Annotated in this window: 66 protein-coding genes, 2 tRNA genes and 1 pseudogene (1 of these 69 running past the window's edge); 45 read left to right on the top strand and 24 right to left on the bottom strand. The window is 34.8% G+C overall.

Annotated features, from left to right (window positions below):
* The first annotated feature begins 26 nt into the window (after window positions 1-26).
* Together J3U59_RS01515 and J3U59_RS01510 are read left to right on the top strand one after the other, a co-directional pair.
* Window positions 27-497: a YhcH/YjgK/YiaL family protein gene (locus J3U59_RS01515; RefSeq protein ID WP_267332626.1), complete on the top strand. Its 471-nt coding sequence runs from the start codon at window positions 27-29 to the stop codon at window positions 495-497.
* A 27-nt stretch (window positions 498-524) separates the two neighbouring features.
* On the top strand, window positions 525-1,463 hold the full coding sequence (locus J3U59_RS01510; RefSeq protein WP_267332627.1) for a sugar kinase: 939 nt from the start codon (window positions 525-527) through the stop codon (window positions 1,461-1,463).
* A 104-nt stretch (window positions 1,464-1,567) separates the two neighbouring features.
* On the opposite strand, the gene J3U59_RS01505 is transcribed toward J3U59_RS01510, so the two are convergent.
* The gene (locus J3U59_RS01505; RefSeq protein ID WP_267332628.1) at window positions 1,568-2,305 is read right to left on the bottom strand and encodes a cyclase family protein; all 738 of its coding nucleotides are present in this window, start codon (window positions 2,303-2,305) and stop codon (window positions 1,568-1,570) included.
* A gap of 321 nt (window positions 2,306-2,626) precedes the next feature.
* Here J3U59_RS01505 and uvrA point away from each other — a divergent pair, with 321 nt between their 5' ends.
* From uvrA to J3U59_RS01465, 8 genes are all read left to right on the top strand, one after another.
* Complete coding sequence (gene uvrA, locus J3U59_RS01500) at window positions 2,627-5,467, top strand: excinuclease ABC subunit UvrA (RefSeq protein ID WP_416379541.1); 2,841 nt, start codon at window positions 2,627-2,629, stop codon at window positions 5,465-5,467.
* A gap of 149 nt (window positions 5,468-5,616) precedes the next feature.
* Complete coding sequence (gene plsY / locus J3U59_RS01495) at window positions 5,617-6,216, top strand: glycerol-3-phosphate 1-O-acyltransferase PlsY (RefSeq protein ID WP_267332630.1); 600 nt, start codon at window positions 5,617-5,619, stop codon at window positions 6,214-6,216.
* Window positions 6,217-6,427: 211 nt separating this feature from the next.
* A complete protein-coding gene (gene recR, locus J3U59_RS01490) occupies window positions 6,428-7,033 on the top strand; it encodes a recombination mediator RecR (RefSeq protein WP_267332631.1) in 606 nt (201 codons plus the stop codon).
* 91 nt (window positions 7,034-7,124) lie between these two features.
* Entirely contained in the window at window positions 7,125-7,943 is an 819-nt protein-coding gene (locus J3U59_RS01485; protein WP_267332632.1) for a pyridoxal phosphatase, read from the top strand.
* 21 nt (window positions 7,944-7,964) lie between these two features.
* Window positions 7,965-8,672, top strand: a complete 708-nt coding sequence (truC, locus tag J3U59_RS01480) for a tRNA pseudouridine(65) synthase TruC (RefSeq protein ID WP_267332633.1) — start codon at window positions 7,965-7,967, stop codon at window positions 8,670-8,672.
* Between the two features lie 147 nt (window positions 8,673-8,819).
* A complete protein-coding gene (locus tag J3U59_RS01475; protein ID WP_267332634.1) occupies window positions 8,820-9,236 on the top strand; it encodes a DUF4878 domain-containing protein in 417 nt (138 codons plus the stop codon).
* An 88-nt stretch (window positions 9,237-9,324) separates the two neighbouring features.
* Complete coding sequence (locus tag J3U59_RS01470; protein ID WP_267332635.1) at window positions 9,325-9,936, top strand: YiiX/YebB-like N1pC/P60 family cysteine hydrolase; 612 nt, start codon at window positions 9,325-9,327, stop codon at window positions 9,934-9,936.
* Window positions 9,937-10,055: 119 nt separating this feature from the next.
* Window positions 10,056-13,127, top strand: a complete 3,072-nt coding sequence (locus tag J3U59_RS01465) for an FAD-binding and (Fe-S)-binding domain-containing protein (protein WP_267332636.1) — start codon at window positions 10,056-10,058, stop codon at window positions 13,125-13,127.
* Window positions 13,128-13,269: 142 nt separating this feature from the next.
* Here the strand turns inward: J3U59_RS01465 and J3U59_RS01460 are convergent, their stop codons facing one another.
* The 7 genes from J3U59_RS01460 to J3U59_RS01430 form a co-directional block, all read right to left on the bottom strand.
* Window positions 13,270-14,331, bottom strand: coding sequence for a tyrosine-protein phosphatase (locus J3U59_RS01460; RefSeq protein WP_267332637.1), 1,062 nt, complete (start codon window positions 14,329-14,331; stop codon window positions 13,270-13,272).
* 9 nt (window positions 14,332-14,340) lie between these two features.
* A complete protein-coding gene (locus J3U59_RS01455; RefSeq protein WP_065635003.1) occupies window positions 14,341-15,156 on the bottom strand; it encodes a PTS system mannose/fructose/sorbose family transporter subunit IID in 816 nt (271 codons plus the stop codon).
* Window positions 15,153-15,947 (bottom strand): PTS mannose/fructose/sorbose/N-acetylgalactosamine transporter subunit IIC, encoded by a 795-nt coding sequence (locus J3U59_RS01450; protein ID WP_267332638.1) that lies wholly within the window; start codon window positions 15,945-15,947, stop codon window positions 15,153-15,155. The genes J3U59_RS01455 and J3U59_RS01450 overlap by 4 nt, the downstream gene beginning before the upstream one ends.
* 44 nt (window positions 15,948-15,991) lie before the next feature.
* Window positions 15,992-16,465, bottom strand: a complete 474-nt coding sequence (locus J3U59_RS01445; protein WP_267332639.1) for a PTS system mannose/fructose/N-acetylgalactosamine-transporter subunit IIB — start codon at window positions 16,463-16,465, stop codon at window positions 15,992-15,994.
* Window positions 16,466-16,475: 10 nt separating this feature from the next.
* Complete coding sequence (locus J3U59_RS01440; RefSeq protein WP_267344235.1) at window positions 16,476-16,907, bottom strand: PTS sugar transporter subunit IIA; 432 nt, start codon at window positions 16,905-16,907, stop codon at window positions 16,476-16,478.
* A 279-nt stretch (window positions 16,908-17,186) separates the two neighbouring features.
* Entirely contained in the window at window positions 17,187-18,026 is an 840-nt protein-coding gene (locus J3U59_RS01435) for a MurR/RpiR family transcriptional regulator (protein ID WP_267332641.1), read from the bottom strand.
* A gap of 306 nt (window positions 18,027-18,332) precedes the next feature.
* Complete coding sequence (locus J3U59_RS01430; RefSeq protein ID WP_267332642.1) at window positions 18,333-18,608, bottom strand: helix-turn-helix domain-containing protein; 276 nt, start codon at window positions 18,606-18,608, stop codon at window positions 18,333-18,335.
* 148 nt (window positions 18,609-18,756) lie between these two features.
* Between J3U59_RS01430 and J3U59_RS01425 the strand changes: the two genes are divergently transcribed.
* From J3U59_RS01425 to yegQ, 4 genes are all read left to right on the top strand, one after another.
* Window positions 18,757-18,830, top strand: a tRNA-Cys gene (locus tag J3U59_RS01425).
* Window positions 18,831-19,707: 877 nt separating this feature from the next.
* On the top strand, window positions 19,708-20,769 hold the full coding sequence (locus tag J3U59_RS01420; RefSeq protein WP_267332643.1) for an acyltransferase family protein: 1,062 nt from the start codon (window positions 19,708-19,710) through the stop codon (window positions 20,767-20,769).
* A 145-nt stretch (window positions 20,770-20,914) separates the two neighbouring features.
* Window positions 20,915-21,106, top strand: a complete 192-nt coding sequence (locus tag J3U59_RS01415; RefSeq protein WP_267332644.1) for a hypothetical protein — start codon at window positions 20,915-20,917, stop codon at window positions 21,104-21,106.
* 454 nt (window positions 21,107-21,560) lie between these two features.
* Window positions 21,561-22,904 carry a tRNA 5-hydroxyuridine modification protein YegQ gene (yegQ, locus tag J3U59_RS01410; RefSeq protein WP_267332645.1) on the top strand — a complete coding sequence of 448 codons (1,344 nt, stop codon included), beginning with the start codon at window positions 21,561-21,563 and terminating at the stop codon, window positions 22,902-22,904.
* Window positions 22,905-22,960: 56 nt separating this feature from the next.
* Here the strand turns inward: yegQ and proA are convergent, their stop codons facing one another.
* From proA to gpt, 4 genes are read right to left on the bottom strand one after another with little or no spacing between them, the layout of a single operon-like run.
* Window positions 22,961-24,214, bottom strand: a complete 1,254-nt coding sequence (proA, locus tag J3U59_RS01405) for a glutamate-5-semialdehyde dehydrogenase (protein ID WP_267332646.1) — start codon at window positions 24,212-24,214, stop codon at window positions 22,961-22,963.
* 31 nt (window positions 24,215-24,245) lie between these two features.
* The gene (gene proB / locus J3U59_RS01400; RefSeq protein ID WP_267332647.1) at window positions 24,246-25,355 is read right to left on the bottom strand and encodes a glutamate 5-kinase; all 1,110 of its coding nucleotides are present in this window, start codon (window positions 25,353-25,355) and stop codon (window positions 24,246-24,248) included.
* A gap of 26 nt (window positions 25,356-25,381) precedes the next feature.
* Window positions 25,382-26,644, bottom strand: coding sequence for an alpha/beta hydrolase (locus J3U59_RS01395; RefSeq protein ID WP_267332648.1), 1,263 nt, complete (start codon window positions 26,642-26,644; stop codon window positions 25,382-25,384).
* A gap of 16 nt (window positions 26,645-26,660) precedes the next feature.
* The gene (gpt, locus tag J3U59_RS01390; protein WP_082209453.1) at window positions 26,661-27,194 is read right to left on the bottom strand and encodes a xanthine phosphoribosyltransferase; all 534 of its coding nucleotides are present in this window, start codon (window positions 27,192-27,194) and stop codon (window positions 26,661-26,663) included.
* A gap of 139 nt (window positions 27,195-27,333) precedes the next feature.
* Between gpt and J3U59_RS01385 the strand changes: the two genes are divergently transcribed.
* The 6 genes and pseudogenes from J3U59_RS01385 to serC all read left to right on the top strand — a co-directional run bounded on the left by J3U59_RS01385 (window position 27,334) and on the right by serC (window position 35,118).
* Window positions 27,334-28,797 (top strand): aminoacyl-histidine dipeptidase, encoded by a 1,464-nt coding sequence (locus J3U59_RS01385; RefSeq protein WP_267332649.1) that lies wholly within the window; start codon window positions 27,334-27,336, stop codon window positions 28,795-28,797.
* Window positions 28,798-29,091: 294 nt separating this feature from the next.
* Window positions 29,092-30,102 carry an N-acetyl-gamma-glutamyl-phosphate reductase gene (argC, locus tag J3U59_RS01380; protein WP_267332650.1) on the top strand — a complete coding sequence of 337 codons (1,011 nt, stop codon included), beginning with the start codon at window positions 29,092-29,094 and terminating at the stop codon, window positions 30,100-30,102.
* Between the two features lie 90 nt (window positions 30,103-30,192).
* Window positions 30,193-30,972, top strand: coding sequence for an acetylglutamate kinase (gene argB, locus J3U59_RS01375; protein WP_267332651.1), 780 nt, complete (start codon window positions 30,193-30,195; stop codon window positions 30,970-30,972).
* A gap of 104 nt (window positions 30,973-31,076) precedes the next feature.
* Window positions 31,077-32,294 (top strand): annotated as a pseudogene (locus tag J3U59_RS01370) (argininosuccinate synthase); the annotation flags it as partial.
* A 205-nt stretch (window positions 32,295-32,499) separates the two neighbouring features.
* Entirely contained in the window at window positions 32,500-33,873 is a 1,374-nt protein-coding gene (gene argH / locus J3U59_RS01365; RefSeq protein WP_267332653.1) for an argininosuccinate lyase, read from the top strand.
* A gap of 159 nt (window positions 33,874-34,032) precedes the next feature.
* Entirely contained in the window at window positions 34,033-35,118 is a 1,086-nt protein-coding gene (serC, locus tag J3U59_RS01360) for a 3-phosphoserine/phosphohydroxythreonine transaminase (protein ID WP_267332654.1), read from the top strand.
* 54 nt (window positions 35,119-35,172) lie between these two features.
* Here serC and J3U59_RS01355 read toward each other — a convergent pair whose 3' ends face one another.
* Complete coding sequence (locus J3U59_RS01355) at window positions 35,173-35,535, bottom strand: DUF4156 domain-containing protein (protein ID WP_065633640.1); 363 nt, start codon at window positions 35,533-35,535, stop codon at window positions 35,173-35,175.
* Between the two features lie 222 nt (window positions 35,536-35,757).
* Between J3U59_RS01355 and J3U59_RS01350 the strand changes: the two genes are divergently transcribed.
* Window positions 35,758-35,834: transfer RNA gene (locus tag J3U59_RS01350), tRNA-Ile, on the top strand.
* A 16-nt stretch (window positions 35,835-35,850) separates the two neighbouring features.
* On the opposite strand, the gene J3U59_RS01345 is transcribed toward J3U59_RS01350, so the two are convergent.
* The 10 genes from J3U59_RS01345 to J3U59_RS01300 all read right to left on the bottom strand — a co-directional run bounded on the left by J3U59_RS01345 (window position 35,851) and on the right by J3U59_RS01300 (window position 43,047).
* On the bottom strand, window positions 35,851-36,900 hold the full coding sequence (locus J3U59_RS01345; protein ID WP_416379530.1) for a site-specific integrase: 1,050 nt from the start codon (window positions 36,898-36,900) through the stop codon (window positions 35,851-35,853).
* Complete coding sequence (locus tag J3U59_RS01340; protein WP_267332656.1) at window positions 36,816-37,115, bottom strand: helix-turn-helix domain-containing protein; 300 nt, start codon at window positions 37,113-37,115, stop codon at window positions 36,816-36,818. The genes J3U59_RS01345 and J3U59_RS01340 overlap by 85 nt, the downstream gene beginning before the upstream one ends.
* A 186-nt stretch (window positions 37,116-37,301) precedes the next feature.
* Complete coding sequence (locus tag J3U59_RS01335; RefSeq protein WP_267332657.1) at window positions 37,302-37,670, bottom strand: hypothetical protein; 369 nt, start codon at window positions 37,668-37,670, stop codon at window positions 37,302-37,304.
* Window positions 37,671-37,729: 59 nt separating this feature from the next.
* Window positions 37,730-38,194 (bottom strand): single-stranded DNA-binding protein, encoded by a 465-nt coding sequence (gene ssb, locus J3U59_RS01330; protein WP_267332658.1) that lies wholly within the window; start codon window positions 38,192-38,194, stop codon window positions 37,730-37,732.
* A 243-nt stretch (window positions 38,195-38,437) separates the two neighbouring features.
* Window positions 38,438-38,716 carry a hypothetical protein gene (locus tag J3U59_RS01325; protein WP_267332659.1) on the bottom strand — a complete coding sequence of 93 codons (279 nt, stop codon included), beginning with the start codon at window positions 38,714-38,716 and terminating at the stop codon, window positions 38,438-38,440.
* 2 nt (window positions 38,717-38,718) lie between these two features.
* Complete coding sequence (locus tag J3U59_RS11945; RefSeq protein ID WP_323849480.1) at window positions 38,719-39,618, bottom strand: RecT family recombinase; 900 nt, start codon at window positions 39,616-39,618, stop codon at window positions 38,719-38,721.
* Complete coding sequence (locus J3U59_RS01315) at window positions 39,611-40,429, bottom strand: PD-(D/E)XK nuclease-like domain-containing protein (protein ID WP_267332660.1); 819 nt, start codon at window positions 40,427-40,429, stop codon at window positions 39,611-39,613. Before J3U59_RS01315 ends, J3U59_RS11945 begins: the two co-directional genes overlap by 8 nt.
* Window positions 40,426-40,707, bottom strand: a complete 282-nt coding sequence (locus J3U59_RS01310) for a hypothetical protein (RefSeq protein ID WP_267332661.1) — start codon at window positions 40,705-40,707, stop codon at window positions 40,426-40,428. Before J3U59_RS01310 ends, J3U59_RS01315 begins: the two co-directional genes overlap by 4 nt.
* Window positions 40,708-41,536: 829 nt before the next feature.
* On the bottom strand, window positions 41,537-42,334 hold the full coding sequence (locus J3U59_RS01305) for a DUF3800 domain-containing protein (RefSeq protein WP_267332662.1): 798 nt from the start codon (window positions 42,332-42,334) through the stop codon (window positions 41,537-41,539).
* Window positions 42,335-42,375: 41 nt separating this feature from the next.
* A complete protein-coding gene (locus tag J3U59_RS01300) occupies window positions 42,376-43,047 on the bottom strand; it encodes a LexA family transcriptional regulator (RefSeq protein WP_267332663.1) in 672 nt (223 codons plus the stop codon).
* A gap of 126 nt (window positions 43,048-43,173) precedes the next feature.
* Here J3U59_RS01300 and J3U59_RS01295 point away from each other — a divergent pair, with 126 nt between their 5' ends.
* The 15 genes from J3U59_RS01295 to J3U59_RS01225 all read left to right on the top strand — a co-directional run bounded on the left by J3U59_RS01295 (window position 43,174) and on the right by J3U59_RS01225 (window position 50,527).
* Entirely contained in the window at window positions 43,174-43,383 is a 210-nt protein-coding gene (locus tag J3U59_RS01295; protein WP_267332664.1) for a helix-turn-helix transcriptional regulator, read from the top strand.
* Between the two features lie 40 nt (window positions 43,384-43,423).
* The gene (locus J3U59_RS01290) at window positions 43,424-43,909 is read left to right on the top strand and encodes a YmfL family putative regulatory protein (protein WP_267332665.1); all 486 of its coding nucleotides are present in this window, start codon (window positions 43,424-43,426) and stop codon (window positions 43,907-43,909) included.
* A 25-nt stretch (window positions 43,910-43,934) separates the two neighbouring features.
* Window positions 43,935-44,192 (top strand): hypothetical protein, encoded by a 258-nt coding sequence (locus J3U59_RS01285; protein ID WP_267332666.1) that lies wholly within the window; start codon window positions 43,935-43,937, stop codon window positions 44,190-44,192.
* A complete protein-coding gene (locus J3U59_RS01280) occupies window positions 44,192-44,950 on the top strand; it encodes a hypothetical protein (RefSeq protein ID WP_267332667.1) in 759 nt (252 codons plus the stop codon). Before J3U59_RS01285 ends, J3U59_RS01280 begins: the two co-directional genes overlap by 1 nt.
* A 2-nt stretch (window positions 44,951-44,952) precedes the next feature.
* Complete coding sequence (locus tag J3U59_RS01275; RefSeq protein WP_267332668.1) at window positions 44,953-45,606, top strand: hypothetical protein; 654 nt, start codon at window positions 44,953-44,955, stop codon at window positions 45,604-45,606.
* Window positions 45,607-45,631: 25 nt separating this feature from the next.
* Window positions 45,632-45,790, top strand: a complete 159-nt coding sequence (locus J3U59_RS01270; protein ID WP_267332669.1) for a hypothetical protein — start codon at window positions 45,632-45,634, stop codon at window positions 45,788-45,790.
* Complete coding sequence (locus J3U59_RS01265; protein ID WP_267332670.1) at window positions 45,775-45,957, top strand: DUF1187 family protein; 183 nt, start codon at window positions 45,775-45,777, stop codon at window positions 45,955-45,957. The genes J3U59_RS01270 and J3U59_RS01265 overlap by 16 nt, the downstream gene beginning before the upstream one ends.
* A 2-nt stretch (window positions 45,958-45,959) precedes the next feature.
* A complete protein-coding gene (locus tag J3U59_RS01260; RefSeq protein ID WP_267332671.1) occupies window positions 45,960-46,214 on the top strand; it encodes a hypothetical protein in 255 nt (84 codons plus the stop codon).
* Complete coding sequence (locus J3U59_RS01255; RefSeq protein WP_267332672.1) at window positions 46,207-46,386, top strand: hypothetical protein; 180 nt, start codon at window positions 46,207-46,209, stop codon at window positions 46,384-46,386. Before J3U59_RS01260 ends, J3U59_RS01255 begins: the two co-directional genes overlap by 8 nt.
* Before the next feature lie 46 nt (window positions 46,387-46,432).
* Window positions 46,433-46,885: a recombination protein NinB gene (locus tag J3U59_RS01250; protein ID WP_416379542.1), complete on the top strand. Its 453-nt coding sequence runs from the start codon at window positions 46,433-46,435 to the stop codon at window positions 46,883-46,885.
* Window positions 46,886-47,036: 151 nt separating this feature from the next.
* Window positions 47,037-47,228 (top strand): hypothetical protein, encoded by a 192-nt coding sequence (locus J3U59_RS01245; protein WP_267372800.1) that lies wholly within the window; start codon window positions 47,037-47,039, stop codon window positions 47,226-47,228.
* Window positions 47,229-47,403: 175 nt separating this feature from the next.
* Window positions 47,404-47,961: a recombination protein NinG gene (locus J3U59_RS01240; protein WP_267332675.1), complete on the top strand. Its 558-nt coding sequence runs from the start codon at window positions 47,404-47,406 to the stop codon at window positions 47,959-47,961.
* Complete coding sequence (locus J3U59_RS01235; protein WP_267332676.1) at window positions 47,958-48,311, top strand: antiterminator Q family protein; 354 nt, start codon at window positions 47,958-47,960, stop codon at window positions 48,309-48,311. Before J3U59_RS01240 ends, J3U59_RS01235 begins: the two co-directional genes overlap by 4 nt.
* Window positions 48,312-48,370: 59 nt before the next feature.
* Complete coding sequence (locus tag J3U59_RS01230; RefSeq protein ID WP_267332677.1) at window positions 48,371-49,489, top strand: hypothetical protein; 1,119 nt, start codon at window positions 48,371-48,373, stop codon at window positions 49,487-49,489.
* A gap of 246 nt (window positions 49,490-49,735) precedes the next feature.
* Window positions 49,736-50,527 carry a phage antirepressor N-terminal domain-containing protein gene (locus tag J3U59_RS01225; protein ID WP_267332678.1) on the top strand — a complete coding sequence of 264 codons (792 nt, stop codon included), beginning with the start codon at window positions 49,736-49,738 and terminating at the stop codon, window positions 50,525-50,527.
* Window positions 50,528-50,672: 145 nt separating this feature from the next.
* Here the strand turns inward: J3U59_RS01225 and J3U59_RS01220 are convergent, their stop codons facing one another.
* Window positions 50,673-50,861 carry a hypothetical protein gene (locus tag J3U59_RS01220; protein ID WP_065635055.1) on the bottom strand — a complete coding sequence of 63 codons (189 nt, stop codon included), beginning with the start codon at window positions 50,859-50,861 and terminating at the stop codon, window positions 50,673-50,675.
* A 281-nt stretch (window positions 50,862-51,142) separates the two neighbouring features.
* Here J3U59_RS01220 and J3U59_RS01215 point away from each other — a divergent pair, with 281 nt between their 5' ends.
* The 9 genes from J3U59_RS01215 to J3U59_RS01175 all read left to right on the top strand — a co-directional run.
* Window positions 51,143-51,823, top strand: coding sequence for an endonuclease (locus tag J3U59_RS01215; protein WP_267332679.1), 681 nt, complete (start codon window positions 51,143-51,145; stop codon window positions 51,821-51,823).
* 206 nt (window positions 51,824-52,029) lie between these two features.
* Entirely contained in the window at window positions 52,030-52,353 is a 324-nt protein-coding gene (locus J3U59_RS01210) for a phage holin family protein (protein WP_267332680.1), read from the top strand.
* Window positions 52,337-52,780 carry a D-Ala-D-Ala carboxypeptidase family metallohydrolase gene (locus J3U59_RS01205; protein WP_267332681.1) on the top strand — a complete coding sequence of 148 codons (444 nt, stop codon included), beginning with the start codon at window positions 52,337-52,339 and terminating at the stop codon, window positions 52,778-52,780. Before J3U59_RS01210 ends, J3U59_RS01205 begins: the two co-directional genes overlap by 17 nt.
* 62 nt (window positions 52,781-52,842) lie before the next feature.
* A complete protein-coding gene (locus J3U59_RS01200; RefSeq protein WP_267332682.1) occupies window positions 52,843-53,328 on the top strand; it encodes a lysis system i-spanin subunit Rz in 486 nt (161 codons plus the stop codon).
* On the top strand, window positions 53,325-53,663 hold the full coding sequence (locus J3U59_RS01195) for an HNH endonuclease (protein ID WP_267332683.1): 339 nt from the start codon (window positions 53,325-53,327) through the stop codon (window positions 53,661-53,663). Before J3U59_RS01200 ends, J3U59_RS01195 begins: the two co-directional genes overlap by 4 nt.
* Window positions 53,664-53,803: 140 nt before the next feature.
* A complete protein-coding gene (locus J3U59_RS01190) occupies window positions 53,804-54,268 on the top strand; it encodes a phage terminase small subunit P27 family (RefSeq protein ID WP_267332684.1) in 465 nt (154 codons plus the stop codon).
* Window positions 54,225-55,964, top strand: a complete 1,740-nt coding sequence (locus J3U59_RS01185; protein WP_267332685.1) for a terminase large subunit — start codon at window positions 54,225-54,227, stop codon at window positions 55,962-55,964. The genes J3U59_RS01190 and J3U59_RS01185 overlap by 44 nt, the downstream gene beginning before the upstream one ends.
* The gene (locus tag J3U59_RS01180; protein WP_267332686.1) at window positions 55,964-57,178 is read left to right on the top strand and encodes a phage portal protein; all 1,215 of its coding nucleotides are present in this window, start codon (window positions 55,964-55,966) and stop codon (window positions 57,176-57,178) included. Before J3U59_RS01185 ends, J3U59_RS01180 begins: the two co-directional genes overlap by 1 nt.
* On the top strand, window positions 57,156-57,671 hold the 5' portion of the coding sequence (locus J3U59_RS01175) for an HK97 family phage prohead protease (protein ID WP_267332687.1). It continues 138 nt past the right edge of the window; only the first 516 of its 654 coding nucleotides appear in the window; it begins with the start codon at window positions 57,156-57,158; its stop codon lies off the right edge, out of view. The genes J3U59_RS01180 and J3U59_RS01175 overlap by 23 nt, the downstream gene beginning before the upstream one ends.

Raw genomic sequence — 57,671 nt, 5'->3', positions numbered from 1 at the left:
AATTTCTCAGTTAAGGATCATTGAGTATGATTTTAGGTAATATTAATCATTTAGGGTTAGTCCCTTATTTGCCCGCCAAAATAAAACAATCCATTGAATATGTAAAAGACAATGTTAATAGCAATACCCCTGTTGGTCGTTATGATATTGACGGTGATAATATGTTTTTTATGGTGTCTGATAATTCATCAAGATATATTCATGAAGCAAAGCCTGAATACCATAAAAAATATATTGATGTGCAAATTGTTTTAGCGGGTCAAGAAGGGATGGCTATTTCTACTTTACCTCCTTATACTCAAATTTTAGATGATAAAATCGCTGAAAATGATATTGCTTTTATCGAGACGCCAAAAGAAGAAACCATGTTAATATTACAACCGAACGATTTTATTGTTTTTTTACCTAATGAAGTGCATAAACCGCTTTGTGCTGTCGATAATAAGATTGCAATGGTTCGAAAAGTTGTGGTAAAAATCGCATTGGATTATTTATAAATAGAAGTAAGGATTTTAGGTAGCACTATGACAACAAAAATCGCTGTTATTGGCGAATGTATGATTGAACTTTCGATAAAACAAGATTCAACAACCCGCAGCTTTGGAGGCGATACACTTAATACGTCGGTTTATTTATCTCGTTTATTAAAAAATAAAGATTTTTCGATTCACTATGTGACTGGATTAGGAACTGATCCTTTCAGTCAAGAAATGCTAGATAGCTGGCATAAAGAGCAGATCCAAACCGATCTTGTGCAAAAAATGTCTGATAAAATGCCTGGGCTTTATTCGATTGTGACCGATGAACATGGCGAACGCTCATTTTATTATTGGCGTAATGATGCAGCGGCTAAGTTTTGGTTAAAGACGACTCAAACTGAAAGTATCACCCAGCAAATAGCTCACTATGAATATGTTTATTTGAGTGGCATTAGTATCGCCATATTAGATGCTGAAAGTATTTTGAAATTATTGGATTTATTAAAACGCGTTAAAGCCAATGGTGGTAAAGTGATTTTTGATAATAACTTCCGTCCGCGCTTATGGCGTAGTCTTGATTTAGCGCGTAGCGTATATGCCGATATTCTATCTTACACCGATATTGCATTTTTAACGCTAGATGACGAAGATCTATTATGGGGCAAACTACCATATGAACAAGTCATTGACCGTACTAAAAACTTTGGTGTGACAGAAATTGTGATTAAACGTGGTAGCGATAGTTGTATTATCGAATCAGCCGAAGGGCGTTTTGATGTACCTGCTAATAAAATAGCCAAAGAAAAAGTGATTGATACGACGGCTGCAGGCGACTCATTTAGTGCCGGTTACCTGGGTGCACGTTTAAGTGGGCAAAATCCTGCGCAATCAGCATTGCAAGGGCACCTTGTTGCCGGCACTGTTATTCAGTATCGTGGGGCTATTATTCCTTTGGATGCTACGCCGACATTAATTGAAAATTAGCCAATAAAACGGTCAATAATGACCGTTTTTTATACCACAATAACGTATATTAAAATATTAGTTATAAAATATTAAATGCTGATTTTTAGGGTTCAATAAATAGATTAGGGCAATATTGCAAAAGAACGTACCGGAAAACCTGAGGCATTATTGGGTTTGGCTACGATATTAAAAATAACTGCTCCTTTGGTTGGCAATTGATCTAAATTGGTCATTAACTCAACTTGATAAGTATCTTGCTCTAAAACATAGTATTCACCCTTTAACGCATTATTTTCTCGAAATGCTTTCGCAGAGTCAGTATCAAACGTTTCGTGACCAATAGCTTTAATTTTACGCTCTTCAAATAAAAATTTTAATGCATCAATTCCCCAGCCTGGAATTTGATTGTTTCCTTCTATATCTTTATTTTCCATTGCTGATTGTGAAGGCCATTTCTTACTCCAGTCTGTTCGCAGTGCGACAAAACTACCCGCTTCAATTTGTCCGTGTTGTTTTTCAAAAGCTAAAACATCATCTTTAGAAAAAGAAAAGTTGGGATCTTGTTCTGCGCGTTTAGATTGATCGATTACGATTAATGGTAATACTAATTCTTGTAATTCAAGTTCATGCAAATACCGAGTATTAGGAACAAAATGAATTGGTGCATCTAAGTGGGTACCATATTGACCAGCGAAACTAAAATTCTGTGCTAAAAAGCCGTCGTTATGATCGAACAGCGTTTTTATTTCAGCAGGTTTAAACATAAAAAAATGGGGAGAATTGTGATCGAATGCATGAGTTAAATCTACCCATTTTTTCGATTTTAATAAATTTAATGCTTGCAAGACTTCGTTATTCAAAATAGCTCCTTTTTTTAAAAAAACGTATGATTGGTTTATTGTAAGGTGAGTAAATTCTCTAAACTAATAATTTTCAGTTATAAAAATATAATTTTTAGTTCTAATTTATTTACCAAAAAGTTTGAATACGCACAGTAAGGGGCAAAAAATGCTTTATTCGTGCTAATTAATTAAGAATTATTGGCTAATATGATTGAAATTTTGCTAACCGACACTATTGATCTATATAGTAGTATATTTAATCAAATGTTACTGGTATAATATACAGTTAATTTTTTCCTAATTCGTCTAAAAACTCACTTTAAGAAGAGATCTATGTCAATCAAAGATATCGATATTCGTGGTGCGCGAACGCACAATCTGAAAAATATCAATGTAATCATTCCTAGAGATAAGCTGGTTGTGATTACCGGACTTTCTGGTTCAGGAAAGTCGTCGTTAGCATTTGATACTTTATATGCAGAAGGACAACGCCGTTATGTTGAATCGTTGTCGGCTTATGCTCGTCAGTTTTTATCGCTTATGGAAAAACCCGATGTGGATCATATTGAAGGATTATCACCAGCGATTTCGATTGAGCAAAAATCAACATCGCATAATCCGCGTTCAACAGTAGGGACAATCACTGAGATTTATGACTATTTACGACTTTTATTTGCTCGTATCGGTGAACCACGTTGCCCAAATCATAATTTACCTTTAGCTGCGCAAACAGTCTCGCAAATGGTTGATAGTATTATGGCGTTGCCATCTGAAAACCGTTATATGTTGCTTGCCCCCGTTGTTACTGAACGTAAGGGTGAATTTGTTAAACTGTTTGAGCAGCTCGCAGCCAGTGGTTATATCCGTGTTCGAGTTGATGGTGATGTGTATGATCTATCTGATCCCCCAATACTCGAACTTCAGAAAAAACATACGATTGAAGTCGTGGTGGATCGTTTTCGTATTCGCGATGATTTAAAATTACGTTTAGCTGAATCTATTGAAACCGCACTTTCAATAACAAATGGTATTGTAAAAGTTGCCAATTTAGATGATCCAAAAGCCGAAGAACAGCTATATTCAGCTAATTTTGCTTGTCCAATTTGTGGTTATAGCATTTCTGAACTTGAGCCTCGATTATTTTCGTTTAATAATCCAGCCGGTGCTTGTCCTGAATGTGATGGCTTAGGGGTACAGCAATACTTTGATCCAAAACGTATTGTGCAAATGCCCGAGGTTTCATTGGCTGCTGGCGCAATTAAGGGATGGGATCGTCGTAATTTTTATTACTTTCAGATGTTAACATCACTCGCCGAGCATTATAAGTTTGATATTGACACTCCTTATGAAAAATTACCGGCAAAAATAAAAGATATTTTATTAAATGGTTCTGGTAATACCGAAATTCAATTTGTTTACACTAATGATCGTGGTGATGTAGTTAAACGTAAACATGTTTTTGAAGGGATTATTAATAATCTAACTCGCCGCTATAAAGAAACCGAATCGCAAACTATTCGTGAAGAGCTGGCTAAATATATTAGTAATCGTCCTTGCCCAAGCTGTGGTGGTTCTCGATTATGTGCCACAGCACGGCATGTCTATGTTAATGATACTAATTTGCCAACGATTAGTGATTTAAGTACACAACAAGCCAAAGATTTTTTTGATAAGCTAACTTTAACTGGTCAACGTGCGCAAATCGCTGAAAAAATACTGAAAGAGATTAATGATCGTCTACAATTTTTAATTAATGTTGGATTAAATTATTTGACTTTGTCACGTTCGGCCGAAACGTTATCGGGTGGTGAGGCACAACGTATTCGATTAGCTAGTCAAATCGGTGCTGGATTGGTTGGCGTGATGTACGTTCTTGATGAACCGTCAATCGGTTTACATCAACGAGATAACACCCGTTTAATTGATACGTTGACCCATTTACGTGACCTAGGTAATACCGTTATTGTCGTTGAACATGACGAAGAAGCCATTATGGCGGCCGATTATGTGATAGATATTGGCCCCGGTGCTGGTGTGCATGGTGGTGAAGTTGTTGCACAAGGTACACCAAAACAGATTATGGACTGTAAAAATTCATTAACTGGTCAATATCTATCTGGTAAAGAAAAAATTGAAATTCCCAAAAATCGGACTAAAGTCGATAAAAAACGAATACTTTCACTTATTGGTGCAACCGGTAATAATCTTAAAGATGTTACCTTAAATATTCCTGTCGGCTTATTTACCTGTATTACTGGCGTGTCTGGCTCGGGTAAATCGACTTTGATTAATGATACTTTATATCCACTTGCACAAAATGAGTTAAATGGTGCAGAAAAGAGTGAAATTGCACCTTATAAAGCAATAAAAGGGCTTAACTATTTTGATAAAGTGATTGCGATTGATCAAAGCCCAATTGGTCGTACACCCCGATCTAATCCTGCAACTTATACTGGATTTTTTACTTCTATTCGTGAACTCTATGCAGGCGTACCTGAAGCGCGTGCACGAGGATATAATCCAGGTCGATTTAGTTTCAATGTAAAAGGGGGACGCTGTGAAGCTTGTCAAGGTGATGGTCTAATAAAAGTTGAAATGCACTTTTTGCCCGATATCTATGTACCTTGTGATCAGTGTCATGGCGCACGATATAATCGAGAAACATTAGAAATCAAATACAAAGGTAAATCGATTAACGAAATCCTCAACATGACTGTTGAAGAAGGTCGAGAATTTTTTGATGCGGTACCGATGATTTCACGCAAATTACAGACTTTAATTGATGTTGGTCTTGCTTATATTACCATTGGTCAGTCAGCAACAACATTATCCGGCGGTGAAGCGCAACGAGTAAAACTTGCAAAAGAGTTATCTAAGCGAGATACTGGTAGCACACTTTATATTCTAGATGAACCAACTACTGGTTTACACTTTGCAGATGTAAAACAGTTACTTGCACAGTTACACTCGTTGAGGGATAAAGGCAATACCATTGTTGTTATTGAACATAATTTAGATGTTGTCAAAACTGCCGATTGGATTGTTGATTTGGGGCCTGAAGGTGGTAGTGGTGGCGGTCAAATAATTGCCGAAGGTACACCAGAAGATGTTGCTGAATCGAAAATATCTTATACTGGGCAATATTTAAAACCATTATTAGAAAAGCAAAAAAAGAGTTAAAGTTGTTTGTTAATAATGACATTAGGGATTAGTTCTTTACTTGAGTATAATTTGTATTATTAACAATTTAATGCCGCATAAAGCAGTTAATACCAATGCGGCATTACCTGTTTTTACTTGGATCATTAAAAATTATGAGGGATGGCATTTTGATAATACAAATTGTAACGATGATCATTATTGCCTATTTATGTGGATCACTATCCGGTGCGATGATTATTAGTCGTATTATGCAATTACAAAATCCCTCATTACATGGTTCTCATAATCCGGGGGCAACAAATGTACTGCGCATTAGTGGCAAATTGCCAGCAGTATTTGTGTTAGTTTTTGATATGCTAAAAGGTGCTATTCCTGTTTATATTGCTTATCGGCTTGGTATTTCCCCTTTCTTTTTAGGCATAATTGGTATTGCTGCTTGTTTGGGTCATATTTTTCCTTGTTTTTTTCATTTTCGCGGTGGAAAGGGCGTGGCGACAGCTTTGGGGATGATGGTCCCAATTGGGTTAGATTTTACCGGTTGTTTTATTTTAACTTGGCTTATTGTCTTACTTATCACCGGTTATTCTTCTGTTGCTGCTATTGTTGGTTTTCTTTTAGCGCCATTTTATGTTTGGTTATTTAAACCTGAACTCACCTTGCCTGTTGCGATGCTTTCATGCCTAATTATTGTTCGGCATAGCAGTAACATTGCCAGACTATTTAAAGGTGTTGAGCCTAAAAGTCTTTATCGTAAACATTTAAAATAGTTGAAAGCAGTATCAAATGTTTGTTAATTTGTTTTGAATGTTAACAACATTATGACTTATAAAATATAAATTATTAGAAAAATTGCTTACACATTTTTGAATAAATTTGATTAATCGTTAATTAAATCAATAGAACATATCTTGTTTAATCAATAATAGAAACAAGGTATGATGAATATAAATAATAAATTGTTGGTTACTAAATTATTTTATGCAAATTAGCCCATTACTAGAATCATTAATGGAATCCTTGCGTTGCTTGCCAGGCGTAGGACCAAAATCAGCACAACGAATGGCTTTTCATTTATTACAACGCAATCGACAAGGTGGTATAAATTTAGCGCATGTATTGCATGAAGCTATGATTAATATAAGCCATTGTAAGCAGTGTCGTACTTTTACTGAACAAGATATTTGTAATATTTGTGCTAATGTTCGCCGGCAAAGTAGTGGTCAGCTTTGTGTGGTTGAAACACCGGCTGATATCATTGCTATTGAACAAACGGGACAATATAGTGGACGCTATTTTGTCTTATTGGGTCATTTATCACCGCTTGATGGTATTGGACCAACGGATATTGGTCTTGATTTGCTTAAACAAAGATTATCAACAGAGCAAATAAATGAAGTTATTTTAGCTACTAATCCGACTGTTGAAGGTGATGCTACAGCTAATTATATTGCGCAAATGTGTCTTGAATTTAATGTTATCGCTACGCGCATTGCTCATGGTGTTCCGGTTGGTGGTGAACTTGAAATGGTAGATGGTACAACACTATCTCATTCATTTATTGGTCGTCAAAAAATAGAATTTTAATCTTATTTATTTAGTAAGATTGTTTATAGTATAAAATTAACGATTGGATATTTACTTTAAGGTTAAATGGTATAAACACAAGAGGATAGATATGAAGTATAAAGCGGTTGCGTTTGATATGGATGGCACATTATTGGCGAGTAATCGCCTAATTTTACCAGAAACAGTTGATGTACTAAAAAAAATCAGTGATAAAGGTATAAAAGTTATTTTAGTTTCTGGTCGCCATCATTCAGTTATTTATCCTTATTATTATCAACTTAACTTATCAACGCCGGCTATTTGTTGCAACGGATCGTATCTTTATGATTTCGAAAATCATAAAACTTTAGCGGCAAAACCAATGACTAAAGATCAAGCTAATATATTGTTAAATCTAGTTAACCATTATGGTATCCATACTTTGATTTACACTGATAAGATGATGACTTATGAAGTTTTAGATGATCATCTGGAAGGATTTTTTAAATGGGTTAATGCGCTACCAGCTTTTTTACAGCCTGAAATTAAAAAGGTCGATAGTTTTGCAAAGGTAATTGAAGAGTCTAAAGCAATATTTAAATTTGCAACAAGTAGTCATAATTTACCCGCATTACAGCAATTTTCGCAAGCAGTGGACAAACTTGATCAGTTTTCGTGTGAATGGTCTTGGTCGAATCGTGCTGATGTTGCGATCAAAGGCAATACTAAAGGTAATGGACTTACTCATTGGGCACAACATGAGCAAATCGATTTAAACGAAATTGTTGCTTTTGGTGACAGTTATAATGACATCAGTATGCTAACGATTGCAGGATTGGGCATCGCGATGGGAAATGCTGATGATGAAGTTAAATCACATGCCAATTATGCAATTGGTGATAATAACAGCCCAAGTATTGCAACTGAATTGAAAAAACTCTTTTTATAAGTAACGTGGTAAATATTGATTGTGTTCGACATTCTTTATCAAGATAATGATTTAATTGCGATTAATAAGCCTTCAGGATGGTTGGTACATCGTAGCTGGTTAGACAAACAACAAACCGTTGTTGTTATGCAAACACTAAGGGATCAAATTGGGCAGCATGTCTTTCCTATACATCGGTTAGATAGACCAACCTCTGGTGTATTATTATTTGCATTATCAAGTGACGTTGCGCGTCTAATGTCAGAACAATTTAACTCAAAACAAATTGAAAAAACTTATCATGCAATAGTTCGTGGTTATGTCGATGGTGAAGCAGTGATTGATTATCCCTTGATTGAAGAGCTCGATAAAATTGCCGATAAGTTTGCGCAACGTAATAAACCTGCTCAAGATGCTGTAACTTTTTATCGAGCGATTAGCAAAATTGAGATACCTGTCAGTGTTGGAAAATTTAAAACAGCACGATATAGCTTTGTAGAGTTAAAACCTAAGACTGGTCGAAAACACCAATTACGTCGTCATATGAAACATATCTTTCATCCCATTTTAGGCGACAGCAAGCATGGCGATCTTCATCAAAATAGAGCTTTCACTGACTATTTTGGTATTAAACGATTAATGTTACATGCTAGCTGTTTAGCGTTAATTCACCCTATCACACAACAACCGATAGTGATTGAAGCTAAATTAGATCAAAGTTGGCAAAATATGCTTCTTAATTTCAAATAGCTGATATTGAGTATATTGTTTATTTTTACCTTTGATTCATCTAGATAAATACGTTAGTATGTTTCGTAAGTATGAGCCATATTTATTATTGCAATATGGCTTAACAGTTTAATACATTTTAAATTATCCCTGTAAGGAAATGAAACAATGAAATTAGTAATGAAATTTTTTAGCGTCTTTTTACTTGCTCTTATAGTCTCAGCATGTTCTTCCGAAGAATCACCAGAAAGAACGGCCGAAAATTGTGTTAAAGCTGTTTATAGCGGTGATCTAGAGACTGTTATCAATCTAATGTATCTACCAGAAGACAAAACTAACAAAAATTTTGATATGAAAGACTTAGTTAAATCAAAAATGCAACAAGTCATAGATAAAGCACAAAAATTGGCTCAAGCACATGGTGGCGTTGATAAAGTTCAAGCTTCCCCTGCTGAATATATCAATGAAGATAAAACGATGGCAAAAGTTAAAACCACTGTCTTTTTCAAAGATAAAACGCAACAAGAGGGTGGGAGTGCAAGTTTAATAAAAATTGATGGTAAATGGTTGATGAATTTTAACTAGTCTATCAATGATTGAATAATCAATATTGTGATAATACAATAAAAAAGGGTAAAGCGTATTTACCCTTTTTTATTAGGAATTGGTTTTGATGAAATATGTTCGCTTTTTTCCTATAATTTTTATCATATTGACGAAGTTGGTTTTGACCAATGTACCGGTTGCTACTGCCGATGTAAATCGTCAATTAACAGCTTCAGTAAAAGTGGGCGATTGGATCTTTAGAAAAGGGATTCAAGTTGATAGTCTTATTGTTAATCAGGTTAGTGGTGGGGATTTTTCACATATTGGTATGATAATATCTATCGAGCCTGAAGTTAAAATTATTCACGCAACAACAAGTGATGATATTAACTATCCAAACCAAGTCATTATTTCTAGTTTAGCCGAATTTATCACTCCAGAGTTTGCCGAAAAATATGCGGTAGCCAGACCTAATTTTTTGTCAGATCGACAAAAGCAGCAAATTGTTGAGGATATTTTAACGAAAAAGGGTGAGGAATTTGTATTAGCATCGCGTGATCACCCCCATTTGTACTGCACTACACTGCTTTTTGATTCCATTGTTAAAGTTCAACCTGATTTTAATCCAGAATGGACGTATTCACATGTTCCGTTATTAACGGGCATTTACTTATTTCCAAATGCGTTTGCTAATTATCCTAATATTACTTGGATCTATAAGTACCCTGAAGTCAATTAAGGTTTCTAGTCATAACTAAATTAAATAATGAGCATTGTATAATAAATCAACATGCTTTGACGATATATTCAGCTTGAATTACACTGTGTAAAAAATCAATTGTTGATAGCAGATTTATTATGATTCCTCGATTATCCATCTCGCCTCAAATAAATGAGGTAACACTTAACTATTTAATAGCGCTTAAAAATTCTGCTTATACAGGTGATATTGAACACAGCTATGCATCACGTCTTAGCATGGCGACAGATAATAGTATCTATCAATTGATGCCTCAAGCTATTTTATTTCCTCGTTCAACTGATGATGTACAATTACTAGCAAGTATAGCTCAACGTGATGAGTTTAAAACGATAAAATTTACCCCAAGGGGTGGAGGAACAGGCACCAACGGGCAGTCATTAAACAGTGGTATTGTTGTCGATCTGTCACGTTATATGAACCGAATTTTAGCGCTCAATATTGAAGAAGGTTGGGTGAGGGTTGAGGCTGGTGTCGTTAAGGATCAATTAAATCAATACTTAAAACCTTATCGCTATTTTTTTGCACCCGAACTTTCAACCAGTAATCGGGCAACCATTGGCGGGATGATTAATACCGATGCTTCAGGACAAGGTTCGATGATATATGGTAAAACATCTAATCATGTTTTGGCACTCAAAGCGGTATTAATTACTGGTGAATTACTTGAAACAGGCAAAAAAAATCTAACCGAAATCGAAAAATTAGCGCATGATTCTTCTATTTATCGTTCTGTTTTTGATTATTGCAAAAATAACCGTCAATTGATTTTAGATAAATTTCCTCAATTAAATCGCTTTTTGACCGGTTATGATCTTAAACATGTTTTTAATGATAATTTGACTGAGTTTGATTTAACACGAATCATAACAGGTAGTGAAGGATCATTAGCGTTTGTCACCGAAGCTAAATTAAATATTATTCCATTACCAAAATATCGATTTTTAATTAATATCAAATATGATTCATTTCAATCCGCGCTAAGTAATGCTCCCTTTTTAGTCAAAGCAGACGCTTTATCTGTTGAAACAGTGGATTCAAAAGTTTTAGGGCTAGCCAAAGAAGATATTATTTGGCAATCGATTAAGGACCTAATTACAGAGGTCGATAATCATCAGATGCAAGGTATCAATATTGTTGAATTTGCTGGTAATGATTTTGATTCTGTCAAAGGGAAAATGGATAAGTTATGCCTGATTCTTGATCAACTTATGTTAGATCATTCAACAGGCATCATCGGCTATCAAACATGTCACGAACTTGGCGAAATTGAAAAAATTTATGCAATGCGTAAAAAAGCAGTAGGTTTGCTTGGTAATGCTAAAGAGGCGCGTAAGCCGATTCCTTTTGTTGAAGATACATGTGTTCCTCCTGAGCACTTAGCCGATTATATTCATGAATTTCGAGCATTACTTGATAGCCACAATTTAACATATGGTATGTTTGGACATGTCGATTCTGGGGTATTACATGTTAGACCCGCCTTAGATATGTGTGATCCACAGCAAGAAAAGTTAGTAAAGCAAATCTCGGATCAAGTTGTGGCGCTGACGGCTAAGTATGGCGGTTTACTTTGGGGTGAGCACGGTAAAGGTTTTCGTAGCGAATATAGCCCAGCATTTTTTGGCGAAACGTTATATCATGGGCTTCGTATTATCAAAACAGCATTTGATCCTGATAATCGTCTCAATCCAGGTAAAATTTGTGCACCATTAAATAGTAATGACCCCATGATAAGTATTGAATCAGTCACGCGTGGTTTTTATGATCGACAAATTCCAATTAGTGTAAAACGCGTATTTCATGGTGCCACTGAATGCAATGGTAATGGTCTTTGCTTTAATTTCGATGTTAATAGTCCAATGTGCCCATCAATGAAATTGTCTCAAAACCGTATTTATTCACCGAAAGGGCGGGCAGCATTAGTGCGGGAATGGCTACGTTTGATGGTAGAATTGGGTGTTAAAGAAGATGAACTTAATACATTATTACCCAAGGAACAGAGTCGTTTAGTCAGTTTTGCTAAAAAGCTTGTTTATACTTTACAGGCCAAATTTGGCCAATATGATTTTTCTCACGAGGTAAAAGATTCGATGGCCCATTGTTTGTCATGCAAAGCATGCTCAACACAATGTCCGATTAAAATAGATGTACCTGATTTTAAGGCTCGGTTTTTACAACTTTACCACACCCGTTATTTAAGACCAATGCGTGATTATTTAGTTGGTAATATTGAATCCTATTTACCATTAATGGCTCGTGCCCCACGTTTTTTTAATTTTTTTATGAAAATGTCAGTGACAGAATACCTGACTAATAAAACAGTTGGAATGGCAAGTTTACCAATGTTGTCGTTTCCAACATTAAAAAAACAGTTAATTGGGCATCCTAGCGCAAATGTTAAATTAGAATATTTACAGAATTTATCGGCGACTGAAAAAGCGCAATATGTATTAGTGGTGCAAGATCCCTTTACAACCTATTACGATGCAAAAGTCGTATTTGATTTTGTGTGTTTGATTGAAAAATTAGGCTTCAAACCCGTTGTATTGCCTTTTGTCCCTAATGGTAAGGCTCAGCATATAAAAGGCTTTTTAAAACAATTTGCCAAAACTGCTCAAACTGCTTCTGATGTGTTATCGCAAATAGCGCAATTAAATATTCCAATGGTTGGTGTTGATCCTGCTTTAGTGCTTTGCTACCGTGATGAATATAAATTGATTTTACAAGATAAGTTAGGCGATTTTAGTGTTTTACTGTCACATGAGTGGCTGACGCATGTTTTAACTAAGATTTCAAAACCTAATATCACAATCAGTAATGGTGATAAACAATGGTTTTTACTTGGTCACTGTAGCGAAACGACACAATTACCAGCAAGTAATCAACAGTGGCAATATATTTTCAAGCAGTTTGGCGCACAATTACAACCTATTAGTGTTGGATGTTGTGGTATGGCAGGTACATATGGTCATGAAGTTAATAATTTGCACTCATCGAAACAGCTGTATCAATTATCTTGGCAAAAAGCACTTGAAAAATATCCTAAACAATTTTGTTTAACAACGGGTTATTCTTGTCGCAGCCAAGTTAAGCGCTTTGATAACTATAGTTTAAAACACCCTGTGCAGGCATTATTGGAGTTGGTTTCGTTTAATTGTTTAACTTAATGTGTCATTGTCATGCTTTAGCATAACTAACTTCATTGATGAATGGTAAATTTAAGTGAGTAGGGCAATGCAAAATAGCCCTTAATTTAATTGTAAGAAGCGCAATAAAATTGCGCTTTTCTATTGGTTATTTGTTAATGAATTATTCTAAGTAGATAGATTGCATTAATTTGAAGTGTTCATCAGTAAAACCAAGCTCTTGCTTGATATAATTACTTGGCGTTCCTGCTACTTTTTTCATGGTATTGAGGATTTCAATTACAAAACTTTCTCGAGTATCAATTAGACTTAGCAGATAACCAAGCACATCTTCATTATCGGTAATCTTGCGATAAGCCGCCATTTTAATTTTATTTCTTTCTAAGCGATTATCGTGTGTCAACATGTAATCATAAATGATGTCATCTTCACTCACACCAAGCATGACTTGAATTAATAATACGCCATAACCTGTTCTGTCCTTTCCGCCACGACAATGCTGAATGCTAGGGCTATTATTGGCATCTAAAACAACGTTGAGCATTTGCCGATAAGCATTTTTAGATTTATCGCTTAATACAAAATTACGATATTGTTCTAGAACTTGTTTGCCTTCGCCATTGACCAACTCTTTTGGTATATCTCGAATAACACTTTCAACTAATGCACGATCTTCATCACTTGGATCGGCGGCAAACTGTGCGGCCAGTTCGGCTGTTTGTGCTGATGCATCTAAATGGAAGGTATGTTTTTCACCGACAAAAGTATTTGGGCTGGTTTTGATTTCGTTTATGCTTCGATAATCAATAATCGTTTTAATCCCTAATGCTTTGATATATTGTTCAGCATCCGGCTTTAAACCATATAAATGATTAGAACGATAAAGTTGTCCCCATTTTACACGTTTACCTGATGCACCTAGGTAGCCACCAAAATCACGAAAATTATTTAGTCCGGTTATAGGTAATGTTCTTTCAGCAAATATGAAGTTATCTTTTCCTACAATGGCCAAAATTAAATAAATTCGTTTTTTACCCTGTAATGGGTCATCAAAAGTAAAAGGACTTTTTATGTTTTTACTCACTAACGTTTTATGTACAGAGTTGGCATTAGCTTCATCAGTCCAATATAAATCTACAGGTTGGTTTTGATCAATGTTAAACGAGACTTCTAATTGTCCAACTTTATTGCGGATAACTGATGCTATTTGTGTTTTTGTAATCATGATTCATCCTTACTTTAATATACCAAACATTGAAAATATCACGCCAATTACCATGACACCTAAAATCAAAGTAACGGTATATTTTCCTTGAAATTTTTTAACTAAAAAGAATGTAGCCAAGGCAAAAAGTAAGGTCAAACAGTTTGGCATGACTTTATCAAACATCTCTTGTACTTTTATGGATTGTTCACCGACATTAATCGATAGTGGTGTGGATATTTTTACCGTTGTTGCAATTAATGAACCCAAAACCATAACACCTACAACATTAGCTAGATTACTTATTCGTTGAATAATGTTAGAATTTTTAGATTGTTCTATGAGATCAACCCCTTTGTTATAACCATAATGAATAAAAAAGTATTTTGATAGTACATTCACCAAGTTATAAATCAAAAACATTAAAATCGGACCAATAATGTTACCTTGTAAGGCAAAAGCTGCGCCAATACTGCCGCAAATTGGCATCCAAGTAAATTTTAGTAAGCTGTCACCCAGACCTGCAAAGGGTCCCATCAGGCCTGCTTTAACCGATACAACGGCTTCTTTTTCATCTTCGCTGGTTTTTTCTTCCATTGCAGCGGTTACACCTAATATTAATGCACCAGCATTAATTTGCGTGTTAAAAAACTCCAAGTGGCGTTTCATAGCCCGCACACGGGTTTCTTGATCAGCATCATGATAAAGCCGTTCTAATACCGGCGTCATACAGTGGGCGAATCCGATCATCTGCATTTTTTCATAGTTATAAGAAAAAGACATGGTTTGCAGATTCCAAAAGATACGATTAAGATCTTTTTTAGTGATTTTATGTTGAGTGCTCATAGATCATAGTCCTCTTCAGTATTATTTAATGCAGGTTTATTATCTGATTGTTCGGCGTTATTGTTATTACTGTTACCACTTGACGCCATGTCATAAAGCACAGCAAAGGCAAGGGCGATAAAGGTGATTGGAATAATAGGTAATTTTAAGTAAGTGGTTAACATAAAACCAAGTAAAAAGAAGAACCACATGCGTCCTTTTAACAACATTAATAATAAGATACAAATACCGACCGCTGGAATTAATTTTGATGCAACGCCCATGCCGTCAATAATACTTTTTGGAATAGCATCAAGAATGGTTTTAACTAAATCACTACCAAAATAAATCGCAATAAAGCACGGCACAGCTCGAATTAAAAACCAGACAGGCGTTGAAAAAAAGTGAACTCTAGCTAGGCCTTTATAACTTCCACTTAATACAGAACGTTCTGCCCATGGATTAAGGAAACAAGCAAACGAACGCCAAATAATGAGTAATTGTTGGCACAGTAAAGAGACCGGCACGCCAAGTGCAATTCCTGTTGCAATACCACCACCTGTTGTAATCCCTAAAGACACACCAATAATTGCGCCTGCAACAATGTCGGGCGCTGAATAAGCCCCTACATTGCCAATACCCATCCACATTAATTCTAGGGTAGCACTAATGGCAAGTCCCTGAACCATATCTCCCATAATAATTCCAGCTACCGTACCGGTTAATAATGGTCTTCGTAGCATTTGTGGTCCGACGTCATCCATCGAACAAATTCCCGCCCAAATGGCGACAAGAATAGCCTGTGTTAACATAAGTTAACCTCCAATTTGATTAGTCATAGCGATAAAAGCGAAAATCAGTTAAGTAAAGTTTTAAGATCAACTACTGGATCTTTTGGCACCATTTGGACTTCAACTTCAACATTATTCGCGATAATATTTCTAAAAGCCTGTTCTTCTTCAGGCGTAACAGATACCGCTCTTGATAATTGATGACGCCCGTCTTGCATGCGCATACCACCAACATTCAATTTTTCTAGCTCAAGTCCGCCCTCGATTAAGGCATTAACATCAATACTATTGGTAAATAAAAGCATAGTACGTTTTTTGATAGGGGTCTTTTTTAAGATATCAATAAATTGTTGAACACCGAAAACCAATACTTTTAATCCTGGCGGTGCTGACATGGTTAGTACTGATTGCTGTACTTTATCCGCAGCGACCTTGTCATTGATTATCAGCACTTGTTCAATATCGTAATTTTTTACCCAAGTAGTAATTACTTGTCCATGGATTAAGCGATCATCAATTCTAGCTACATTAATTGGCATGGTGTTCTCCTTACAGCTCATTAGATTGTTCACGATGAGAATTGAGTACTTGACTAACGTCAATACAACTTTGTGGGAAGGTTTCTTCAATAGCTTGTTTAACGTCTGTGAGTGTTTCTTCTCGATTGTTTAAAACTTCAAGTAATACAGGAATGTTAAAGCCACAAAACAACAATACATCATCATGAGTTAATAAAAGTTCACTAGCAAGATTGCATGGTGTTCCACCAAGAATATCGACTAAAATAATTACACCTTTACCATTATTTAATTTTTGATAACTTTCTTGCATTTGTTGGCGTAAATTATCAATATTGCTATCGATTAAAACCGAAATCACTTGCATGTTTGATTGTTTACCCATCAGCATTTCGGCACATTCAAGTGCACCTTGTGCAAACGGGCCATGACTGGCAAGAATGATTGGTATTTGTGTTTGCATCATCTATTTCCTTTAGCTTTTTAGTAATAATATTACTTTTATGTGTTTTATATTTAGTAATAAAATTACATCTATGTGCGATGTAAGTCATCTCTTTTTTTTAGATTTTTAAAAATTTGTGAACTCGATCATATTTATAAAAAAAAGTGTTTTGGGCTTGGTAAATTGCAATTTAGATAGTGGCATAGTTGAAGTGATAAAATTCACTATCAATATGATTAATAGTGATTAATTAGGTAGGCTAATCAAACATTAGTTTATTGTTTGATCATTGTTTTATTAATGTGGATATTTTCGTTCTTCACGGTGTAGGATTTGTTGTAACAAGCGTTCATCATATTTACGTATAAACAAATTCGTGACTAGCATGTTGATTACCGAAATTTGTGATATTTTGGAACGAATAGGAATTAAGCGAGAAACATGTTCGGTTGATGTGGTATGTAAAATTACCTCAGCAAGCGATGATACCTGGCTTTGTCCCATTTTAGTTATTGCAATAGAACGTACATTGTTTTTTTGAGCTAACTTAAGTAAGTCTATGCATTCCGGTGTTTCACCTGAGTGCGATATAATAATAATTAAATCATTGCCGTCTAAATTATTAGCAATACTTTTTTGAATGTGGGAATCGAAATGGCAGCTGACATCTTTTTTTATTTTAATGAGTTGATATTCTAATTCCTTACCAACTAATCCACTGCTACTTGCGCCAAAAATAATAATTTTATTGCTATCTATGATTAGGTCGATAGCTTTATTTAATGATTCCAAATTAATCATCGAGTGGGTTTCATCTATTGATGATTTTTCCATTGATTGGACTTTATTATTCACATCTTGCAGGGAATCATTAAGATTGATGTCATCTTGTAACACATCGGTGTTGAGTTTTCGGGGGAGGGAAGAAATAAGATCGACTTTAAAATCACTAAAACCACTATATCCTAATTTATTGCACAAACGCAAAATGGTGCTGGTGCTAACTTGATTTAATTTAGCTAATGATTGAATGCTCATATTTTTTAATGCATCGGTGTTTGCTTGAATAAACGTTGCCACAGCAAGTTCTTTTGCGGACAGATCTTTTTTCACTTCCCTAAGTTTTAAATCAATCATTACCCACCTCAATGTTCAAATCTCATATTCTGAGTATACAAAATTAGTGTATAAATTTGAAAAATTTATAATTAAATCTTATCTATTCTAAATGTGATTTAATTATTTCACGTTGATGCACTCGATAAAATAAGTTTTATTGATGCTGTTGATGGGTAAAATACCACTTAATCATATTCATGCAAATTATTTTGATTTTATCTTATTGTTAACTGAAAGCGAAAATGAGATGAGCATTTGATAAAGCGCTTTAAAAATATTGCTACTAAGGTAACAATTAGCGAGATATGCTAATGTATTTAATAATCAGTGTTTTTTTTCAAATATTTTATATTCTTGCATTTTATAAAGTAACGTTCGTTTGCTAACACCTAACGAATTTGCGGTAGTTTCACGATGACCATTATGGCGTTTTAATGCGTTAATAATTAGCTCTTTTTCGTAATTTTTCACTTTGTCTTTTAAGGTGGTACTTGGTGAGTCAGAATCTTTAAAATTGACTGTTAAATATTGCGTGAGTAAAGAATGGAAAAATGACCAAGAACTGCATCGGTATGGGCTAACCACTATTTTTAAAAACATATGTTATTGCGTATCTTTTTTCACAGATAAAATCTATTTTTAAAAATTTAACTCTAAAACACATGACTGCTGTAATTATAGTCTATTTAAACTTGACGTCTAAACAAGGCAATGCTAATATTTGCCACCTATTCAGATAGACCCCTACGGCGCGTTGGCAGAGTGGCCATGCTGCGGATTGCAAATCCGTCTACCTCGGTTCGACTCCGGGACGCGCCTCCATTAAAACATCTAGAAAATCAATAAATCAATAAATCAATAAATCAATAAATTAAATAATTAATTAATCGCTCAAAAATTAAAACACTTGGAATATACTTAGAATAAATCTTCTTTATGAGTGGGTTTAACATCGGTGTAACTTTGACATTTCTGTCATAGGTATTAACTTGTGCTTTAGTTTTGACCACTAAAAAGATACTTATTTTGGTTGTTGTTTGATAATTTAAAATAGTTTTAGCTTTGATATCATGGAATATATAATTAATTCTCTTCAGCAGTTTTTCTGGAATCTAATCAATATAGATTTTCTCAGTTTTACATACAGATAAGATTCAAATATTTTATTGTGAATTTTTGTTTAAACATCGCGATTTCATAGTTTTCAATAGATATTGTATATGAAAATGGTGCACAATAATCGATCGTTTATAGCTCAAATATTGAGTCATGAATTAATATTTCTAAATGTGAAGTATTGATGAGAAAACTTGTAAAAAGGATAGTAAAGAGAATATATGATATTTTATTAAGTTATTGATATTTTAAATAAAGTTTTGATGCAACAAATTCTGTATTAGAATCTTTTTTATAATGATAATTATTGGGGATGTAACCCTGTTTGATGAAATTTAAACTTTCACTTCTATTTTTTGAAATAGTTTTTAATAGATTGAATCGAAAATACATTTTTTATTGTTTAAAAGGCTAATAATTGGCAATATTTTGTCTATAATTTTAAAGCTATGCACTTTTATTTATACTTTTTTGAATATAAAATTCACTCAAAAATAATTTTAGAGTATTGAAATTATCTATAGCACAAAAATATTTTTTACAATAAAATAATCAAACCAAATTTACTTTTTGTTGATATAAAATGTTATTAAATAATTTATTAAATTATAAAAATAATAATCTTACTTTTATTAGAGCTTGCCTTTCAATCATTGTTATTTATTCTCATTCTTTTCCCCTTACGGGAACAAATATAAATAATGAGATTTTTTTTAAATTATCTGGTTGTTACACAGGTGGGACTATTGCTGTAGCTATTTTCTTCTTTATAAGTGGTATACTTATTACAAAAAGTTATTTAAAAGATGAGAATCCTATTGAATTTACTATAAGTAGACTTTTTAGACTATTGCCTGCATTATTAGTGGCCGCTATCTTTCTTGCTTTTATTGCTGGTCCATTATTAACAACTTATTCTTTAGATGAATATTTCGGCAATATATATATATATAGTTTTATATATAACAATATTATATTCAATACAGATTTTAATTTACCTGGAGTATTTGCAAATTTATATTTCCCTAGAAGTATAGTTGGGTCGTGGTGGACATTGAGATATGAATTTTTTTGCTATTTTGTGCTATTGATGTTGGGAATGTTAGGTATTTTTAAAAACAGAAACATCTGTTTGTTAATTGGTTGTATTTTTATATATTTGACATTAACTGAACTTGATTTCATAAAGCAGTTTTATACACGGGGAGGGACAACAGATATTTATTATTTACCATTGTACTTCATTTTCGGTTCTTTATTTTTTCTTTTTTCCGATATTATAAATATAAATTTCAAAACAACAATAGCTATAGTTGGTTTAACTTATTTTTTAAAAGGAACTCCTGTTTATAATTACTTATTTTTGATTAGTTGCTTTTTTGTTTGCTTATGGTTATCTGTTCATCCTTTAATAATGAAATTAAAAATGAAACATGATTTATCATATGGCGTTTATATATATGGTTTTTTTATTCAACAGCTACTAGTTTATTTTCTTCCAGATTTAAATTCTAATCTTAATGCTTTATTATCTGTTTTGATCTGTATCCCTTTAGGCTTATTGTCAGCAATTTTTATTGAAGAACCTTCAATAAACCTAGGTAAAAAGATAATTAAAAAATTAACTTTTATTTTAGAACGTTAAGATAATGCAAATTAAAACAATTTCGAATAGATTATATTTATTAACGTTAAATTATATTATATTTAATTTATTGTTTATGTTAAAAAAAAGCATAATAATTACCTTTAAGTTGATATTTTTCAACTAATAATAAATAAAATTAATTATGAGCTATTTTAACTATCATGCAAAAGCAAAAAAATTAATTCAAGACGGTATGCTTATTCATTATGAATTTGTCGATAATTGGAATGGCATTAAACCCGCTTTAGTTCTCTATTTCAAAGATGCTAAACCGATGCCAATTAGAGAATATCGTTGGCAAGAATATTTACCTTTAATTGGCCCAAATCATTAATTATTAATGCGGTTTTTAATCAAATTTAAAAAATTTTTTTAATAACAACTTAATATAAATTATTGCTTGCTCATTAAACTAAGCTAAATCTACCAACCTCAACACTTTGTGTGAGTCGTGGGCAGATATTGCGATAAATAAATAATATTCAGCCAACTTTACAGCGTTTTAAATAATGATAAAACAGAAGGTTACTATTGTGATAAGTGTGCAACATTGTATTTGTTACCCTTTATTTAAGTCATTACTGTCAGTGATAATCATTAATAATAGTTGAATTTTCAGTATTAGGTTTGTTCAGGCTACCATTTTAATAGGTTTAGATTGGTGTTTTTGTATATTAAGCATGCCACATAAATTTGCCAACCGATCCGCTTAAGCGTAAAATGCCCACCTATTTTGCTTAACCTATTACTAATAAGTAATACTGACTTGAAATCAGAGGCATTTTTTAATGACAAATTTATATGCAAAACCCGAATTACTTTCTCCTGCTGGTTCTTTAAAAAATATGCGCTACGCATTTGCATATGGCGCAGATGCGGTTTATGCCGGTCAACCACGTTATAGTTTGCGCGTTCGTAACAATGAATTTAATCACGAAAATTTAGCTATCGGGATTAATGAAGCCCATGCACAGGGTAAAAAATTCTATGTGGTTGTTAATATTGCGCCACACAATTCAAAATTAAAAACATTTATTCGAGATTTAGAACCAATCGTTAATATGAAGCCTGACGCATTTATTATGTCAGATCCAGGATTGATTATGTTGGTTCGTGAGCATTTTCCTGAAATGGAAGTGCATTTATCGGTGCAATCGAATGCCGTTAACTGGGCGACAGTAAAATTTTGGCAAAAAATGGGATTAACCCGTGTAGTTTTATCGCGTGAATTATCACTCGATGAGATAGCTGAAATACGTGAAAAAGTACCTGAAATGGAGCTTGAAGTATTTATTCATGGTGCACTGTGTATGGCCTATTCAGGGCGTTGTCTGCTTTCCGGTTACATTAATAAAAGAGATTCAAATCAAGGTACTTGTACTAATGCGTGTCGTTGGGAGTATAAAGTATCTGAAGGCAAAGAGGATGAAATAGGGCAAATTGTGCATAAATGTGAACCTATACCAGTTCAGCAAATTGATCCTACTTTAGGTATTGGACCAACCACTAATCAGGTTTTTATGCTTGAAGAATCTGGGCGCCCAGGTGAATATATGCAAGCCTATGAAGATGAGCATGGCACTTATATCATGAATTCAAAAGATTTAAGAGCTGTTGAGTTAGTCGGTGATTTGACTAAAATTGGTGTTCATTCTTTAAAAATTGAAGGGCGAACTAAGTCTTTTTATTACTGTGCCAGGACTGCTCAAGTTTACCGTCAAGCTATTGATGCAGCAAGTGAAGGTAAACCTTTTGATCCTCGCTTATTAGCTGAATTGGATTCTTTAGCGCATCGAGGCTATACCGAAGGCTTTTTACGCCGTCATAAACACGAAGATATGCAAAATTATGTGCATAGTCATTCAGTGTCAGAAAGGCAACAATTTGTTGGTGAGTTTAGCGGTGAACGTTTAAATGGTCTTGCCGAAGTGATTGTTAAAAATAAGTTTTCGGTAGGCGATAGTGTGGAAATGATGACGCCAAAAGGCAATAAAAATTTTGTAATTGAACGAATGGAAAATAAAAAAGGGCAACCTGTTCCAGCAGGTCTTGGTGATGGACATATTGTTTATATCCCAATTTCGGAAGAAATTGACCTAAATTATGCACTACTCATGCGTAATTTTGATTAATTTATTTACGATTCAAAACTGTTCGGCAAACAAGCCGAACAGCCTTTACTATCTTACTATTGACGAATCAAATCGTCACCAAAAGCTATCCATTTATAAGTCGTTAATGCCTCAAGTCCCATTGGTCCGCGCGCATGCAGTTTTTGCGTACTTACGGCAACTTCAGCACCAAGGCCAAATTGTCCACCATCTGTAAAGCGAGTAGATGCATTGACATAAACCGCTGCTGCATCAACTAAATTAACGAACTGTTCGGCATTAGCTAAATCACGCGTTAAGATAGCTTCGGAATGACCACTGCCATATTCGCGAATGTGTTCAACAGCCATGGTTAGCGAATCAACAATGACAATATTTAAATCTTTTGATAGCCATTCTTGACGAAGCTCTGCATCTTCAACAGGAAATACGTTGGCAACGCCTGTTTCTAAAATTTTAAATGCATCGACATCGGCATGTAATATTACGTTATTATCTGCCATGATTTGACTAAGTTTGGGTAAAAATGTATCGGCAATATTAGTATGAACAAGTAATGTTTCAAGTGTATTACAAGTACTTGGACGTTGGGTTTTTGCATTAATAATTATTGGAAATGCACAATCAAAATCCATACTTTCATCCATGAACATATGACAAACACCAATTCCACCTGTAATGACTGGAATAGTGGAGTGTTCACGACACAATTTATGCAAGGCTGAACCACCACGTGGAATAATCATATCAACATATCGGTCGAGCTTTAGTAGTTCATTGATATATTTACGATCAGGATTATCAATAAATTGTATCGCGGTTTTGGGCAGCCCAACTTGTTCTAATGCTTGTTGAAGAATCGCTATAATAGCGGTATTGGTGTGAATAGTTTCTTTACCGCCACGTAATATTGTGGCATTGCCTGTTTTTAAACATAATGCTGCAATATCGATAGTTACATTGGGTCTTGCTTCATAAATTACGCCGATAACGCCTAGTGGCACTCGGTGACGTTGTAACTTTAATCCGTTTTCTAAGGTTGAGCCATCAATGATTTGACCAATTGGATCGGTTAATAATTCGACTTTACGTACATCATTTGCGATAGAGGCTAGCCGTTCTGGTGTTAATAGTAAGCGATCAAGTAGTGCCTCACTTAATTCTTGTTGTTTAGCGAGTTCAATATCTTTTTTGTTTGCATTAAGGATGATTGTGCTGTTTTTTTCGAGTAAATCAGCAATACTACTTAACACTTTATTTTTAATGGCAGTAGGGCATTGTGATAATTGATATGAAGCTTGTTTTGCATCTTTTCCCATCTGTTGTAACATTTTTTGCCTCTATATATAATATTTTTATAGGTTATTTAATTAACATATCATCACGATGTACAGCAACAGCGCCATATTCATAACCAATGATTTGGTTGATTTCTTGAGAATGGTGTCCTGCAATTTGTTTTAATGCATCACTATTATAACGAGTTACACCTCTAGCGATTCGTTTTCCTGACTTATCACAGATATCAATGACTTCTCCACGCGAAAAATCTTTTTCAACCGCTACAATTCCTTTAGGTAAGAGTGAACTACCATTATTCAAAATCGCGTTGACAGCACCGTCATCTAGTATCACTTTTCCAGCATTTGGCGCGCCATATAACCAATGCTTACGATGTTCTAATGGGGTTTTTTGTGGTAAAAAACGCGTACCAACCGATTGATTATTGACGGCATCAATTATCACATTTTCTTTATTTCCTGCCGCAATGATGACTTCTATTCCTGCACTACCTGCCACTTCGGCTGCCTGAATTTTAGTGCTCATGCCTCCGGTGCCAAGACCTGAAACACTATCCCCTGCGATGCTACGTAAATGATCGTCAATATGTTCAATTTCTGCGATTAATTTTGCATGTTTATCCGATCTCGGATCGGCTGTATATAAGCCTTCGATATCTGTTAATAATATAAGTTTATCTGCTTGGGCTAAAATAGCCGCTAGTGCAGACAAATTATCATTATCTCCAACTTTGATTTCGGCAGTAGCGACAGCATCATTTTCATTGATTACAGGAATGATATGGTTATCTAACATTGCCTTTAAGACATCTTGAGCATTTAAAAACCTTTCACGATCTTCTAAATCGGCTCGGGTTAGTAACATTTGCCCAATGTAAATTTTGTAAATCGAAAATAATTGTTCCCAAAGTTGTATTAACTTGCTTTGTCCAACAGATGCTAACAATTGTTTTGAAGCGACAGTATTAGGAAGAGTAGGGAATTTTAGGTATTCACGACCTGCAGCAATTGCGCCAGATGTCACAATGATAATTTTATGTCCGGCTTGATGTAAGTGAGAGCATTGTCGAATCAACTCAACTATTCGAGCACGATCTAATTCTTTCGTGCCACCAGTTAATACACTGGTACCAAGTTTAACCACTACAGTTTGTTGTTTTTTATTGTCCATAACAATACTCTTTTTAAAATAATGTATTACAAAATAGTCTCCATCCATTTTACCGATTGCGTTAGAGCATCATGTAAGTTTTTTTGTAATGGTGTTTTTTGTATTGTAACTATTTTATTTTGCTTAGTTGAATGAATTAATTTTGCTTCATTAATACTACTTAATTTATCACCTTCAAAAACAATATTCATAACAGGCAAAGAACAAGCATGGGTCAAAAGACCCTGATTTTTAAGCGAAAAATAATTTAATTCTGCTGCTAATTGCTGGTTTGATACACAAGGTAATCCAAGGCGGCTTGCTAACATGTCTTTATAAACATTAGGAAGACTTTTTTGTAATTCTTTATTTACAAACATTTCATGAACAAACGGCGTGAAATTAAATAACCCTCTAATTTTATTGGGCATTAAGTAAGCCAAACGCGTTGCAATATGTGAGCCAAATCGAAAGCCCGCAACAATAACACGATTACTATCAATCCAAGGAATGTTTGAAAGCTGTTCAATAATAGCTTGGTAAATTTGGCTACTATTTTGTGTTAAAGCGAAGTTACGACTAAAACCAACAGTTGGTAAATCGACTGTTAACATCGCTAGTCCATTTGGTGCTAAAAATTCACTGAAATATCGGTAATAATCGATTTGTAAATTACCCAATGCATTACATACTAAGACGACAGGGCATACACCATCACAATTTTGTGGTAAATGTAAAATTGTTTTAACATTACGCCCATCGACGTTAAATTCCAATTCTTTGCTTGTAAATGGTGAATAGCTTAATGCCTTATGATAAGCTTGGTAAGCACATGTTTGCGCATACATAGCTAGCTCATCATTTTTAAAATGAGGATAGCTTGCAATACTACAATATTGACTAGTAATCAAATAATATTGATTTAATTTAGATTTATTATCTTCAGTTAAATTGGATTTATCGATAGAATCCGCTTTGGCTTGCCATTTTGCTGCTTGATTCAAAAACTCATAAATCCAATTACCTGGTTGATAACCAATGACTGAATCTAACCAGTTATCATTGGTATGGCGTTTGGTCGAGGCAGCTATTTTTGATAGTACTTCTTCCAACTCTAATTTGGGTAAACCACGCCAATACCATAAAATAGGATTAACAATCCGATACCATTTTGAATCAACTTCACCATCTAATGGGCTAACACTGTTACCTTCGCTGCAATCAATACGATTGACCAGCGTGGTTGTTTCAGGATAATCATATTGTGGTTTAAAGATCTTTTCTGATAGGTTTTCGGTATTTGTTATCACAACCTTAGTATCCTTATTATTTGTGGTCACTAATCGGTTTTACAAACATCACGCCAGTATCCCATGGTTGTTCAATCCAAGTATCTTGCTCGATATCCACAATATAATCATCAACTAATGGTTTACCTGCTGGTTTGGCAAAAATAGTAACAAAGCGTGCTTTAGGATACATATCTCGAATAGTATGAGCTGTATTACCTGTATCAACTAAATCATCAACGACAATAAAACCTTCACCATCGCCATTTGCTTGTTTTAAGATTAACTTTTCGCGTTGATGATCATGATCATAACTTGAAATACAAACAGTATCGACATAACGGATACTTAGTTCACGAGCAAGAATCGCAGCAGGAACTAAACCACCACGACTAACAGCAATGATGCCTTTCCATTGGTTTGCGGGTAATAATCTTTTTGAAAGTTGTCGACCATAGGATTGTAGCATTTCCCATGTTACGTTGAATTTTTCTTTTTCAGCGATGAGTTCTGCTTTATGTTGTTTTTTAGCTTGAATTTCTTCTTCTGTTAGTGTTTGTTCTATTGACATGAGTAACCTGCAATTTTAATCGTTAATAAATTAATATTAATGGGCTTGAAATAGATGTAAAATTGCACCTTATTATAGAGTGATTAGACAAAAAAAACCACTCATTAATTCATTAATGACATAATATTGAGGTTAAATTATGCTATCTACACTAAAGCCAAAATTTGTTTGGCAGATTTTTAATGATATTTGTAAGATTCCACATCCTTCTCATCATGAACAAATGATAACTAAATATATCGTTGATTTTGCCAATTCACATCACATCCGTTGTGAACTTGATAAAGTTGGTAATATTTTGTTAACAAAACCTGCAACTAAAGGGATGGAACACTGCCCATCAATTGCATTGCAAGCTCATATGGATATGGTTCCACAAAAAAATGAAGGCACAGTCCATGATTTTTTTACCGATCCTATTGAAGCCTATGTTGATGGCGAATGGGTAAAAGCAAAAGGAACGACACTTGGCGCCGATAATGGTATTGGTTTAGCATCAGCTCTAGCTGTTTTAGTCGATCCTGCTATTGAACACGGTCCAATTGAAGTTTTAGTGACAACGTCGGAAGAGACAGGTATGCATGGTGCATTTGGTTTGCAACCAGATTGGTTAAAAAGTCACTATTTGATTAATACTGATTCTGAAGATGAAGGCGAAATTTTTACTGGGTGTGCTGGTGGGGTCGATTTTACCTCTACTTTCGCTGTGACTTATGCCGTTATGCCTGAAAAACATGATTGTTATATGCAGATCGCCCTTAAAGGGTTGAAAGGAGGGCATTCTGGTTGTGATATACATTTAGGGCGCGGTAATGCAATTAAATTAATGGCGCGATTTTTAGCTGAATATGCGCAAGATATTTCATTTCGCCTCGCTGATATTAAAGGTGGTTCACTCCGTAATGCAATTCCACGGGAAGCTTTTGTCGAAATCAGTTTAAGTAAAGATGATTTATCTAAATTTGAATCTATTATTGATCAATACAAATCGACATTACAAAATGAATTAGGACAAGTCGAGCCAAACCTAGAAATTACCCTAACTGAAGTTAAATCCGATAAGATTAAACGCGTTTTAACGACAGAACATCAAAATAAAATTATCAATTGGTTAAATTCGGCACCAAATGGCGTAGTGCGAATGAGTGATCAATTGCAGGGTGTTGTTGAAACCTCATTAAATTTAGGGATTGTGAATATTGAGGATAACCAACTGTATGTTCATTTTTTAATTCGTTCACAAGTTGATAGTGCAAAAGATGCCGTTGTTTCAACACTTATTTCACTTAGTCAATTAGCTAATGCGAATTACGAAATAAAAGGGGGATACTCCGGTTGGGAACCTAATTTAAATTCGAGCCTTTTACAGTTAGCACAAGATAAGTATTATGAAATCTTCTCGCAAAAACCGAAGATTATGGTTATCCACGCTGGATTAGAATGTGGTTTATTTAAGCAGTCTTATCCAAACATGGATATGATCTCGATTGGTCCAACCATTGTTTCACCACATTCACCTGATGAAAAAGTTAATATCCAAAGTGTAATTCGTTATTGGGAATTACTCATTGCAATGTTACGTTCTGCAACTCAATTAAGATAATTTTAAAATCCTGTCGTGTTTATCCGACAGGATCTTTTTAGTATCACTTCTAATTTTTTCTTAGACATCACTTATTTTAATTGAGTGATGATTCATACAATCACGCTAAAATATCTATCTTTTAACGTCTTAGGTGGCATAAACCGCTAGACTGTCCAAATTGTTTGCTAAAGATTAAATTAAAAATGAAATTAAATTCATAAAAAGTGAATAAAAATTCATTTTATTGCTTGTGTTGATATAATAAATATCCTACTATATGTCTATTATTAAAAATAATAAATAAGGAATAATATGTTAAAAGCAATAATTGTGGGAGCGAGTGGTTATGCAGGTGCTAAACTTGCTTATTATTTAAATAAGCACCCTAATATCGAGATTATCGCCTTAACTGTTTCTGAAAATAGCCAAGATGGGGGAAAATGTATCTCAGATCGGGATTTATATCCTCAATTAAAAGGTATTGTTGATTTACCCTTAATTGCAACCAATGATTATTCTTCCCTTATCGAGCAGGTTGATGTTGTTTTTCTCGCAACTGATCATCAAGTTAGCCATAATATTGCGCCTTATTTTTTAGAGCGAGGTTGCACTGTTATTGATTTATCAGGTGCTTTTCGTGTTAATGATACTTCTTTTTATAAGCAATTTTATGGTTTTGAGCATCAACATAAAACATGGTTAGAACAAGCAGTATATGGTTTGGCAGAATGGAATTATAAGGCAATAAAACAAGCACAATTAATTGCAGTGCCTGGTTGTTATCCAACCGCATCACAATTACCGTTAAAACCATTAATTGAGGAAGATCTACTAGATAAAACGCAATGGCCTGTTATTAATGCTGTAAGTGGCGTTAGTGGTGCAGGTCGTAAACCTTCACTTAATAATCTATTTTGTGAAGTGAGCTTGCATGCTTATGGATTATTTACACATCGACACCAACCTGAAATTGCCACACATTTAAGGCAAGACGTTATTTTTACTCCCCATCTTGGCAGTTTTAAACAAGGTATTCATGCCACCATTACTTGCCTTGTAAAAGAAGGCGTTACATCAGATGATATTTTGGCGGCTTTAAATAAATATTATCACAATAAACCGTTAGTCAGAATTTATCAAAAAGACTGGCCTGCTTTAAAGTCCGTAGTGGATTTGCCATTTTGTGATATTGGATTTGCGTTAAAAGGGCGACATCTTATTTTGATTGCGGTCGAAGATAATTTATTAAAAGGTGCAGCAGCGCAAGCGGTACAATGTATGAATATTCGATTTGGTTTTGAAGAAACAACTTCATTATTTTAGGTGAAATAAATTCAGCGACAAGCTTATTAACAATTTGCAAACTATCAATTTTAAAATGATTAACTTAATTTGAATCAATAGGAAATGAAAATGAAACCATTAATTATTAAACTTGGTGGAGTGTTACTCGATAATAAAGATGCATTAAGTGATCTATTTGACGTGATTAGTAAATATAAGAAGAATTTTCAACGTTCACTTGTTATTGTTCATGGTGGAGGTAGTGTTGTTGATTCTTTAATGGACCGTCTATCCTTACCTGTTGTGCGTCGAAATGGATTACGTGTTACGCCTGCTGATCAGATTGATGTTATTGTTGGAAGTTTAGCAGGCAGTGCCAATACTACCTTGTTATCTGAAGCAAAAAAATTAGCTATTCCAAGCGTTGGGCTCTGTTTAGCAGATGGTAATAGTGTTGAAGTTAAACAGATATCAGAAGAATTAGGTTATGTTGGGGAAGCTAGCAGTGGCGATCCTAGATTAGTAAATTTACTACTTAATTCAGGTTATCTACCCATTATGAGTTCTATTGGTATAACTCAAGAAGGTAAAATGATGAATGTTAATGCCGATCATGCAGCGGTTGCACTCGCAAAAACATTAGATGCTGATTTGATTTTACTTTCTGATGTTGTTGGTGTTTTAGATGGTAATAAGCAATTAATAGCATCATTAACTCAATCAAATGCCGATAATTTAATTGCTACTGGGGTGATTACCGATGGCATGGTAGTAAAAGTAAATTCAGCTTTTGAAGCGGCTAAAGCATTAGGTAGACCTATTGATATAGCCAGTTGGAAACAAGCAGATAAACTAATTGATTTATTTAATGGAAAAACAGGAATAACAGGGACAAGAATTATTGCTTAAATATAATTCAGACAGTATATTAAACTGGTCATTTATATTTAAAGTAAGTAACAAACGTCTTTAACTCATTTATTTGTCGTAAGTTAATTAAGAAAGGGTATAACATGAAAAAGAGTGGAACAAAAAAAGTTGTTTTAGCCTATTCAGGTGGTTTAGATACATCAGCAATTATTCCTTGGTTAAAAGAAAATTATGGCGATTGTGAAGTTTATGCTCTAGTCGCTAATGTTGGTCAAGATCCTAAAGAGCTAAAAGATGTTGAGAAAAAAGCTAAAGCATCTGGGGCAGTAGCTTGTAAAGTTGTCGATTTACGAGAAGAATTTGTTAAAGATTATGTTTACCCGGTATTAAAAACAGGTGCTTTATATGAAGGTACATACTACCTAGGCACTTCTATGGCTCGTCCTATTATTGCTAAAGCGCAAGTTGAATATGCTTTAGAGGTGGGTGCCGATACATTATGTCATGGCGCTACAGGTAAAGGGAATGACCAAGTGCGCTTTGAAACAACGTATACTGCACTTGCTCCACAACTTAAAGTTATTGCACCTTGGCGTGAATGGGACTTGCGTTCGCGCGAAGCTTTAATTGATTATCTAAAAGTACGTAAAATTCCAACAACTGCAACCGTTGAAAAAATCTATAGTCGTGATGAGAACGCATGGCATATTTCAACAGAAGGTGGTGTACTTGAAAGTACATGGAATCAAGCCAATGCAGATTGTTGGGCGTGGACAGTATCACCAGAAGATGCACCAAATAAACCAGAACTTGTCACCATTGGTATTGAAAAAGGTGAAGTGGTTTCAGTCAATGGCAAGAAATTATCACCATACAATTGTGTTGCGACTTTAAATAAAATTGGTGCTAAACATGGTGTAGGCCGTGTTGATATTATTGAAAACCGTTTAGTTGGTATAAAATCGCGTGGTTGTTATGAAACCCCAGGGGGCACAATTATGATGACTGCATTACGAGGTTTAGAACAGTTAATTTTAGATCGTGATAGCTTCAAATGGCGTGAACAGTTAGGTTTAGAAATGGCTTATGTTGTTTATGATGGTCGTTGGTTTGCGCCATACCGTCGTTCAATTCAAGCGGCAGCTGATGTTTTGGCTGAGGATATGACAGGTGAAGTTGTCGTTAAACTTTATAAAGGAAGTGCTACAGCCGTTCAGAAAAAATCACCTAATAGCTTATATAGTGAAGAATTTGCGACTTTTGGTGAAGATGAAGTGTACGACCACAGTCACGCAGGTGGATTTATTCGCTTGTTCTCATTATCTTCACGCATTCGAGCATTAAATGAAGGTAAGAAAAAACAACCAGCTAAAAAAGCTGATACTAAAACAACAGCAAACAAATCGAAAACAGCGACTAAAACTAAAAAATAGTTTTAACCACTAAATTTGATAAAACTTAATAATATATACAGGCAAAGTCCTGTATATATTGTTTATGGTGTTATAGAATTATTAATTAATTTATAAATTTATAATTGATTTAAAGATAATATTTGAGGTAATTATGGCATTATGGGGTGGGCGTTTTAGCCAAGCAGCAGATCAACGATTTAAACATTTTAATGATTCTTTACGCTTTGACTATCGGCTTGCAGAGCAAGATATCATTGGATCAATTGCATGGTCTAAAGCATTGGTGACAGTTGACGTTTTATCTTATGATGAACAAAAAAAATTAGAAAAAGCTTTAAATGAATTATTAGAATCAGTTCGGCAAAACCCACAACAAATTCTACAAAGTGATGCGGAAGATATTCACAGTTGGGTCGAGCAAAAACTCATCGAAAAAGTTGGTGATTTAGGTAAAAAATTACATACGGGGCGTAGCCGTAACGATCAATCAACAACCGACCTAAAATTATGGTGTAAAGATGAAATTGCTCACCTTATCACTGCTATTAACAAGCTCAGAAAGCGCTTAGTGCTTACAGCTGAGCAGCATCAAGATGCGGTTATGCCTGGCTATACCCATCTACAACGTGCACAACCTGTTACGTTTGCGCATTGGTGCTTAGCGTATTATGAAATGCTTACACGTGATGAAAGTCGTTTACAAGATACATTAAAACGTTTAGATGTTAGTCCTTTGGGTAGTGGCGCGCTTGCTGGCACAGCATATCCAATCGATCGTGATGAGTTAGCTTATTGGTTAGGATTTTCTTGCGCGACCAATAATAGTTTAGATTCTGTTTCTGATCGTGATCATATTTTAGAGCTATTGAACAATGCATCAATTGGTATGGTTCATTTATCTCGATTTGCTGAAGATCTAATCATTTTCAATAGCGGTGAAGCCAATTTCATTGAATTGTCTGATCGTGTAACCTCGGGTTCATCATTAATGCCACAAAAAAAGAATCCTGATGCATTAGAACTTATTCGAGGTAAAGTAGGGCGAGTTGCAGGTGCACTAACTGGGGCAATGATAACCTTTAAAGGCTTACCTCTTGCTTATAATAAAGATCTGCAAGAAGATAAAGAACATTTATTTGATGCACTAGACACATGGCATGAGTGTTTAGATATGGCCGCATTAGTGCTTGAAGATATAAAAGTCAATTATGCTGTTTGTCGACAAGCTGCAAAGCAAGGTTACGCTAATGCAACTGAACTTGCCGACTATTTGGTGGCTAAAGGGATACCATTTAGAGAAGCGCATCATATTGTCGGCGAAGCGGTTATTGGTGCAATAGCAAAACAAAAAGCATTAGAAGAACTCTCTTTGGATGAATTAAAAATCTTCAGTTCGGTTATTGAACAAGATGTTTATGAAAATCTCTCACTTGAATCATGTTTAGCTAAGCGATTAGCCAAAGGTGGTGTATCACCACAACAAGTTAAAATAGCGATAGCCAACGCAAAACAACAAGTTTTATAACTTTCTATCTAAATCTAGCTATATAATTTGCCGATGATAAGTCGGCATTTTGATAAAAACCTATTTATTAAACAAATATTTTTACTAAAAATATGATTGTATATCTTTTAAGACAGTGTAAAAATAGAGCTCTTTTTGAAAGGATTAAAGTGAATTGCAATGAGTAAAAGTTATAACTTTAGTGCAGGTCCTGCAAAACTACCTGCTGAAGTCTTAAAACAAGTTCAAACTGAATTATTAGATTGGCATAATACAGGTGCTTCTGTCATGGAGTTAAGTCATCGAGGTAAGGATTTTGATGCTTGTGCAATTGAAGCAACCAACGATCTTCGTGATATTCTAAACGTACCTAATAATTATAAAATTCTCTTTAGCCAAGGTGGAGCAAGAGCGCAATTTGCTGCCGTACCTTTGAATATTCTTGGTAATAAAACAAGTGCTGATTATGTAAACAGTGGTTATTGGAGCCAGTGTGCCGCCAAAGAGGCAACAAAATACTGTAATGTGATTGAACAAAATGTGGTGATTAAAAACCAAGGCATGACCTCAATCAAACCCATGTCCGAATGGCAATTGAGTGATGATAGCGCGTATATTCATTATTGCCCTAATGAAACCATTGACGGAGTGGAAATATTCGAACAACCTAATTTTGGCGATAAAACAGTCGTTGCTGATTTATCATCTTGTATTTTATCTCAACCGATTGATGTAAGTCGCTATGGCATTATATACGCGGGGGCACAGAAAAATATTGGCCCTTCAGGAATCACGATTGTCATCGTTCGGGAAGATCTAATTGGTCATGCTCAAAAAGTATTACCTTCCGTTTTAGACTATAAAATCTTAATGGATCATGACTCAATGTTTAATACGCCACCTACATTCGCTTGGTACATGTCTGGGTTAGTATTCAAATGGATTAAAAATTTAGGTGGATTAAAAGCGATTGAGCAACGTAATCAAGCTAAGGCACAATTGTTATATCAATTTATTGATCAATCCGATTTTTATCGTAATACCGTGGCTATCTCTAATCGATCTATCATGAATGTAACCTTCTTGTCACCCAATGACGATCTTGATAAAAAGTTTGTTAACGAAGCAACACAAGCAAATATTATCGGAATTAAAGGTCACAGAATTGCTGGTGGGATGAGGGCTTCAATCTATAATGCAATGGATCTTGAAGGCGTTAACTATTTAATCGATTTTATGAAGCACTTTGAAAAACAGTACGGATAATTATTTAAAACTCTGTCAAAAAAGGGAGCCATTAAGCTCCCTTTTTTATTTTGCTTAATTGTTGCAGCGGAAAACTTCACCAACCATGACAGCATCTGTTGGAGCGACTTCTGATATATAATTCAATGATGCATCTTGGGCATTATAAATCACATTTCCACCCATAGCGGCAGCTTTATTCATTAAATCTGAAGCGGCATCTCGAATAAGCTCACTGTGTGTTTTTAAGCCAGAAAATAGTGAGCTACGACGACCTTCTGCTTTACCAACAAATTGACAACTAGCGGCAGGTTTTGTGTCAATAAATTGAACTTGTCTACCCGCAGAGGTGAGTTGATAGTTAGAGTTACTACAAGCATTTAAAAGTAATGCAGTTGAAATAGCTGCACTAATAAGTAAACATTTTTTGAAAGACATAATATTTCCTCAACCAATAAAACAACGAATAATTATTTATAAAGTTATTGTATCAGGTTAATAGATTAAAAAATATCTGTAATTATTAATCAATATAGATATGGCTACGAGTTAAAGATTAATAATTAAGCAACCCAACCTATTTTAATAATTAATTGTAGCAAATTAAAAATAACTCTATTATAATCGCAACCCTACTAATTAAGTAGCACTTCTCAATATGGCCCCTTAGCTCAGTTGGTCAGAGCAGTCGACTCATAATCGATTGGTCACTGGTTCAAGTCCAGTAGGGGCCACCATTTAAAGCATTTATAATCAATCATTTACGACTCGAAATCTTGGTGCTTGATTATTAATTTTCTCAGAGTGGGACCAAAATGAGACCATGTTTGAAAATTTGCTTAAATGGTCAGCATTTAAATGAGCATATTTTTTCACCATCTCAAGTGTTTCCCATCCACCCATTTCTTTTAAAGTGAATAACGGTGTTCCAGCTTGAACATGCCAACTCGCCCATGTATGACGTAAATCATGAAAATGGAAGTTTTCAATTTCTGATAAATCGCAAGCACGTTTAAAATCACGGCGATCAATGTCATAAATACGTTTACTTGTTGATCGAGTAAATACATAATCACTACTTTTAGATAAAGAGTTAATTAATATAATCGCATCTCTATTAAGAGGTAATGGCCTTGCTCGTCCAGATTTCGCATTTTCATTTGTAACAATTGCAATGCTTTTTGTTAGATCAATGTTAGCCCATGTCAAAGATAGTATCTCACTCATTCTTGCTCCAGTCATAAGAGCAAAAGAGCAAACATTTTTCATCCAATCTAAATTTAAATTTGAAATTAAAATATTGGCTTTTTCTTTTGTGATCCACCTTACTCTTATTTTGGGTTCATTCATTCTTGGAACATAAGGAACGGAATCTATCCAACCTATTTTATGAGCAAGAGAAAAAGCCCTTAGTATTGATGCTCTATACCTATTTTTTGTGCCGTTAGATATAGGTTGTTTGGTGGTGGCGTGATGTGTTGGGATGTTATCCATAATCTTTTCACCAGTAATATTTGATAGAAACTGTCCACCAAACACTGAGGTCCAATATCTAGCATGGGCCAATTTTGCATCATACCGTTTTTGTTCTTCACTATCTTTTAAAAATAGAACCATGATCTCTTCAAAAATATGATCTGGTTTTTTATCTAAATTAGACTCTAGCCATAGTTCATGTTTAATTTTATCATGATACTGCATTGCTAATTTTCTATCTTTTATCCCAGTAGATTTTTTAATTCTTTCACCGCTGGGTGTCCTGATGTCGATATAGTAGACATCATTCCTCTTGAATATCGGCATTTTTTACCTCCGTTATTGCCTTTTCCAAGAGCTAGCCTTATAACATTATTATGTTTTTTTCTGCTCTCGTCTACGTAATTAGCAATATCTTGTTTCGTTGCGCGCCAAACCCCTCCAACTTTGAACATATGATATTTGGCTGGGTTTGATTTAATTGTGTTTTCGGACAATTTAAGTGCTTCTGCAACTTCTTCTTTGGTAAGTAGCTGATCCACAATTACACCTCCTGCAACTCAATATCATTTTTAGATAGTTTGCTATATTTAGTCATTTAAACCGTACCCCTGCTTTTAGTTCATCAATAGTCATAGTCATTTCCTTTAGATAATAGTAATCGCACACTAAATAATCAGCGTGAGAATATTCGTAAAATTAATAGGATAGGGTGGATATCAAACGAGTTATGAACAGATTCGGGGGATTAATTCGCTAATTTTATTATCTAACTCATCAAGTGTGATAAATTTTGAATTTGATAGCTTTTTATATAAGTTAATCCAATAAACAACCCATTTTCTTTGAGTGTTATTTGATGCTCTTAAATAATTTTGCATTTTTATTGATTCAAGGCTTTCGCCGTTACAATGAAGTTGCCATCGAATTAACGACAAAACGCTTTTATAAAGTTCTTTTGTGCCGTGTTCATATGAGCTATGTTTAGTAATAGCACACTGAGACAGATCATTAGGGTTAAAGTAATAATCAAACAGACAGCTCACACTAACATTATTTAGTAAAGTAATGGTTTTTCTGCTTGGAATTTTCATCATTCACTCCAAAGTTAACAAAAAACCGCTACATGAGCGGTTATATTTATAACAAATTAGCACTAAAACGGGATGGAATCGTCGTCAAAATGCGTTTCTGGTAGTGATGTTGGAGGTGGCACAATCGTTGATTGCTGTTTGTTAGGTTGATTAGATTGCTGTTGGTTTGAATCATCACTAGGAGAGCCTAAAATCTGTAATGTTCCACCAATAGGGTTGATAACAACTTCTGTAGTGTAACGATCTTGTCCTGATTGGTCTTGCCATTTACGACTCTGCAATTGACCCTCCAAATATACCTGCGTTCCTTTTTTAACGTATTCACCAGCAATTTCAGCTAATTTGCCAAACACAACAACTCGATGCCATTCTGTTTTTTCTCGATTCTCACCTGTTTGTTTATCTTTCCATGATTCGGAAGTTGCAACACTAAAATTTGCGACAGCATTACCATTAGGCATGATACGTACTTCTGGGTCTTGTCCTAAATTGCCCACTAGAATTACACGATTAACGCCTCTTGCCATTTTGTCTATCTCCTGTATGAATTTTTGCGTGTTCTGATGCTTCATCGGGGAATTTTTGCCAGTTTAATTTAGTCATAAAATTCGACTCCGTGTGCATCTATTCCATATGTGTGAACGGGAACTTTTTCTAATAAATATTTCGATGCATCGTTCTTAATTTGCTCCTCGACCTCTTCTTTACTGTTCGCCTCAATATCAAATTCATATTCCAGCTCAGTTAGGTATAAAAAGGAACCTCTAAATCTAGCCATCTTCTTGCTCCAGTTGTTTAATTAATACATCAATAAGCTCTATTTCTTCATTCAGGTAGTTAATATCATCTAACTTCATTTTTCTAACAGTTCTATAAGCATCAATTTGTTTAATATATATATGTTCATAATCAAGGCTACGAGTAAAAAATGTAAAATCCGCAGTATTGTTATCTATTACCTCTCCACTCATTACACACTCTAACTCCTCCACTACGGTATGAATCACACCCCCAACTTTTAATGTTTTCCGTTCTTCAGGTGTAATCATAATCACGCCTCAGGTAGTGGGATTTCATTAATTTCTTTAAGCCTTTCTATGTAAGCGCTTTCTGCTGCTGATAAAAACTCTGGATAATCACAAAAAATATTTCTTGCTGCTTGGATTAATTTTTCAAGCTTAGTTGTTAGCGTGGTTTCCTTAACTTTGGACAAATAATCTGACAGCCTATCTTCAAGTGCTTTATCTTGCGGTTCTTCATTTTTTGTTTGATTTGCAGTGTCCGCCTCATTTATTAACAGATTTGCATCAGGAGGAGTAATGTCTTTTACAGTTTTTCTTGCTTCTTCTAATTCGTCAGTTGAGTAAACCCCTAAAATAACTTCAGGACAGTACAATCTAGCCCAGTATTTGACGGCTAAATATGCTATTTGCTGTTTTGGAGCTGCTTTCCACAAAGGTGAGTTTCTGATTGTGACATTGCTTAAATATAATGGTTCTCCCCATGTTATATTTTGTTCACCTGTTAAAATAGCACCAACCTTAATGCCCAAGTTTAGTTTAATTTCATCATCATGCTTTTTATCTGTTTTTTGGAATGCGTCCCAGTTACCTATATATTCATATTTGAATCTGCCGTTAATAGCTCCAGATGTTACAATTACGGCATTTACTAACTGTGCTTCATAGCCAAGCGTTCCATTTACTATATGTGTTTTTTGAGCCACCGCAAAAGGGTTCATTTTCCATTGTACCGCTTGCATAGTTACCGCCATGCAGTCAGCAACATTACCTGCCAAATGCTTTGGAACTGTTGCTACTCCTTTCGCCATCACTTGCGAAAATTCTTGTATTCTCTGTAGCATTTGATGACTAAATACAGTGTTATTAACCTGTCCAATTGGTTGTTCGTGCTCTATAATTTCATTATTCATTGATAATTCATTAGTCATATTCATTTTTCCTTATCCATTGTGGTCTTTGAATTGTTTCTATACCGTCCCATTTATTGCTTTTTAAACAAGATGCATATGTAAAAAGATTTTCTCTATACAGTCTGTACCCAACATTTAAATCATGTTCATCAAGTTGAATTACTCTAACTGGATATCTACCGCAATCGATAACATCACTAACTGCAATAAATAAAAAAACAGGGTCGGAGTTAAATATTTCAGTATATCCATCGATATACATTGCTGCTTGAACGTGATATCGATAATCTTCAACACTTCTACCAAAATCATTAATATTACTTGTCTTTTTAACATCAACTATTATTGGTAAATCATTAATTATTTTGTCTGGTCTAATTCTGCATAGAACATTAGTTTCAAAATCAGTCCAGTAAATAGAAGATTCACAAATTCCGTCCATATCCAATAACTTCTTGGCATCAGGATGTGCAAAAGCACTCTCTTGCATAAGCCTTAACTTTCGTTCTTCTTCTTCAGTGATAATAATTTTTTCGGGTGAATAGTTTTCTTCCATAAATTGTTCGAGGTCTTTTTTACCTTGAGTTGTTCTGCGGTCAAATGGAGGTACTACAAGAAACCGTTCATCGAAGTGCTGAGGCTCTAAAAGAAGGCAGTGCAGGGCGGTACCAATGTCTAAAGCTTTCTTTTTATCTTCATCTTCTGGCGCTTTCTGTCGCCATTTGTAGATTGCAGGGCACTTTGCAATATCATCTAGATTGGACTTACTCACACCTTCGCCATTATGATAATCTTCATTAGATATATCGTAATAAATACCCTGTTTCATAACTTTATTCCAAATTTTTTAGAATACTCAAATCGAGCTTGAGAATAACAAATATCAATAATAAATTGATGATATATCTTTGCATCAACACTATGGTTGTCTAATTTTAATTTAAGTAATGCCAATATTTGCCAATCATTTTCATTACTAAAATTTCCCATTAGCTCATCAGCACGTTTATCTATCCACTCCTCTTGAGCATCTTGCATTTCAATATTGTTTAACATATTGCAGTAAGCGCTTTCGTAACCATTCTCAACCAATTTATGTAGCTGCATAATCACCTCGTTGCAACTTCAAACATCCAAAAAAATAGTCCAAATAGACAACCGAATGACAAAACAAAAGTACAGAATAAGGCGAACTTAATTTCGCTATCTGTTAATTCATAATCCTTGTGAAACCTATCTTTGATTTTCACATTAACAAAATCTTTATTAGTCATAATCACCTCGAAAAAAGCCCTCACGTGGAGGGCAATAGGATGTAGGATGTGCCGTCTTTCCGAGCTGTCAGTATTTGCTCAAACTCAAGCCCACTCACTGAATGGGCTTTGATTTGAATTTAATTAGCAATCCTTATTCACTAAAGAACTTGATGGCTAGTCGATCCCTTGTCGGGGCTAGGAGTGATTTAGTCGCTCACCCGATGCGTACTCTTATTGATTGCTTCCAAAACCGCTGTACTTTCATATGCCTCAGCTAGCTACTTGAATCTTCTTAACTTGTTAAATAACTCGTAGTCTTGTTTAATTTTGTTGTTAAGTTGATTTGTTTTGATGTGATAATATTACAATATGTAATTTTATATTACAAGATGTAATTACAAAATGTAATACCGTTAGCTTATTTTTTAACCGGTTAGTTAATATTTTGTTTGAATTTTAAGAAGTAAAATGAAGGTAATTTATTTTAAGAATGCGTAATTTTAATATGTATATATATACAGTATTATTGACATGCTCATAACCTGTGTTATTATAAATAAAAGCACCAAGGTGCTAATGTAGCAAGGGTTGAAGGGGCGGCTCCTTGTTATGGATTCCGCCCAGTGGGTGACTGGATGAATTGTGCAGGTAAACCACCGAGCAGGCTGAGAGGTCTGCACCTATTTTTTAGGAAGAGGATATTTTAATCTTACAGTCTGAGTTTTTATTTCTCGAGGTTTATTCTCTGATGGGTCATAGAAATACCATATATTGAGTTTTCTTTCGTTATGCGGAGTATCATGTTTAAGACTTTCCCAACCTAAATAGTTCGCTATTTTTTTCGACAATAAAACCTTTTGCTCACTACATTCATCGGCTTGGTAAGCGCTCATTATTGCACCAAGGAAAAAGTCAGCTATCTGTATATTAAATGATGCTTTAGAATCTTTTTCTTGAACAGACTTTATTACATTTTTTTTGAAAATTTTTTTATTTATAATATTATTTGCAATTATGTGAAATTGTTCATCAGCTTTTTTATAACTGAATGGAAGGGGATCGACATCTATCCTAAAATGACATTCCCTATTTGGATGCGCCTTAACTACGCTAATAACTTTGTTTGCAATTAAGCTAGTGAAATGTTTTTGCATAGCTATTTGATAGTTTCCATCATGATATGATTTATTAATCATCCCTTTTCGTACTATAATGCAATGGAATGCTAGCCATTGATGCTTAAAAAATAATTCAATCAATTCCTCAAAAAAAGCAAGATGCTTTTTGCTATTAGCTTTTTGCCATTTTATTTCATCTCTATGTCCATGTTTATTTTTTAGGTCTGATATTAATTTATAAAAGTCACCCCTTCGTTGATATTTCATCCACAATGAACCAAAGCCATAATACTTTTTGCCAGATACGCCTGATTCATCAGTAGCGATATGCCATATCAGCTTATTGTCAGATTTGCTCATAATCACCTTATTCTATTTTATTATAATAATCGGCGAAGATGTTAACCATGTTTCCTTAGTAGCATTGATTGACTAAGCATTACTTTCCCATGTATATAAAGTTGGTCAATTTCATCTTCGCTTATATCCCATTCTTTGTATTTTTTATTGTCAGATATAACAATTAGCTTATCTTTGATTATTTGTAATCTTTTTACATACAGGCTTTTACCAAAAGTAAATACATATATTCCATCGCCGTTAAATTCTTTTTTTGATATATCAACATAGATTGAATCGCCACTCTCAAATGTTCCTTGCATTGAATCACCTGAAATATTGATTACTTTTAAATTATTAGAGTCTATGCCTTTAAATAATATTTTTGCTTGTTCGCTGTCATATTCAATTAATTTAATCACTTCCTTCACATCCGAATTTAGGTAGCCCGCTCCCGCGCTAGCTGTAATATCTAAAACCTCAATTTGAAAATTATTTTTATTGTTTTTATTTTGTGTTTTATTTTCAGCCGCTGAGCCGTCAGCATTTATTGTTATTTCCTTGATACCAACAGCTTTTAATATAGATGCAATAACATCAGTATCAGGTTTTCTTCGACCAGATAACCAGTGAGCAATACTCCCTTGAGTTACACTCAATTTTTCCGCAAGACTTTCTTGTGTTTCACCAATATCTTGCATTCGTTTTTTAATTATATTTTGCCAAGTATTCATAAGCTCCTCCATCTTTAATTATTACGAACCGTATTAAATTAACAACTAACAAAACGTAATAATTGTTGAAATATTAAATTACATAATGTAATATTTATATTCATAACAGTAATTAAGGTATTAGTTATGAACAAAATTAAGGAATTTAGAGATAAATTAGGTATTACTCAAGAAGAATTAGCCAGAGCAATAAATACATCTCAAGGGGCAATTGCGCATTACGAAGTTGGTCGTCGAGATGTTAATTTAAAAACATGTCGAAATATAACGCAATTTTTTATCAGCTTAGGGTTGGACATCTCTTTAGATGATGTTTTCCCACCTGATGCAGCCTAATTAATACTATATGTAATAATTCAAATAAGGAAAACCACAGATGAAAACTAAAAATGTGGAAAAAAGAGAATTTATAACACCTTTACTAATCCGTAACGCATATAGAGCAATGATCACTAGTTTACCCGGTGGTTATGCCGAAATGGCGAGCGCTCTTACTTATACAGAAAATAGTTTATCTAATCGAGTTAGAGATCATGCAGGGCAGAAAGTGGATGTTGGGGCAGCATTAGAGATGCAAATAATTTCAGGAAGGAAAGACTTCGCTCATGCTGTAGCTCAATGTTCCGAAGGTGTCTTTATTCCTCTTTGTGGAGTGCAGGGCGTTGGTTGTGATGATTTAGGTCGATTATCGCGAATGATCGCTGCAAGGTTAGGCGATATTTTCAAGAAATTCGACAATTTCACGGAAGATGAAATTCTAGATAAAAAAGAGTTTAAAGAACTTAATGATGATGTTTATCAGTTAAATCAGTTGATGATGCAATTTTTAACTGCTGGTTCAGAACTTTATCCAGATGAATAAAAAACACTAATTGGAAAGGTGGCGCATGCAAATACTCAACCCAAAATCACAGCAAGAGCGAGTAATTGCCGTTTGTGGTGATGGGCAATATCGAACTCTTGAAGCTATTCAGCAAGAGATTAAACGGCGATTTAATCAGTTTGATACTACACCAGCTATAAGCGCAAGGCTTCGTGAAACTGCAAGATTATTTCGATATGGTTTTATGAAAGATAAATATCACAAAATCAATGAAAGAACAAAAAAGGCTTGTTATTACTACACATTAAAGAGGGTTAACTGATGAAATATCTATTTAATGAAAATCCTCTAGTTATTGACCGTGAGCTAGCTGTTGTTATTGGTTTAAACGAAGCCATGATATTACAGCAAATGCAATATTGGATAAAAAAATCAGAGCACAGTTATGATGGTAAAACATGGATTTACAACAGTGTTAGCCAATGGAAAAAACAGTTCCCTTTTTTTAGTGAATCAACAATAGGGCGAGCTATAAAAAATCTTGAGGAGAAAGGCTTTCTCTTTATTGGTAATTTTAATAAAGATAGGCGAGATCGTACTAGATGGTATTCAATTAATTACCAAAAGTTAGATGAGGTTATGAAAAATGCAATTAGTCAAAATGACGAATGCAATAAGTCAAAATGCTCAAATGCAATTAGTCAAAATGACAAGATGCAACAAGCCAATTTGACCACACCATTACCAGAGAATACTACAAAGAATACTACAGAGAATACTACAAATATTATTGCGGATAAACCGCAAAATCCAAAACGAGCATATCAGTTGCCAGATAATTTTAAGCCAAATGACCATCATCGAGACATAGCGCTAAATGAAAACGTTAATTTGGATACTGAATTTATTAAGTTTAGGGATTATTGCTTAGCTAATGGCAAAAAATATATTGATTGGAATGCCGCTTTTAACAACTGGTTGCGTAATGCTGGAGGTTATAAAAAAACAAATAAAACACCATCAAAATTCATGACCCTTGCCGAACGTAACAGGGCAGTTTTAGAGAGTATGAGGAGTTAATCATGGCAAAGATTACAGATGATTTTTTAGCTGTCATTGGTGGGCTTCTTGAGCTATACGGACAGCAAGCGAGTACAACCAAAGTTAATATTTATTGGTCAACGCTGGGTCAATACCCGATTGATTCATTGCGTAGAGCTGCTAACACGTGGGTACGTAAAAGTGAGTTTATGCCGAAGCCTGCTGATTTAATAAATCTTATGGGCAGATCGAGTAACCATTTATCACCTGACGAGGCTTGGGCAATAGCAATACTTGCCAGTGATGAAACTAATACGGTTGTTTGGACTAACGAAATAGCAAAAGCTTGGGCGCAAGCTGAAATTGTTTATAAAAATGGCGACAAAATTGGAGCGAGAAGAACATTTATCGAGGCTTACGAACGTTTAGTTAATGAATCAATGATGAGCGGAAGAATTTCAGAAGCATTTGTGTCACTTGGTAGTGATAAAGCAAAGCGTGCGGATGCAATCAATCATGCTGTTTTTACTGGTTTATTAACTCAAGAAAAAGCTAATTACTATCTACCAAAACCAGAAAACACTATCGCAATGCTTGAGTTTAAAGATGATCAAATTTCAGCAAAGAGTATGGAGCATATCGCTAACATTAAACAAATGTTAAAAACAGGTCGGGTTTGTGTTACGACGAGTTAATCACTGCCCACAGGGACGCTATCACATGCTAGACAAAATAGCATATGACTATGTTACAGCGATTAGAGAACACGGTGCAAATATAGCAAAAATTAAATATGAATTAGCAAAACTAGTTAAAAAATATTCTGAAGAAGAAAAGGCAAAATTAAGGAAGTTAATACAAAAATGGCTTACAAGATAACAGCAGAAATTAAAAAAGGGTGGCAAAGTTGGGGATCAATTGTTTTACATCGTGATTCTAAGATAACTGAAAAATCATTAATTAAAAAACTATCTACAGTTAAAACGCAATTCGGTAAATCTAAAGTTGATGTGCATGTGCGTAATTTTACATGTGAGAGGGTTTAGGTATGGATTATTTTTTTGCTGTAATGATTTTTATAGCTTTAACTTTAAATTTTACTTTACTGTGCGGATTGGTTGGATCAGGTGCAAGTTCATCAATTCTTGATTTATTTGACAAAAAATTTAAGCAGTATCGATTAGCTGGAGATTTGGCTAAAGCAGTAGAGAAAGCTAATAAGGACTTTAAAGCTGTGGTGATTATTCATGGTGATTATGAAATCTTAGTTGCTAGGAAAGTAAAAGGTTCAACCAATGACTAAATTAACACAGCAAGAGATAAACGAACTAAGAGAAAGTTTTGAAATAATTGTCTGTAAACAATTAGGTTCTACTTATATCGAAAAAGATTGTAATGGTAATTATGTTAATGATTATGTTCAGAATGAATGGATTAAAAACATCAACATTTTTGATTTGTTAAGCGATGACTAAATTAATACAGCTGAGCATAAGAAAAGAATTGGGTGAGCAAATAAAAATGGAAAAAAAGAAGATTTTTAAATTAGTTAGCGAAACAGTTAAAAACAATTTGATTGATTTTGTCCGTTCATTACCGACAGATAGTAAAAACCCGCTAGTAGTTTGCATTCAAGAAATGACCAGAACGTTAGAGCAAAACGCCCGTATGTGGGCAACATTAACAGACATATCCAAGCAGGTTGTTTGGCACGGTTTGACATTAACGGCAGAGCAATGGAAGCACGTTTTCACTGCAACGCTAAAAGGTCAAAAAACAGTGCCAAATCTAGACGGCACGGGCTTTATTGTTTTAGGTCAATCAACGCGAGTTATGAGTAAACGAGAGTTAAGCAACTTATTGGAACTAGCGTACTCATTCGGCGCAGAAAAAGGCGTCAAATGGAGTGAGAAAGCAAAATCTGATTTATTAATATTTGAATGGTATAAGAACCAATTATCAAAGGTGGCATGATGAACGACACATTAAAAACAATTGATGAATGTATAGAAGAAGCCGAGCAACTATTGGCATGGTTATATGAACAACGCAGAGAATACATAAATCAGAATAATTAAAATAAGGTTGATGATGAGCAGGATATTAAAAATTATTTAAGGGGCACATGATGAAAGCATTAATTTTTGCATTTTTTATGATTATTTTTATTACAGCAGGATTTATGTTTATGGCATATGTTGGCTGTGGCGGAGATTTTTTTAATAGGCATGTTGGAGCGGCTGGAGCACTTTCATTTCTTGCGAGCTTATCGTTTTCACCGTTATTTTTCTTTTTTTATGACGAATATATGGATTAAAAATGCCAAAAAAACACAAACTAATTAAAACAGGTTTTAAATGTCCGGAATGCGGCGGTGAATGCGTATATGACATGAATTTAGGTTTATTTGTTTGCAATCGTCCGTTAGTAAGTGCTAGTGGGGACGTCAAAGGCTCTTGTGGTAAGTTTTATATGAATAAAGAGAAAGCAAAATGAATAAAAAGCACAATATTAAAATGAAAAAATGCAAAGCGTGCGGTAAGAAATTTACATTATTTAATTCGCTGACTCAAGTTTGTTCAATTGATTGTGCTATTCAGTATGCAAAAAATAACAAAGTTCAAGAACGTGTTAGGCGTCAATTGACGAAAATAGCAAAAGAGAAAATTAAAACTCGCTCAGAACATCTGAAAGAAGCACAAGCTGCATTTAATGCATTTATTCGCGAAAGAGATAAAAAACAGCCATGTATTAGCTGTGAACGCTATCACAAAGGGCAATATCATGCAGGGCATTACAGAAGTGTGGGAGCATGTCCAGAGTTGCGATTTTGTGAGCTGAATGTACATAAGCAGTGTTCAGCATGTAACAATCATAAATCGGGGAACATCATTGAATACAGAATTAATTTAGTTAAAAAAATAGGGGCTGAAAAAGTTGAATGGTTAGAAGGACCTCATGAGCCAAAAAAATACACTATAGAGCAAATTAAGCAGATTAAAGCTGAATATAAATTTAAGTTAAAAGAATTAAGAAGAGGGGCGCAATGAGAGAAACTAAAGATATTTTGACTGCATGGAAAAATACCCGTGTTTTAAAGCGTATGGGGACAGAGTATCCATTTAAATCGGCAGGTATTGAAGGTGCGCCTCGTGATTTTGATTATCGTCAATACTTAACGGAAGATGAGGCACAGATTGTTGATAATGCTGTACTTAGACTTAAAGCTGATAATGTTGAGCGTTGGGCTATTTTAACTGCTTTTTATCTTCGTGAAATCTCTTGTAGTAAACAAGCGCGAATATTGGGTAAGCAAACAACAGAAATAACTAAAACATTACTTGCCGCAGAATGCTTTATTAGAGGTCATATCATCGAATTGTTTTCAAAAGTGGCATAGTTGTAATATGCTATATCTAATAATATGTAAATATAAATTATTTTTTTTATTGAGAGGTTATGACTTTGGAAGCTGTATTCATTAAACCGTATAGTTCCTCATTTTGTACAGAAGAGCTTACATTAGATAGAGCTTTAAGTAATAAAAAAAATAATATTGAAACTATTATTATTCCCGATGTAAATGTATTAATTGCTATGGAGAAATTGATCTATTATCCGAACACGAAGGAATCCTATCTGAAAAAAGGGATCTTAGGAATAATGTCATTTATGAATAAATGTACGGAACAAGAAATACCTATTTGGTGGGCTCCTTATTTTGCTTTGTTAGAAATGCCAGGCAAAAATGCGTATGATTGTTTTAATAATTTGAAAAAATTTGACTCTAAACATTTTAGGTGGGAGTATGAAGAATGTCATATTGATAATTCTACTTTTAACAAAACTCAAATAAGTAAAGAGTTTCCTTTAATTAATAATGAAGTTGAAAAAGAGTTCCTTGCACATTCATTTTATTGTTTATTATTAATTAATATTATTGAACGAGATTTAAGTGAATTAACCCCATTCAATAAATTGCTAGCTTATTTAAACTTAGTCGAACACAAGATTGGTCTTTTATCAATTAGGGAATTTATAATTGCTACATTAATTTTTTCACCTAAAAGTAAAGAAGATTTAGAATTTAATAAATTAAAAAAAGATATATGTGAAAATTTTGGATTTAAGAATAGGACATTAAATTATGATCATGATTTAAGTATTGCAATGATAAAAAAAGCAACAAATGGAGCAAGAGATCTCAGCTATTTGTCAATATGTTGCATGCTACATAATAATACAACAGAAAAACGAGATGTATGGTTAGCAACAGGAGATCTTAAACTTTTTGCATTTAATAAGTTTGTATATAGTATTGGAGGAAATGGGATGTTAGGAAAAAAAGCGGTAATAAATTTTCCGACTTGTAAAAATATTTTTTTCAATAGAGCAATAGTTGAATTTTCTTTAAGGACTTCTATGCGACAGAAATTAATAGAACAAGTATCTAATACAAGTATAACAAATAATATGATTAGGTCTTGTTATGAAATTATAGATTTAGCTGGCTCTAAATTAACTACTGAAAAAATTCCAAAATATGGGCAAGTAATAGCTACTCCATTTTCTATTTAATTAACTATTGACTACCAAAGTAAATTAATTGTATATTCTACATAGGTGCTCAACACACCGAAACAACGAGCGGACTTCCGCACCCGATAGATTAGCGGTTTTTTTACGTCCAAATTTTATGGTCGGGTGGCGTGCATAATACAATACCGAAAGGGAATAATGCAGGCTGTCTCGTTGCAGTGTTGAAGCACCCGACCTCCCTCAATCAACATGGGGGATAATAATAAAATCAACGAGGATGTAGATATGTCAATAACAAAATTAGAAACAATCCAGTTTCACAATCAACAATTAATTGTTCTTAATCACCAAAATAAACCGTATGTCGCAATGAAACCAGTTTGTGAAAATATAGGGTTAAATTGGGCAGCACAATTCAAAAGAATTCAACGTCATCATGTACTTAGTCAAGGTGTTGTCATGATGACAATACCCTCTAAAAGTGGTGCTCAAGAGTACATTTGTTTGCCAATTTCAATGATCAACGGTTGGCTTTTTGGTATTGAAACTAGCCGAGTAAAACCAGAAATTAGAGCAACACTAGAACAATATCAGCTTGAATGTTTCGATGTACTTTATAACCACTTTATGCCCAAAGTAGCACAACAACACCCTAATACAATCTCACTCGAACAACAACAGCAAATCAAGCAAGCTGTTAATGATCGTTCATATAGAACAGGTGAACATTATCAAGCAATTTACACCAAGCTTTATGAACAATTCAAAATCCCTCGCTATCAAGATTTGCCTGCCTCTAAATTTGATGAGGCGATTAAGTGGTTAGGTGGTATAACACTGAGGGATTATAAGGTAGTTAATATCGATAATTTAAAACGACAATACAATTATATAGCAACAATACAGGAATATTATTACAGAGTATTTGATTTATATAATGATTGCTTTGCTGATTTTTTAGAGAAAAACAGCCCACATCTTCACTACAATTTTTCAACAGCGCTTAATAAGATACAAGTTAATCTGAGTTTATCAATGAATTTTGTTCGTGGTGAATTACCAAGAATGAATTGCTAATAGTTTGCTGAACACTTTAGAAAACAAAAAAACACTTGACTGTTTAAACGTTTAAACAGATAATATGCCTATAATGCGGTTCAGAACGCATAAAATATGAAGCTCGCAAATGCGGGCTTTTTTATTATTCAAAGGAAAGCCTCAATTAAGAGGCTTTTTTGTTATCTCGGTAAAATTTTATTGCTTCAACAACAAGTTTTGCTTCAGATAAACCTAAGTCTATAGCTGTTTGCTTAATCATTGCAATATCATCTATATTTAACTTAAAAGCTTTGTTTTTGATACCACGTTTTTCATTACTACGTTCATTTATTTCAGCTCTTGTTAACGCCATAAATCACCTTGATTTTAAATCGCTAAATTGTTATATTTAAGGTCGTCGGTGGGGTTGCACCCCCACCTTCGATTGATGTTAATAAACTGGTAAAGACACCAGCAATATTGCTAACACCAAGAGAATTAAGATATACCGCATCTTATTCTCTCCTTGTTTGCCCCAGCCTAGGTTGGGGTTTACCTTATCAAGCCCCTTACTTGATGACTTTTATTGTAAGGTACCCTACAATAAAAGTCAACAGTTATGACGAAAAAAGTTAAATATTTTTAAATGGATTTATGAAAAAGTTTCTTGTTACTCTGTTATTTATCCCGCTTCTTGCTCATTCAGCACAAAACTTCAATACAGCAAAAACAAAACTAATTCAGTTATACAAATTAAATCCCCAGCAAACCACATTTTATTGCGGTTGTGAATTCGCATTTAATAATAAAAAGGTTATCGTCGATTTCACTAAATGCGGATATGAGCCAAGAAAGAATCAAACAAGAGCAGAACGCATCGAATGGGAACACGTAATGCCTGCGGAGAACTTCGGCCGACACCTCCAGTGTTGGCGAGACGGTGGACGTAAAGAGTGTAAGAAAGATGTGACTTTTAATGAAATGGAAGGTGACCTACATAACTTACAGCCAGCAATTGGCGAAGTTAACGGCGACCGTTCTAATTATCGTTATTCACAGTTCACTAAAGAATTCACTCAATATGGACAATGCAAAAGCGCTGTAGATTTTAAAGATAGAAAATTCCAACCTCGTGACGAAATAAGAGGCGTTATAGCTCGCACATATTTCTACATGTCAGATAAATACAATATCAATCTATCTGATTCTGAACACAAGCTAATGCAAGCATGGGATAAGATGTACCCGCCTGATGACTGGGAATGTGAGCGTAACAAATTAATAGAAAAAATTCAGGGTAATGATAATAAATTCGTTACTCAACAATGTAATTAAGCCGACTCTCGTCGGTTTTTTTATGCTCATTTTGCAATCAGCATTAACACACATCGCAACACTATATTTACGCTGATTGTATTTTTTATACCTAAATTTTGAGTATTCACTCATCACAGAATTGGTAGTAATGCTAGACACACACACGAGCGTTCACTCATTAGCTAGTACGCTACCACCTATTTAACTAACAAGAAGATTTAATCATGCCTATAAAAGACCCGAACAACGTCAATTGGACCGTTGTTGTTTATTTATTTGTAGTTACCTTATTGGGCTCATTAGCTAGTTATTGTTATCAAGTGCTTAATGGTAACAAATTTAATGTCTGGATATTATTTGCACAAATATTTATTTCAATATTTGCCGGTCTATTGGTTGTACTTGCTGCAAGTTATTTCAATTGGGATTTTGAATTAGCGGGTGGTATTGCCGGTTTAGCCGGTTGGTCTGGTGCTGCGCTCATAAAAGTACTTGAAGAGCAATTACTCAAGAAAGCGAAAGGACATTGTGATGACAAAACTCACTGAACACTTCACAATAGAAGAATTTACAAAATCAACAGTTGCAAGCAGATTAAAAATAGATAATAGCGTTCCTATAGAGTTAATGCCTAATATTAAATTCACCGCTGCAAAGTTGGAATTAGTCAGACAAGCTTTAGGAAAGCCCATTATTATCACTTCTGGTTATCGTTGCCCTGCGCTAAATGCGCGTGTTGGTGGAGTCGCAACCAGTGCCCACACGCAAGGATTAGCCGTCGATTTTCACTCGTCTTTTGGTACACCTAAAGAAATTTGTCAACGATTAATCGATGCAGGTGTTCAGTTTGATAAACTCATTCAAGAACATAATCAATGGGTACATATTGGATTTAGTCCTAATAATAACCGTCAGATAGTTTTGACTGCTGTTAAACAGGGCGGAAAGACGGTTTATTTAAATGGGTTAAGGTAGAGGTTTCATATGCTTTTCTTGCTTTTGCTCATTATAATTTTATACGTCTGTGAGATATAAGTATGGATAAATTAAAACTCATTTATAAGTTATTGCCGATAACTTTAGCTATTATCACCGCGTTTGCTATATATGTTGCATACAAGTGCTGGCAAGATGAAAGACTTGCAGTAGCAAGAGAAAATCAAATAAAAATAGAATTTGAACAATATAAGCAGAGCAATAATGCCGTTAAACAACTGGAATTAAATATCATTGAGACAATACAAAATGGTCAAGCTAAAACAGACGCTTTGCGCAATGATGTTGATAATGGTCTTATCGAGTTGCGCGTCCAAGTCGAAACCATCGAGCGAGATAGTACCGCCACCAGCAATATTGCTAACAAAGCCTTACGACTTGCACGAACTTCTCAACAAGATTATTACAATCTCTCCAACGCAATCGAGTACAACAAAGTAATAATTGAAGGTTGGCAAAAATACTATTGTAAAGAGATTGCACCAAAGAACAATACTGAATTTATGTGCAAAGGGTTAGAGCGATGATAAACGTATATAACAATCATCGTTGGCGTAAAGCTAGGCAAACATATCTACAGCGCAATCCGTTTTGTGTTATGTGTAGACAGCAAGGCAAATATGAACCAGCTACAGCAGTAGATCACATAATCCCACATAAACTTGAACAAGCATTAATATCCAAAGACCCAGTAAGAATTAAACAGGCGCAAAAATTGTTTTGGGATTCATCGAACTATCAAGGACTGTGTAATACTCACCACTCAAGCACTAAACAACGCATTGAAAATAGAGGGACAGAGATAGGATGCGATGTTAATGGTATGCCTTATGGTGGGTATTGGGTTGATGATAAAAAATAACTTATTAATTAATAATAGGTTAATGAATATACATAAATAGGGGAAGGGGGTGCTTAATTTCTACAACTTTTTGTCTTCCAAACCGCCCACCCTCATTTTTGTGCAAAATCGCGAATTGAAATCTTTTTTTTGGAGTCCTTATGGCAGGTCGAAGACCAACCCCAACCCCACTTAAACTGGTGACAGGTAATCCCGGTAAGCGACCTTTAAATAATAAAGAGCCTAAACCTAAAGGGGGTTACCCTGATATCCCACCTCATTTTAATAAGCAAGCTCAAGGCATTTATCTTTGGCTGTGCGATATGTTAAATGACATGGGCTTATTAACAGTAGTTGATGGGATCGCAATTGAACGCTTAGCAAAATGTTATATCGAAATTTTAGAATGCGACAAAGTTATAGATAAATTTGGGCAAGTGCAAGAGGTTGTGAATACACAAGGGGAATTAGTTTTGAAGTCTAATCCTGCGGTAGCTCAACGGGCAGATGCTGACAGACGATTACGCGCTTGGATGATTGAGTACGGTTTGACCCAAGCATCAAGATCAAAGGTAAAAGTAAATGGCAAAGAGGAAGAAAACGAACTCGACCGATTCTTCGGTTGATAAAGCAACTCAATATGCCATTGATGTAACATCAGGAAAAATTTTAGCGGGTCCAGACATAAGGAATGCATGCAAAAGACATCTGGACGATTTAAAAACCGCAAAAGAAAAAGGTTTAGTTTGGGATACTGAATCTGCTCAGCGAGCGGCAGATTTCTTTGAGAAGGTACTTAAGTTAAATGGCGGAGAGTATGAAGGTAAGCCTTTTGTACTACTACCGTGGCAATACTTTATTGTCGGCTCATTATTTGGGTGGAAAACATTAGACGGTTATCGCCGTTTTCGCATGGCATATATTGAATCAGGCAAGGGTTCGGGTAAATCGCCGTTAGCCGCAGGGATAGGGCTTTATTGTTTAATGGCTGATAACGAGCCGAGAGCAGAAGTCTATGCTGCAGCGACAAAAAAAGATCAGGCAATGATTTTATTTCGTGATGCTGTTGCCATGGTTGAGTTGTCCCCTGATCTGGATAAGCGAATAAAAAAATCGGGTACTGGTCAGAATGTTTGGAATTTAGCCTACTTACAAAAAGGGGCTTTTTTTAGGCCTATATCTTCAGATAACGGACAATCAGGCCCGCGTCCTCATTGTGTATTAATTGACGAAATTCACGAACATAAAACTAACGAAGTCGTTGAAATGATGCGCGCCGGCACAAAAGGGCGAACTCAAGCAATTATCGTAATGATAACAAACTCAGGTCATGATAAAACAAGCGTTTGCTATGAGTACCACGAGTATGGGCGCAAGGTTGCAGAACAAACATTAATTGATGATGCATTCTTTTCTTTTATTTGTTCATTAGATGAAGGAGACGATCCGCTTACTGATGAATCGTGTTGGCCAAAAGCTAATCCTTCCCTCGGGCATACATTCACGCATAAATATTTGCGTGAGCAAGTTACGCAAGCAAAAGGGATGCCTACAAAGGAATCCATTGTAAGACGGTTAAATTTTTGCCAGTGGGTTGAATCAGCTAACCCTTGGTTGGCTGCTGATATTTGGATGGGCAATGAACAAGATTTTGATATTAATGAGTTAATTGGTGAGGAGTGTTACGGAGGACTTGATTTATCAGGTACGCGTGATTTAACCGCATTGTCTCTTTATTTCCCTAAGCATAAAAAAGCCTTTACTGAATTTTGGACACCGCAAGAAACATTATTAGATAGGGCCAAGTCCGATCATGTTCCCTATGATGTTTGGGTAAAACAAGGTTATTTATTTGCAACTCCCGGACGTGTTGTTGATTATGATTATGTTGCTAATCGTCTAGGTGAGTTAAAAGCTAAATTTAATATTATTAATTTGGCATTTGACCCCTACAGAATTAAGTATTTCCAAAAATCACTGGATAATGCATCCATTGATATTGAAATGACATCACATGGGCAGGGGTTCTATAAGTCTAAAGATAGTGGTTTATGGATGCCACATTCTATCGAACTGCTAGAAAAAGATATTACAGAAAATAATATCATTATTAAATTCAATCCTTGCTTGCGGTGGAATGCAGCAAGCGCAGTCCTCGAATCTGATAACAAGGAAAATAAGGTCTTTGCGAAAAAGAAAAGCTCCGGGCGTATCGACGGCGTTGTATCTTTAGCTATGGCCAGAGGATGCGCCGACGGTGCATCAGAACCTATGAATAATTTATCAGAACACATCTTAAACGTAGGAATACGGTCATTATAATGAATATATTTAACTTATTTAAGCGCAAAGGGGAATCGGTTTCCACTTCTCAAGCACCACCTAATTACACAGGTTTTTTATTTGATACATATGCAGGTCGGAGGGTTAGTCCAGCTCTTGCTATGCAATTAACTGCTGTATTCGGTTGTGTTCGTGTATTAACTGAATCTGTCGGGATGTTGCCTTGTTTTTTATACCAAGCAACAGATAGCGGACGCAAGAAAGCACCTAAAGAAAAACTCTACTCACTTTTATATGTAGCCCCTAACAACTACATGACCCCCCAAGAGTTTTGGGAATATATGATCGGCTGTTTGTGTTTAAGAGGTAACTTTTACGCATATAAAGTCAAAGTATTTGGTGAAGTAGTCGAATTACTCCCTCTTTTGCCCGATAGTGTGCAGCCGAAATTAAATGATAAATGGGAACCAGTCTATCAAGTCACATTCCCAGACGGCTCTTGTGATGTGCTTTCTCAAGATGAAATTTGGCACGTGCGTACGTTTTCGACGGACTCATTGGTTGGATTAAGCCCTATTAGTTATGCGCGTCATGCAATCGGGTTGGGTTTGGCTACCGAAGAACACGGATCGCGACTATTTAGTAATGGCGCAGTTTCAAGCGGTGTATTGCAAACCGATCAAGTATTAACTGATGAAGCATACAAAAGGTTGAAAGAGAACTTTCAAGAACAACATCAAGGGCTAGAAAACGCGCATAAGCCGATGATTTTAGAAATGGGCCTTAAGTGGAATAACATCAGTATGTCTGCCGAAGATGCCCAGTTTTTAGAAACCAGAAAATTTCAGCTTGAGGAAATATGCCGAATATTCCGCGTGCCGATGCATATGGTCCAAAACACCGACAGGGCCACATTCAATAATATTGAAAATCTCGGTATGGGGTTTGTTAATTACTCATTAGTGCCGTATTTAACTCGCATTGAGCAACGCATCAACATTGGACTCGTCAGTAAAGAAAAACGAGGTCAATTTTATGCCAAGTTTAACGTCGGGGCGTTATTGCGCGGTGACATGAAATCTCGCTACGACTCATACGCAACAGGCATTAATTGGGGCATTTTATCGCCGAATGAGTGCCGTGATTTAGAGGAGCGCAACCCGCGTGACGGTGGCGATATCTATCTTACCCCAATGAACATGACTACTAAACCACAGGATAATAACAAAAATGACATTAAAGAAATGCATTGATGTGTCACTTACAATTAAATCAATTACCGATAGTGGCGAATTTGAAGGCTACGGTTCGGTTTTTGGTGTTAAAGATTCTTACGATGACATTGTAATAAAAGGGGCTTTTGCAGAATCACTTAAGCGATGGAATGAAAAAAAACGGATGCCTGCCCTACTTTGGCAACACAACACCCAAGAACCAATAGGTATTTATAAGGAAATTTTTGAGGATGATCAAGGACTGGTAGTTAAAGGGCAACTGCTAATTGATGATGACCCACTCGCAAAACGAGCTTACGCTCATCTGAAAGCTGGCTCTATAACTGGTCTATCAATTGGTTATGTCCTAAAAGATTGGGAGTATAACCACGAAAAAGAAGCTTTCATGCTAAAAGAAATTGATTTGTGGGAAATTTCATTAGTTACATTTCCTGCAAATGACGAAGCACGCATAAGTAATGTGAAAAGCATATTGGAAAAAGGGGAAATTCCTTCACCAAGAGATATAGAA

Origin of the sequence: Gilliamella sp. B3783 (genome assembly GCF_026536125.1) — a bacterium.
Classification (GTDB): domain Bacteria; phylum Pseudomonadota; class Gammaproteobacteria; order Enterobacterales; family Orbaceae; genus Gilliamella.
The sequence above is the reverse complement of the archived record's forward strand: the minus strand, read 5'-3'. Positions and strand labels throughout refer to the sequence as shown.

Coding starts and splice junctions, on each gene's coding strand:
- J3U59_RS01515 (WP_267332626.1), top strand. CDS start 27: ATGATTTTAGGTAATATTAATCATTTAGGGTTAGTCCCTTATTTGCCC.
- J3U59_RS01510 (WP_267332627.1), top strand. CDS start 525: ATGACAACAAAAATCGCTGTTATTGGCGAATGTATGATTGAACTTTCG.
- recR (WP_267332631.1), top strand. CDS start 6,428: ATGCAAATTAGCCCATTACTAGAATCATTAATGGAATCCTTGCGTTGC.
- J3U59_RS01485 (WP_267332632.1), top strand. CDS start 7,125: ATGAAGTATAAAGCGGTTGCGTTTGATATGGATGGCACATTATTGGCG.
- J3U59_RS01475 (WP_267332634.1), top strand. CDS start 8,820: ATGAAATTAGTAATGAAATTTTTTAGCGTCTTTTTACTTGCTCTTATA.
- J3U59_RS01470 (WP_267332635.1), top strand. CDS start 9,325: ATGAAATATGTTCGCTTTTTTCCTATAATTTTTATCATATTGACGAAG.
- J3U59_RS01465 (WP_267332636.1), top strand. CDS start 10,056: ATGATTCCTCGATTATCCATCTCGCCTCAAATAAATGAGGTAACACTT.
- J3U59_RS01460 (WP_267332637.1), bottom strand. CDS start 14,331: ATGATTACAAAAACACAAATAGCATCAGTTATCCGCAATAAAGTTGGA.
- J3U59_RS01455 (WP_065635003.1), bottom strand. CDS start 15,156: ATGAGCACTCAACATAAAATCACTAAAAAAGATCTTAATCGTATCTTT.
- J3U59_RS01450 (WP_267332638.1), bottom strand. CDS start 15,947: ATGTTAACACAGGCTATTCTTGTCGCCATTTGGGCGGGAATTTGTTCG.
- J3U59_RS01445 (WP_267332639.1), bottom strand. CDS start 16,465: ATGCCAATTAATGTAGCTAGAATTGATGATCGCTTAATCCATGGACAA.
- J3U59_RS01440 (WP_267344235.1), bottom strand. CDS start 16,907: ATGCAAACACAAATACCAATCATTCTTGCCAGTCATGGCCCGTTTGCA.
- J3U59_RS01435 (WP_267332641.1), bottom strand. CDS start 18,026: ATGATTGATTTAAAACTTAGGGAAGTGAAAAAAGATCTGTCCGCAAAA.
- J3U59_RS01430 (WP_267332642.1), bottom strand. CDS start 18,608: ATGTTTTTAAAAATAGTGGTTAGCCCATACCGATGCAGTTCTTGGTCA.
- J3U59_RS01420 (WP_267332643.1), top strand. CDS start 19,708: ATGTTATTAAATAATTTATTAAATTATAAAAATAATAATCTTACTTTT.
- J3U59_RS01415 (WP_267332644.1), top strand. CDS start 20,915: ATGAGCTATTTTAACTATCATGCAAAAGCAAAAAAATTAATTCAAGAC.
- yegQ (WP_267332645.1), top strand. CDS start 21,561: ATGACAAATTTATATGCAAAACCCGAATTACTTTCTCCTGCTGGTTCT.
- proA (WP_267332646.1), bottom strand. CDS start 24,214: ATGTTACAACAGATGGGAAAAGATGCAAAACAAGCTTCATATCAATTA.
- proB (WP_267332647.1), bottom strand. CDS start 25,355: ATGGACAATAAAAAACAACAAACTGTAGTGGTTAAACTTGGTACCAGT.
- gpt (WP_082209453.1), bottom strand. CDS start 27,194: ATGTCAATAGAACAAACACTAACAGAAGAAGAAATTCAAGCTAAAAAA.
- J3U59_RS01385 (WP_267332649.1), top strand. CDS start 27,334: ATGCTATCTACACTAAAGCCAAAATTTGTTTGGCAGATTTTTAATGAT.
- argC (WP_267332650.1), top strand. CDS start 29,092: ATGTTAAAAGCAATAATTGTGGGAGCGAGTGGTTATGCAGGTGCTAAA.
- argB (WP_267332651.1), top strand. CDS start 30,193: ATGAAACCATTAATTATTAAACTTGGTGGAGTGTTACTCGATAATAAA.
- argH (WP_267332653.1), top strand. CDS start 32,500: ATGGCATTATGGGGTGGGCGTTTTAGCCAAGCAGCAGATCAACGATTT.
- serC (WP_267332654.1), top strand. CDS start 34,033: ATGAGTAAAAGTTATAACTTTAGTGCAGGTCCTGCAAAACTACCTGCT.
- J3U59_RS01355 (WP_065633640.1), bottom strand. CDS start 35,535: ATGTCTTTCAAAAAATGTTTACTTATTAGTGCAGCTATTTCAACTGCA.
- J3U59_RS01345 (WP_416379530.1), bottom strand. CDS start 36,900: ATGCCGATATTCAAGAGGAATGATGTCTACTATATCGACATCAGGACA.
- J3U59_RS01335 (WP_267332657.1), bottom strand. CDS start 37,670: ATGATGAAAATTCCAAGCAGAAAAACCATTACTTTACTAAATAATGTT.
- ssb (WP_267332658.1), bottom strand. CDS start 38,194: ATGGCAAGAGGCGTTAATCGTGTAATTCTAGTGGGCAATTTAGGACAA.
- J3U59_RS01325 (WP_267332659.1), bottom strand. CDS start 38,716: ATGATTACACCTGAAGAACGGAAAACATTAAAAGTTGGGGGTGTGATT.
- J3U59_RS11945 (WP_323849480.1), bottom strand. CDS start 39,618: ATGACTAATGAATTATCAATGAATAATGAAATTATAGAGCACGAACAA.
- J3U59_RS01315 (WP_267332660.1), bottom strand. CDS start 40,429: ATGAAACAGGGTATTTATTACGATATATCTAATGAAGATTATCATAAT.
- J3U59_RS01310 (WP_267332661.1), bottom strand. CDS start 40,707: ATGCAGCTACATAAATTGGTTGAGAATGGTTACGAAAGCGCTTACTGC.
- J3U59_RS01305 (WP_267332662.1), bottom strand. CDS start 42,334: ATGAGCAAATCTGACAATAAGCTGATATGGCATATCGCTACTGATGAA.
- J3U59_RS01300 (WP_267332663.1), bottom strand. CDS start 43,047: ATGAATACTTGGCAAAATATAATTAAAAAACGAATGCAAGATATTGGT.
- J3U59_RS01295 (WP_267332664.1), top strand. CDS start 43,174: ATGAACAAAATTAAGGAATTTAGAGATAAATTAGGTATTACTCAAGAA.
- J3U59_RS01290 (WP_267332665.1), top strand. CDS start 43,424: ATGAAAACTAAAAATGTGGAAAAAAGAGAATTTATAACACCTTTACTA.
- J3U59_RS01285 (WP_267332666.1), top strand. CDS start 43,935: ATGCAAATACTCAACCCAAAATCACAGCAAGAGCGAGTAATTGCCGTT.
- J3U59_RS01280 (WP_267332667.1), top strand. CDS start 44,192: ATGAAATATCTATTTAATGAAAATCCTCTAGTTATTGACCGTGAGCTA.
- J3U59_RS01275 (WP_267332668.1), top strand. CDS start 44,953: ATGGCAAAGATTACAGATGATTTTTTAGCTGTCATTGGTGGGCTTCTT.
- J3U59_RS01270 (WP_267332669.1), top strand. CDS start 45,632: ATGCTAGACAAAATAGCATATGACTATGTTACAGCGATTAGAGAACAC.
- J3U59_RS01265 (WP_267332670.1), top strand. CDS start 45,775: ATGGCTTACAAGATAACAGCAGAAATTAAAAAAGGGTGGCAAAGTTGG.
- J3U59_RS01260 (WP_267332671.1), top strand. CDS start 45,960: ATGGATTATTTTTTTGCTGTAATGATTTTTATAGCTTTAACTTTAAAT.
- J3U59_RS01255 (WP_267332672.1), top strand. CDS start 46,207: ATGACTAAATTAACACAGCAAGAGATAAACGAACTAAGAGAAAGTTTT.
- J3U59_RS01250 (WP_416379542.1), top strand. CDS start 46,433: ATGGAAAAAAAGAAGATTTTTAAATTAGTTAGCGAAACAGTTAAAAAC.
- J3U59_RS01245 (WP_267372800.1), top strand. CDS start 47,037: ATGATGAAAGCATTAATTTTTGCATTTTTTATGATTATTTTTATTACA.
- J3U59_RS01240 (WP_267332675.1), top strand. CDS start 47,404: ATGAATAAAAAGCACAATATTAAAATGAAAAAATGCAAAGCGTGCGGT.
- J3U59_RS01235 (WP_267332676.1), top strand. CDS start 47,958: ATGAGAGAAACTAAAGATATTTTGACTGCATGGAAAAATACCCGTGTT.
- J3U59_RS01230 (WP_267332677.1), top strand. CDS start 48,371: ATGACTTTGGAAGCTGTATTCATTAAACCGTATAGTTCCTCATTTTGT.
- J3U59_RS01225 (WP_267332678.1), top strand. CDS start 49,736: ATGTCAATAACAAAATTAGAAACAATCCAGTTTCACAATCAACAATTA.
- J3U59_RS01220 (WP_065635055.1), bottom strand. CDS start 50,861: ATGGCGTTAACAAGAGCTGAAATAAATGAACGTAGTAATGAAAAACGT.
- J3U59_RS01215 (WP_267332679.1), top strand. CDS start 51,143: ATGAAAAAGTTTCTTGTTACTCTGTTATTTATCCCGCTTCTTGCTCAT.
- J3U59_RS01210 (WP_267332680.1), top strand. CDS start 52,030: ATGCCTATAAAAGACCCGAACAACGTCAATTGGACCGTTGTTGTTTAT.
- J3U59_RS01205 (WP_267332681.1), top strand. CDS start 52,337: ATGACAAAACTCACTGAACACTTCACAATAGAAGAATTTACAAAATCA.
- J3U59_RS01200 (WP_267332682.1), top strand. CDS start 52,843: ATGGATAAATTAAAACTCATTTATAAGTTATTGCCGATAACTTTAGCT.
- J3U59_RS01195 (WP_267332683.1), top strand. CDS start 53,325: ATGATAAACGTATATAACAATCATCGTTGGCGTAAAGCTAGGCAAACA.
- J3U59_RS01190 (WP_267332684.1), top strand. CDS start 53,804: ATGGCAGGTCGAAGACCAACCCCAACCCCACTTAAACTGGTGACAGGT.
- J3U59_RS01185 (WP_267332685.1), top strand. CDS start 54,225: ATGGCAAAGAGGAAGAAAACGAACTCGACCGATTCTTCGGTTGATAAA.
- J3U59_RS01180 (WP_267332686.1), top strand. CDS start 55,964: ATGAATATATTTAACTTATTTAAGCGCAAAGGGGAATCGGTTTCCACT.